The following is a 57,671-nucleotide window of genomic DNA, read 5'->3' on the forward strand; positions in this document are numbered from 1 at the left end:
CTTCAATGGCATGGCCAAATGTATGGCCTAAATTTAATAAAGCACGAACTCCTGACTCTTTTTCATCTTGATTGACAATATCGGCTTTATTTTGACAGCAACTTTTTATGATATTGATCAAAAAACTGGTGTCCATGTCATTAATGGCTTGATGATTATTCTCTAAGTATTCAAAAAATTCAATATCACCTAATACACCATATTTAATGACTTCAGCCATTCCAGCTGAGAATTGTTTTTTAGGTAATGTTGATAAAGTATCTATGTCGATGATCACGGCTTTAGGCTGATAAAAAGCACCAATCATATTTTTTCCAAGAGGGTGATTAACCGCAGTTTTACCACCAACGGATGAATCTACTTGAGATAATAAAGTAGTCGGGACTTGAATAAAGTTAACACCACGTTGGTAAGTTGCAGCAACAAAACCGGTAATATCGCCAATAACACCACCACCTAACGCCACTAAAGTAACATCACGACCATAGTTATTTTCTAATAAATAACTCATGATTTTTTCATAGCTAGCTAATGTTTTAAACGATTCGCCATCTTCAATACTAAAAATATTAACGTCAAAATCTTTTAAAGCATTAAGAATTTTGCTTGAAAATAATGGTTCAAGTGTCGTATTTGTGATCACAACTACTTTTGTGCCCTTAATATGAGGCACAAAAAAGGAGCTATCACTGATAGCTCCTGATTTTATATAAATTGGATAGCTGCGTTCACCTAAAGAAACTTCTACTGTTTCCATTTTGACAGCCCCTTGCTATTAAAAGTCTAATTTTTTGATTATATCGTTTGCAACAACTCGTGCGCTTTGCTCGTCAGTTTTTACAACAATGTCAGCCACTTCTTCATAAAGAGGACTACGTTCTTCAGCTAAGCGAATTAATACATCACGAGCTGGCTCTTCTGTTTGTAATAAAGGACGACGTTTGTCTCGTTGTGTACGAGCAACTTGTTTTTCAATAGGTGTTTCTAAATAAACAACTATGCCACGAGCTGATAAACGATTACGTATTTCTTTACTTACAACGGAACCACCGCCCGTTGCTAAAACTATACCTTGTTTTTCCGTTAGCTCAGAGATAACAGATTCTTCTCGAATTCGGAAGCCTTCTTCACCTTCGAGATCAAATACCCAAGCGATATCTGCACCAGTACGGCGCTCTATTTCTTGATCAGAGTCAACAAATTGCAAATGCAATTGCTCGGCTAAGTGTCTACCGATGGTGCTTTTACCAGCCCCCATAGGACCCACTAAGAAGATGTTTCGTTTTTCAGCCATATTACCTAATTCAAATACTATTATTTAATTACTACAAAATCTTGACGTCTTTCACACGTCCACGAAAAATAAGGCGCGAATTATCGCAAAAAAACGCTATGAAAAGCAAGTAATGGTTGGATTTTTAAATATCATTCACTATTTGAGGGGTTACAAAAATCAATAACTCCCTCTTTTCAGTGAACTTTGAATCCGTTCTAAATAACCTACCTAGGTATGGAATATCCCCTAACCAAGGTACTTTAGTCACCGACTCTATTACTTGTTGTTGGTATATACCACCTAAAACAATGGTTTCACCATTTTTCACCGACACTTTAGTTCTTATTTGTTGAGTATCGATTGCTACAGCAGGTCCTGTCGATGTGGAAACAATATCACCACGGGCATCTTGTGTGATGTTAAGTTCCAAAATGACATTATTATCTGGAGTGATCTGCGGTGTTACTTCAAGGCTTAGTACTGCTTTTTTAAAAGCCACACTCGTCGCACCATGAGCTGCGGTTTGAACATATGGTATCTCAGTACCCTGCTCAATACGAGACATGTTCTGATTAGACGCTAATATCCTAGGTGATGCAACAATTTCACCTTTATTTTCTCGTTCTAATACTGATAATTCCAAGTCTAGCAAAGAACCATCAGATAATTTAGCCAGTTGTAGCGCTAAACTGCCTGCTGGACTAGCCACTGGCAAATTAACATTAAGCCTATCTACAAAGCTTTGCTCAGAGCTACCATCCTGGATTTGTTCAATACCGTTTAACGTACCCGAATACACATTCTGAGTATCATTATCAGCCGAAGAGCCTGACATTCCCCAACGAATACCCAATTGCTCATACATATTATCCCGTACTGTCACCATTCTAGCTTCAATTAATACTTGTTTTACTGGGATATCTAACGTTTCTATAGCAGACTTTAGTGTATCTAACCCTTTAACAGTATCCCTGATCAATAAAGTGTTGGTTCTGGTATCTACCGTCACCTGCCCTCTACTTGTAAGTATTGAATCCGTTCCTGTTTTAATTAGTTTGGCTATGTCTGCAGCCTTTGCATAGTTAATTTGAATAAATTCAGATAACAAAGGTTCAAATTCATCAAGCTTATTCTGAGTTTCTAACTTAGTTGTTAGCTGGCCCTCAGATTCCTTTAATGTATTGATAAGTAATACATTACCGACAATTTTTTCCTGTAACCCACATAAATCTAATATTATTTGTAAAGCTTGCTGCCAATCTACATCAGTCAAATTCAAACTAATTGTGCCTGTCACATTTTCTGACATAACTAAATTAAGTTGTTGGGAATCGGCGATGGTTTGTAATGCTGAGCGCACTGGAATATCAATCACATTAAAAGACACAAGTGACTTTTTCTTAAATTCTTGAGCATTCGACAAGGTTATAGAACTAATGACTAGAATGGATAGTGCTAAGCACTTAATTAAATGTCTAGTTAAGGTCTTGGTTAAATGCCTATTTAAGTTCTTAGTTAGACGCCTAGCTAAACTCTTAATGGAACTTTGAGGAATTTGAGTTAAAGGGCGAGCTTCGCAGAATAAATTGATCATCATTTTAACATCCTTGTTAAATATTTAAGCTAAAGTAACGACTAAAGCTAAACTATTTAGTTAAATAAATTAAAGTATTCAATAACTTACTTTTTGAAAAGAACATGCAGTCATACCTTCTTTCGTTGTAGTAAAGTTACTTTCAGCTATATCAAAAATTATTAATTCTGAGTCACTAATGGGTTCACCTTTTTTAACTTTATCTATTATCAATTTAGAATTTTGTACTAGCACCCAAGTTTCTGCTTTAGCTTTAAATGTGCCTAAATATTTAATTTTTTTAGACCATTCATCACAAGTTACTTGCCCATGAATACTTTGATCATTAAGAGTTGATATTTCTTTACCATAAAAATTAAAATTTGAATTTGAATTTGTTTCAAAACTAAATAAATTTCTTGTGATGGACATTTTTTCTGTTTTATAAATCAATTCTGGATATAGAGTCATGTCTAAATCACTATTTTGTTTTTGAACAAATGCATAACTAGAGCAAGCTAACAACAATATAAATAGTGAAACACCGAAATAAAACTTTATGTTTTTGAATGCATAAATACATTTTATCTCTGTGTAATAATTCATTTTATTGCCAATCCATATTTAACATAACGATATCTAAATTTAGCTCTAGCAATATTTTTGAGGCTTTCTCTTTGTGACTTTCAGAGCTGTTATCGCTATGTATTTTGAACTCAGAAATTACAACAAAACCATAATACTGACCGACAAACTCAAATAAATTAATTAACTGCTGATAAGTCCCAGAAAAAGACAAACTCACAGCTTGAGTTTTTAAATCTTTATCTTGCTTTAATTGCCCCCAAGTCACTTTATTCAACTGTAAATTATGCTGTTTACTCCAATTTTCCACTTCAGTGATCAAATTGGTTGTGACTAAATAATCTGGCTGTTTTATAACAAAAGGCGTTAACACTCGTTTTAAGTGTTGTTGTAACTCCAGTAATTTATCTTGTTGTGCTAGAAGGTTTTTTTTTGCTTTTATATGGTCTTGGGTTTTAGTTATTTCATCACTTAATTCAGAAGCATATTGTAAATTTGGATAGATAAATAATAATCCTCCAATAACCAATACAGTTAAAAAAATTATTAAGCTCGCTAGCACTCTGTATTTAACACGACTAAAAGTAACATAGGGTAAATGCAAAGGAATTGTGAAATGAATGCGATTACCAAACATAAACTAAACCTCAAGACTGTTATTCAGTAACACATAAATTTCAAAATATTTACTTATCTCATCCTCAAACAAAATATGTTTTGAATAACGATCTCTTTGCAAAGAAGGCGTATTATTTTGCAACGAAAAGCTTATTTTAGGTTGTTGAAACAAGGAAGACTGTCCTAATTGATCTAAAAAAACAGTTAGTGAATCATTTGAATGGCTTACGCCTTTTAACCAAAGTTGTCCCCCTCTAAAATGAAGTTCAGTTAATATTACTTTTTGAGGTAATAACCCATCTAATGCTAGAAATAACTCATTTGCTTGATAATGGCTTAACAGTATTGTTTTTATCTGCATATATTGCTGTTGGTAAACATCTAAGCTTGAAAGAGATAGTCTTTCATTTTCAGCAGGCAATTTAACTTGTTTCAAAAATAAAGCTTTTTGCTGCAATATATTACCTTGCTGAGTCACTTCCGTTTGAGACCAAACAGATAACTTCCACACAAAAAATATAGCAAGTAAAATAGCTGACAAGATGCTTACGATAAATTGTTTATATTGCTGTTGTCTCAGACTAGAACGCCAGCGCATTAAATTAATCTCCACCATTAATCTAATCCTCTAGCAGCCAAACCTAAAGCGACTTGAAAACTACCTTGCACCGACATAAGATTCTGCTTTGCCAAATCCACTTTACTATCTATAGCAACAAGTCCATTTAAAGGCTGACAAATATTTATAGTTGCTTTCAATAAATTGGTTAAATAAGTTATCAACTCAGGAAAATGAGATCCTCCGCCAGAACAAATCCAATGTTCAATAAACCGCTCATCAACAATAGCTAAGTAACTTTGCTGACAATGTCTGAGTTGTGCAACTAACTTATCTACTGAACTATTATTTAATAAATCATTATTTTTTGATGCAGCAGTTAATTTATCAACATTTCTATTTATTAATTGAGCGACTCCTATGTTTAATTCTCGGCTAAATACGAGCTCTCCATCGATTAATACCATAAACAACGAAGTTACCTCACCAATATGAAGATTAGCAAATACCCCCATTAAATCGTGACTCGCTAGAGAATACTCAAGTTGTAAGCTTCTTGTAATTGCATGTGTTTCTAAATCAACAACCGCTGTATTAAAACCAACTCTTTTCAATGATGCTGTTCTTGCATCAATTAAGTTTTTTTTAGCCACAACAACAAAAACATCTTTTAAGTTTTCATCAACCTTATTATTTCCTAACACGGTGAAATCGATGTTGACTTCACCTGCCATTTTTTCGGTGACTAACTTTAAATTGCCATAAAGGTAATATTCGACTTCTATTTCTGTTAAAGAACGATCAACTTGAATAATTTTAGTGATGACTTGAGAGCCTGTGATGGCAATAACCGCTTTTTTGATTGGCTTAGGAATAAAATTACGCAATGATTTTAGAGCATTTTCAAATTCATCTAGTCCATAAACTTCTTTATTTTTTAATGTTCCTTGTGATAAAGGCACAATAACGACAGACATTAACCTTATTTCTCCAGCCAATTTAAATAAAACAATTGCCTTAATGGAGCTAGACCCTATATCAATCCCCAAGTATAAATCGTCCCTATAAAGTAGGTTTTTAATAGCTTTTAACCACATATCAGATCTCCTTTCAGCTGTAATTTAAGACTAGAATACAATTACCCAAAATCAATACAAAAATGATATTTAATTTTTCACTTATCATTTGCCACTACATAGACTAAAATTACTGCCTCTTTTTTATTCAGCTTTGATGTATTTGATGATTTGGCTTAAACGACTTTTTAAACTTTTCCTATTCGGCGTGTTCACTGCCCTTATTTTAGTAATTGGTTTTTACTACTATATAAAAGACGAATTACCAACTGAGGAAGTAATACGAGACGTTCGTTTCCAAATTCCGATGAAAGTATATTCAGCTGATGGCGAGCTAATATCACAGTTTGGTGAAAAGCGTAGGATCCCTCTTTCCCATGACGAGATCCCACAGACACTTATTGATGCTTTATTAGCAACGGAAGATTCTCGTTTTTATTATCATTACGGGATTGATCCAATAGGTGTATTAAAAGCCGCATTTGACACTATTATTTTAGGAAGACCACGTGGAGCCAGTACCGTTACTATGCAGTTTGCTCGTAATGCATTCCTAACATTAGATAGAACGGCAATTCGTAAAATAAAAGAAATTTATATTGCGCTTCACATTGAACAGTTATTAACCAAAGATGAGATTTTAACTCTCTATTTTAATAAGACTTTCTTTGGCAATAGAGCCTATGGTGCTGGAGCCGCGGCACAGGTTTATTATGGAAAAGATTTAAAAGATCTTACATTAGCGCAAATGGCCACAATAGCAGGGTTACCTAAAGCTCCGTCTAATTACAATCCACTGCGATACCCTGAAAAATCTAAACAAAGACGTAATACCGTATTAAGCAGAATGTTAATCGTTGGTGCAATCGACCAAGAAACATACGATGAGGCAGTTGCGCAACCAGTAACCGCAAAACAACATGGTGCTAAAATCACATCCTACGCTCCTTATGTTGCCGAAGATGTTCGTAAAAAAATAGTTGAAAAGTATGGTATTGAACGTGCTTATACAGAAGGTTTTAATGTTTATACAACCATTGATTCTAAAGCTCAAAGCGCAGCTCAAAAAGCAGTAAAAGATAACATTCATGATTATGATGAAAGACATGGTTACAGAGGCCCTGTTACCTATTTATGGCGAGAGCCTGAAATAGTTTACCAAGAACCTTCTACTGAAGAGGCTCCTGAGGTAGAAACATCGGCTAATGGAGACTCTAATAATAATGAAGCAAGTGATGAGCTATTTGCTGAAAATGACTTTACTGCTTTTAATGATGCCGGCGATTATGAGCCTTCTGAAAACAATTCATGGTCGTTTGAACAAATTAACGACCATTTAAATACACTTAAAGATTATGATGACTTAGTACCAGCTATTGTGACTAACTTAACTGATAAAACGGCTTATGTTCAATTAAAGTCTGGCGTTATTGAAGTTCTAGATTGGGATGATTTGAAATGGGCTAGACCTTATATTACCGATAACGAACAAGGCCCTGCACCTAAAATAGTTGCACAAATAATTCAAGCTGGAGCATTGGTATGGCTACGCCCAAACCCAGATAACAGTTATAGGTTAAGTCAAATTCCAGATGTAAGTGGTGCCTTTATTGCAATTGATCCAACTAATGGTGATATAAAAGCTTCTGTTGGTGGTTATTATTTTGGCAATAATCAATTTGATCGTATTACGCAGGCTAAACGTCAAATAGGTTCAAATATAAAACCATTTGTTTACTCAGCGGCATTAGACAATGGTTATACACTAGCTAGTTTAATTAATGATGCTCCAATTAATAAATGGGACAATAAATTAGGCACAGCATGGCGTCCTAAAAATTCACCACCAACGTATGGTGGACCTACTCGAGTAAGAAGAGGGCTAGCACAATCGAAAAACGTTATGTCGGTAAGACTGCTTCGTTCAGTGGGGATAAGCAGAGCTATAAACCATATGGCAAAATTTGGTTTTAATAAGTCAGATCTACCAAGAAACGAATCATTATCGTTAGGCTCTGCGGCATTAACGCCAATTTCTGTTGTTACAGCCATGAGTGTATTTGCTAATGGTGGTTACCTTGTACGTAATCAAGTAATAGATAGAGTAGAAAACTCAAATGGCGAGATTTTATTTAAGAACACTAAGGTAGTTGCTGGTTATGTACCACCTGCACCTAAAGAGCCTACTTACCTTGCCGATTCTATTGAAAGCATACCTGAAGAGGAAAGCTATATTGAACCAGCGCCTAGGGTGATCTCTGCTGCGAATGCATTTTTAATTGCCGATGCAATGAACGATACTATTTGGGGCGGTGGTAGTTGGGCAAATAAAACAGGTTGGAATGGCACAGCATGGAAAGCACAATCATTACGTCGTCGAGATTTATCTGGTAAAACAGGTACAACTAATGACGCGATAGATACTTGGTTTACTGGATTTAATAGCAAAATAACTGCAACTAGCTGGTTAGGTTTTGATGAACCCGGTCGACCACTTGGTTCAGTCCAGCACAACAGCAATTTAGGTGACGACCAAACTAAGGGTGGAGAGTCTGGCGCTAAGTCAGCATTGCCAGCATGGATAGCATTTATGAAAGAAATACTGCCGTCTATTCCTGTCAGTAGTCGTGAAATTCCAGAAGGTCTAATATCAGTAAGAATAGACGAAGATACTGGTTTATTATCCCGTAAAACCGATTATACAAGCCAATGGGAATACTTTATAAAAGGTACGGAACCAACTAAATACACTGATAATAATTCACCAATCAGGTTAAACAAAGATCAAATAAAAGAAGATGACGAATTGTTCTAATAGTTTGTTTAATTGATAGGAATTTTAGTCATAAAAAAACCTCGTTTAAACGAGGTTTTTTTATGACTGACTTAATTATTTATTTACGTACTTAAGTTAAGTATGCAATATTTTAATTAAGCTTTATCTCTAGCCACTTGCTTTTGGATCAAGTTATTTACTTGATGCATTGAACCTAAGTGAGCATAGATAGGACCTAAGAATCCACGTTTACGTAAACCAAGGAAATCTTCATCCGAAAGTGCAGAAAGCTTTTTCTCATCAACAATAAACAAACCATTTAAGTTAAATTCTTTTTCACTCACTTTAACATTGATGTTTTGCGGGTGTAAAAGATCTAATTTAACTAACTCGTCAATAAATCCTTTAGTGATCTGCTCATGTTCAACATAAGAAATCAGCGACTTTTTACGCTTTGCTAAATATTCAGTTTCTTCACCAGTTTCTGTAAATAAGGCTTCGCCTTCACCCTCAGAAACAACTGCACTGTCTATATTAATCGCGATACCAAAAAGGTTAGCATCTTCTTTACTTGGAATAACTGAGAATGGTTTGTGAGTATAACGAGCTGGCATATACATACCTTCCCACTTGTTATCAGCATTCACGAACAAGTTTTTATTTGGCTCTAAACCTAGAAGCGCTACAGGGAAGTAACCTTCTTGATCTTTACCTTGTACAAAAGCAATTGGGTATTGATTACCTGCTAAAGCAAATTCTTGAACAACAACGCCTAATGCGTGTTGAGTAGCTAAATCTTCTACAGATGTAGCAGGTTTTATTTTAATATTTTTATGTGTTTCTTTATGTAAAGGCTGAAAGTTATCTGCCATTTTAATTCTCCAATATGTTCCAGGTCGGTTTTACCAACTCAAATTTTTATTTCATTAATTCAGCGTCAAGTTTTATATCAGTGCAGTTCTTCTCACATTTGATAATGACACTATCTGCACTAGTTTTAATGCTAATTAACGTTTCACAATTACTACATTTAACCGTTTTTCCAGCCAAAACCTTTTTGATTAAAGATTTTTGTTGGTTGAACGAATTTGCGGCAGATTTATTTAAGGCAGAAAAGTCCATAACTACTTAATGCTATCTATATATTGCTACAAAAAGACATATGGACGATATGCCAGAATTAAAGGTCACTACAAGAGAAAGATCAGATTTGTTGTTTAACTGCCTATAATTCAAACAAAGTGTTCGGCTTAGGCTGAAATCTAGATCCCCATTAATGATAATTTATCAATAACGTCGCGAGTGAGTTTTTCTAGAGTGGGATGGTTTGCAGCAAAATCAGTTTCTAATTCTAACAATTGGTCAAAAATAGATTCTTCAGCTTTAAATTCATTTGAATCTACTTTTTCCTGAACCTCATTTTGAAACAACTTAACTTGTTCCAATACTTCTGGTTCTACATTTTTAGTTGTTTCTAATTCTGAGCGTAACTTAATTATTGATTCTAAAATATTAGTTGGGTTCATTATTTTTCCAATATCCAATTCAGTGACGCTAGCATAACCTATATTGTTTAATATTCAGAGTATAAAGCAAACAAAAATGCCGACACTAGGCCGGCATTTTTTAATCTATATCAATAAAACTTAAAATGACTTACCAATGCTGAAGACTAAAGCTTCATCATCGCTTAAATCACTACCACTTATAATTAGCGATATACCAATATCTAAATCAGCAACGGTAGTACCGTAACCAGCTTCAACATAAGAACCTTCAATATCACCTGAAAATGCACCTACAGTTCCATATAAACCACTATCAGCTTCATATGTACCAGCGATGAAAGTATAGCTAGCATCGCTGCCATCAGCCATACCTTCAGCCCATGTACCAACTGAAACTTCAGCACTAAATGCTCCTTTGCCAAAGTTTAAGTTAACTTCATTATATGATGTATCAAAATCACCAGTATATTGGTACGTTGTTGCACCAATGCTAAAGCCAAAACCACCCTCTGTTTCCATTGAGAATGCACCGTACAGATCAATTTCTAACCCATCTTGCACGTCAGCAGCCCATGTTCCGAAAGAGAATGAACCGCTTTCATAATCAAAACCACCACTTGCTGAAGCACCAGCGGTTTGTTGAATTCCTCGGAAGTGATATTGAGATACAAAACCAGCGTTAGATGACCATTCAGCTTGTGCAGCTGCAGAAACTAAAGTTGATGCACCTAATAAAGTCGCTAAAATAGTTTTTTTTATGTTGTTTTTCATTTTGTTCGTCCTTAAATTATTATAATTTTTTTTATGTGTTATAGGTATTAATTTGTTATTGTTATAAATTTAACCAGTTCAACTAATTCAACATACATGCCGAGTTATACATGGTTGATATTGTTGTACTTTTTTTAAACGAATGAACAAAATTACTTCAACCTTACCAATAAGGTGCAAGACGCGCCCAATATGGTGCAGGATTTGATAAAATTATAAGAGTTATAAAAATGCCGAATAAACCAATAATAGCCCCTTCAATACTATCTGCTAATTTTGCAAAGTTAGGTGATGAAGTTAACGAAGTATTAGCAGGTGGTTGTCAGTGGGTTCACTTTGATGTGATGGACAATCATTACGTGCCTAATTTAACATTTGGTTCAATGATCTGCTCAGCCCTTAGAGAACATGGTATTACAGCCCCTATAGATGTTCATTTAATGGTTGAACCTGTTGATAATATGATAGAGCAATTTGCCAAAGCAGGAGCGACTTCAATTAGTTTTCATCCGGAAGCATCCAAGCATATCAATCGTTCTATCGCATTAGTTAAAGAACTAGGCTGCCAAGTGGGGTTAGTATTAAATCCGGCTACATCGCTGACATTAATTGAAGAGTCCATTAATGAGTTGGATATGGTACTAATAATGTCAGTTAATCCTGGTTTTGGTGGGCAATCCTTTATTCCTAGCACGTTAGATAAAATAAAGCGTGTAAGAGCAATGGCGTTAAAGCATAACAAGAATATTCGAATTTCTGTGGACGGTGGCGTTAACCAACAAAACATCAGAACGATCGCTGATGCAGGTGCAGATACGTTTGTAATGGGCTCAGCTATCTTTAATAAAGAAGATCGAAAATTAGCAATTGAACAAGCTTTTGCCCAACTACAAGATTAGATAAATCAATAATACCTGCGCTATTAAGTAAGTAATTAGCTAATTAACTTCCTTGCTAGATTGCGCAACCAAATTTTAAGGTTACAATGTCGACCTTTCGTGCATTGAATAATATATCAATAATAGTAATCAAAAATATCAAATGATGGGACAGTTATGACACAGACAGTTTTAAGTGGGATCCAAACCACAGGCGGAATGACAATAGGTAATTACATTGGTGCCATCAACCAATGGCTAACATTACAACAAGATCATGACTGTTTCTTTATGCTTGCTGACTTACATGCGATAACCGTTCGCCAAGATCCTAAAACGTTACATGAACGTACATTAGACGGCATTGCCTTATATACGGCCTGTGGAATCGACCCTGATAAATCAGCCTTATTTGTACAATCTCAAGTAAAAGAACATGCTCAATTGGCTTGGGCGTTAAGCTGTTACACCCAAATGGGTGAGCTAAACCGTATGACTCAATTTAAAGATAAGTCATCAAAAAACCAAAATAATATTAACGTTGGGCTTTTTGCTTACCCTGCATTGCAAGCGGCTGATATTCTTTTGTATCAAGCAGATAAAGTACCTGTAGGCGAAGATCAAAAGCAACATTTAGAATTAACCCGCGACATAGCAACGCGTTTTAATAATATCCATGGTGATATCTTCACTGTGCCTGAACCATATATTCCAGAGTTTGGTGCCCGAGTGATGAGCCTACAAGAGCCAACCAAAAAAATGTCAAAGTCTGATGAAAACCTAAATGGTTTTATCATGTTGTTGGATGAGCCTAAAAAAATAGAAAAGAAACTGAAAAAAGCAGTCACGGACTCAGATGAACAAGCACGCATTTATTTTGATCGTAAAGAAAAACCTGGGGTTTCAAATCTTTTAACTTTATTGAGTGTTGCTACAGGTAAGTCTATTGCCGATTTAGTACCTGATTATGAAGACAAAATGTACGGCCATTTGAAAAAAGATACCGCCGATGCTGTGGTTAGTATGATTGAACCAATTCAAAAACGTTTTTATCAAATTAGAGATGACCAAGCAGAATTAAGCCGCATTATGAAATTAGGCGCAGAAAAAGCATCCGCAAAGGCAGAAAAAACACTATCTGCAGTTTATGACGCGATTGGTTTTGTAAAGCCATAATCTAACTGTTTACAGGCCATCTATTTTGGGTGGTCTGTAGTTATAATATCCTACATATATTTATAGATTAGATTTATGCTGTTAATGATTGATAACTACGACTCTTTTACTTATACCTTAGTGCAATATTTTAGAGCCTTAGGCCAAGAAGTCTTAGTTAAACGTAATGACCAAATAACAATTGAGCAGATCAAACAAATAAACCCAGATCATATTGTTATATCCCCAGGCCCTGGAACACCCGAACAGGCTGGGTTATCAAAAGATATTATTCTTCAGTTCTATAAAAACGTGCCGATATTGGGTGTATGTTTAGGTCATCAAGCGATTGCACAAGCTTTTGGTGCTACAGTAATAAGAGCAAAAAAAGTTATGCACGGTAAAACCTCAAATATCATTCATTCTAAAACTGATATTTTTATAGGAATTGACAATCCATTTACCGTTACTCGTTACCATTCTTTAATTGTTGATGAAAATACATTACCTGAACAAATCCAAGCAACGGCATGGGTATGTGATGAAAATAATAAAAAACAGGAACTTATGGCGTTGAAATTAAAAAATTACCCCGTCATAGGTGTACAATTTCATCCAGAGTCGGTATTAACCCAATTTGGTCATAAATTATTGTCAAATTTCCTGACATATTGATCAAATTCTAATAGTATTGATGTAACTTGCATCTAGCTCAATAACTAAAATAAACTGAATAATAATTATTATATGAATAACCCTAATTATCAAAAAACAGCATCTTTTGTCGAGTCACGCTTTGCAGACTTACTGCTTTCTGATGACTTCGCATTGTCTCGACTAGGGTTCAACCGTGAGGAATTACGTCAAAGTTCTACCCGTGCGTTATTAGATATTGAAGCAAAAGCTCAAGAAAAAAAGCAAAAAAGACAAGAAACTGAGCAAGAGTTTAAAGTTTATGTCAGTGAATTTTTCCATGAAACGCTATTCGAATATTTAGAACAACGCGTTGCTGACCCAGATTATATTTTTACTGAACTACTAAATTTTGAACCTGAGTTACCTAAGCTATTTGATGCTTGTGCCGCTAAAGCTTCTGGTGCAACTCAATTTGAACAAATTATCACAACAATACCTTGGTTAAAAAGCAAGTTTATCGAGACCATAAACAACCCTCCTTTTCGCCAAGCTAAATCAATTAAACCTAAAGTTCAAAATTTAGGTTTAGCTATTCGCTATATAGGATTAGACAACACTAAACTAGTCGTTCTATCACTAGCAGCTCAACACTGGCTACCTCATAGTACTGAACCATATAACACATTTAAAACCCGCTATTGGCAATATGCAATCGCTACCGCTAATTGCTCAAGACAACTAGCTAAGTACAATGGATTAAATGAAGTTGTGGCATTTTTCTTAGGCTTATTTCACGCTATTGGTACTTCAGTCGCATTACGTTTGTACTTACGTGCATTTGATACTGTCCGAATTGCACAAATGAAAGACTCATTAAAAACAGGCCGTAGAGATATTGAAAAAGTACTTAACAGCCTAGAAAGTGATCCAAACTTTATTAGTGAAGCGCTAAGTAAGTTTTCTAACCAAATATCTTACAAAATCTTTGAAAAGTTAGGTTTAAAATACGCCGTTGTCGCACCTTACGCTGAAGAAATAAAAAACAAATTAACATTTGCCCAAGCAAGTCCTATGACCCAAGTATTAATGCAAGCTCGTACATTTGCACAATATAAAATATTGCAAAAAGCACGTTTAATTGAACTCGATGAAGCAAAAATATTTTTAACCAATTATAAAATTAACAACACGGTTATCGCTGAATTGAATCAAGTTAATCTTACAAATATCAAATATACCAAATAAATATAATGGGCAAGTATGCAGGTTACTCATTAACCGTAACTTGCCCTAAACAACGACAACTCATCATATTAAGTCTATTCTAGCTAATCCCTCGTTATTTCAATTGATACATCAGTAACTTTAAACACATCAATAATTATTCACATTTATCGAAATTATATTGAACAGCCCAATTTTAAAGGTGTATCAGACAATTACAAAAGGAGACTTCTGTTATATTTTCTGCAATAATCAATTAAATTTTGACTAATTATTACGTAAAACATTGGTAATTTTTGTTAATAGAGTAGCAATATATAGAAATTAAATATTCCACAATAAAAACATAAAGTGTAATATTTAATTCCATTTGTATTAAACATATTTAGAGCGTTGTAAACCCTCTTTAAGTTAAGTACTGAGACAACATATTTAAGGTTAAGAAATGACTGTAAACAGAGCGTTATTCGATTCAGTAATGGTTCCAAACTATTCTCCTTCACAAGTAATTCCAGTTAAAGGTTCAGGTTCTCGAGTATGGGATCAAAACGATAAAGAATATATCGACTTTGCTGGCGGCATTGCTGTTAACTGTTTAGGTCATTGTCATCCAAATCTAGTTGCGGCATTAAAAGAGCAAGGTGAAAAACTTTGGCATTTAAGTAATGTAATGACCAATGAACCTGCATTACGCTTAGCTGAAAAACTGGTAAACGCGACATTCGCCGAAAAAGTATATTTCGCCAACTCTGGTGCAGAAGCTAATGAAGCGGCTCTTAAACTTGCACGTCGTTGGGCATTAGAAACTCATGGTGAACAGAAATCTCAAATTATCGCATTTAATAAAGGTTTCCACGGTCGTACTTTCTTTACAGTTACCGTTGGTGGTCAAGCTGCTTACTCAGATGGTTTTGGCCCTAAACCGGGTGATATTGATCATGCTGAATATAACGACTTAGCAAGCTTAGAAGCGCTTATATCTGACAATACTTGTGCTGTTATGCTTGAGCCATTACAAGGTGAAGGCGGTATCATTTCACCAACAAAAGAATTTATGCAGGGTGTACGTGACTTATGTGACAAACACAACGCACTAATGATTTTTGACGAAGTACAAACAGGTGTTGGCCGTACTGGTGAATTATACGCTTACATGGGATTAGGTGTGACTCCGGATATTTTAACTACAGCTAAAGCACTAGGTGGCGGTTTCCCTATTGGCGCTATGTTAACAACGACTGAACTAGCCGCTCATTTAAAAATTGGTACTCACGGTTCAACTTATGGCGGTAATCCACTAGCGTGTGCAGTTGGTGAAGCGGCATTTGATACCGTTAATACTCCAGAAGTATTAACTGGTGTAAAACAACGTGAAACTATTATTAAAGATGGATTAAAAGCCATCAATGCAAAATACAATGTATTTGCTGACATTCGTGGTCAAGGTTTATTAGTTGGTGCTGAATTAACTGAAAGCTACCAAGGCCGAGCTAAAGACTTCTTAAACGCAGCAATTGAACAAGGTCTTATGATCTTAGTTGCAGGAGCAAGCGTGATTAGATTTACCCCTTCTCTTGTTATTCCTTTAGACGATATTGAACAAGGGTTAGCTCGTTTTGAGTCAGCTGTTGCAGCAATCGTAAACGCATAATTTAACTCATGAATAAAAAGCCAATGTTATGCATTGGCTTTGTTCTATAAAAGGAATACGGCATGTTTGTAGTGCGCCCTATACAACAAAAAGACTATGCTGAGTTACTGAAAATTGCAGTGGAATCAGGTCATGGCTTTACTTCGTTACCGGTTAACGAAGAACTAATTGCCAAAAAAATAAACAATGCAGCAGCATCATTTAGTGAAGATGTTGGCGATGAACCTTGTGATCACAGTTATTTATTTGTAATGGAAGATACCGAAACGGGCCAAATTATGGGTACGACTGGTATTGAGTCTTCTGTTGGCTTAACTGATGCGTTTTATCATTATCATCTAAGTAAGGTTGTACACAACAGCCGAGAGTTAAAAGTTTACAATACAGCTGAAGTATTAACCCTTTGTAATGACTACACAGGTGCATCTGAATTATGCACGTTATTCCTAAGAGAACCTTATCGTGAAGGAATAAACGGTCGAGTATTAAGTAAATGTCGTTTCTTATTTTTGGCACAAAATAAAGCTAGATTTTCAGAAACTGTTATTGCAGAAATGCGCGGCGTTTCTAATGACGAAGGTCAATCACCGTTTTGGCAGTGGTTAGAAGACAACTTCTTCTCCTTAGATTTCCCAACAGCCGATTACTTATCAGGCATTGGTCAAAAAGTATTTATCGCAGAGCTTATGCCTAAATATCCAGTGTATGTAAATTTGTTATCAAAAGCGGCACAAGAAGTTATTGGTAAAGTGCATGAGAATACAGCGCCTGCGTTAAACTTATTAAAATCTGAAGGATTTAGTTGGAAAGGCTATGTTGATATTTTTGATGCTGGCCCCACTGTAGAAGCAAACTTGTCACAATTACGCAGTGTTCAAGGCAGTAACTTATATACCGTTGAAGTTGTTGAACAATTAACTGGGGAAGACCATGTTTTAATGTCTAACCTTGAAGTTGAATTGTTCCGAGCGACGGCAGCCACCGCACAATTAGATAAAACACTGTTGACGATTCAAATCACACAAGAAATTGCTGATGCACTTAAAGTATCCGCTGGTGAACAGCTTCGTGCAGTTAAATTAATATAGAGAGCAAAATAATGACTCAATCTGAAAATAAATTTATCGATGGCCAATTCATTAATGGTCAATGGCATGCAGGTCAAGGCCATGAATTAGAATCATTAAACCCTTCAACTGACGAACCTCTTTGGCAAGCAAAGTCAGCCACAGTTGCGCAAGTTAATGACGCAGTTTTAGCAGCACGCGCTGCATTTTTGCCTTGGGCAGATAAAACCGTTGAAGAACGTTTAACTATCGCTAAAAAATTCGCTGAGCTTCTTGGCGAATACAAAGAACAACTAGCAATGGCCATTGCAATGGAAACGGGTAAACCTTTATGGGAAACTCGTACTGAAATTGGCGCTATGATTGGTAAAGTCGCTATTTCTGAGAAAGCGTATTTCGAACGCACTGGCACAAAAGAAAATGCCATGCCAGTTGGTAAAGCAATGTTACGTCACCGTCCACATGGTGTTGTTGCGATTTATGGCCCTTATAATTTCCCAGGGCATTTACCAAACGGACACATAGTTCCAGCATTAATCGCTGGTAATACAGTGGTATTTAAGCCAAGTGAACTCACACCTATGTTTGCGCAACTTATGGTTGAGTTATGGGAAAAAGCGGGCTTACCTGCTGGCGTATTAAACTTAGTTCAAGGTGAAGTTGAAACGGGTAAAGCATTAGCTAACCACCCGCAAATTGACGGCTTATTCTTTACTGGTAGTTCTGGTACTGGTCACATTCTACATAAACAATTTGCAGCTCAACCGGGTAAAATATTAGCGCTTGAAATGGGGGGTAATAATCCACTTATCGTTTCTAACGCAAGTAATACCAACGCGGTTGTACACGACATTATTCAGTCTGCTTTTGTAACTAGTGGACAACGTTGTACTTGTGCTCGTCGTTTAATGTTGCCAGAAGGCCCTGAAGGTGACGCAGTACTAGCTAAATTGATTGAATCAACAAAGGCTATCGTTGTTGGTGATTCTTTACTTGAAGGCGCTCCAGAGCCGTTTATGGGATCTATGATCTCTGAAACTGCAGCACTAGGTATGGTTGCAGTACAACAAGAATTAGTTGAAATGGGTGGCGAAGTTCTCGTTGAGCTTGTTCACCTAAAAGAAGAAACTGGTTTTGTATCTCCAGGGATCATTGATTGCACTAACATCAAAAACTTCCCAGATGACGAACACTTTGGTCCATTATTAAAAGTATTCCGATTCAAAGATTTTGACCACGCAATTGAACTGGCTAACGACACATCATTTGGTTTATCAGCAGGTTTATTAAGTGATGATGCTGCCTTATACGACCGCTTCTTAAGCCGTATCCGTGCAGGAATCGTTAACTGGAACCGTCCAATTACAGGCGCAAGCAGTGCCGCTCCATTTGGTGGAATTGGTCAAAGTGGTAATCACAGAGCCAGCGCTTATTATGCTGCTGACTACTGCGCTTACCCAGTCGCTTCTGTTGAACTAGATAAAGTTGAATTACCAGCAACGTTAAGTCCTGGTCTTTCTATCTAGATTTTTTAGTTACGCCATTTATATATTAACCGGTACATATTAAAGGCAGCTTAGCTGCCTTTTTAATAACTTTGTTTAGGAAGAAATACTATGCATAAAAATGTAAACGAACTATTTGATAACCTTTGGCAAAATTACTTAACCGTTACCCCTTCTGCTGACAAAATTCACACGCTTTTAGGTGAGCAAAACGGTAAAGATGTTATTAATGATCATATTGCATTACGTACTTTTAATATTGAAAAAGTAAATTTAGCAAAGTTAGCCGCTCATTTTGAAGCTTTAGGTTATAAAGATTGTGGCGATTATGATTTTGTTGCTAAAAAATTAAAAGCCAAACACTTTGAACACCCTAATACTGAATTACCAAAAGTATTTATCAGTGAATTACTGGTTGAAGAATTCCCACAGAATGTACAAACCATTATTCATAACATGGTTGATCAAATTTCTATTGATGCCGTCACAGCCGATAACTTCCCGTACTCAGGTACGCATTGGAAAGTAAGTCATGCTGAATACAAAATGCTACTTGAAGAAAGTGAATATGCCGCATGGATGGCCGCTTGGGGTTACCGAGCAAACCACTTCACAGTAAGCATCAACCAACTTAGTCAGTACTCAACTATTGAACAAGTTAATGAAAAATTAAAAGCTTCTGATTTTGTATTAAACAGTGCCGGTGGCGAAATTAAAGGTTCTGCTGACGTATTGTTAGAGCAATCTTCAACAATGGCAGACTCTGCAGTAGCTAACTTCAGTGACGGTAATTTCACTATTCCAAGCTGTTTTTATGAGTTTGCATTACGTTATCCGCTACCTTCTGGCGAACTTTATACCGGTTTTGTTGCAGCTTCTGCTGATAAGATCTTTGAAAGTACCAACGTAAAAGGTTAGATTATAGGGAATCTTGGTTCAGTGATCTTTATTTTTACTGAACCAACTTAACTTTATAGGTATTTTTTATAGGTATTAGCAATGGTCACAGATAAACCAGCATATGATCAATTAATAGATTATTTAACAACCAGCAAATCAATATTTCATAATACAACGGCTCCAGTTGCCGACATGCCAACAATTGAAACCTTGATGGAAGAAGAATTGTCTGAGCAGATCATCAATTTATGCACCCAACAAGAAGCATTAGAGATCAATCACAGAGCGATTATCGTGCGTGAAGTTGATGGTATTGTTTATGATATTCAACAAGTGCTAGAAGGTTATTGGACTAACCATGCGACAGAAGAGCAAGCTGAGTTTATCCATGAATTTGCTGGTTTAATTAAAAATGTATTTGATTCAGCCATTGCTGAATTATTAGATTAATCGTTTCCCAAAATAAAAAACTCAAAAGTAGAAAACATGAAAGCAAAAATATCTTGGATTGATGGAATGGCCTTTGTTGGTCATTCAGAAACGGGTCATAAAGTTGTTATCGACGGCGACCGTGAAGGTGGCGCACCATCACCAATGGAAATGGTTCTAATGTCGGTTGGTAGCTGTAGCGCAATAGATGTGGTTTCTATCTTAGAAAAAGCCCGTCAAAAAATTCAAAATGTAGATGTAGAACTAAGCGCAGAACGTGCTGAAACCGTCCCTAAGGTATTTACTTCTATTCACCTTAACTTTGTAGTAACAGGCACAGACGTAGTAGAAAAACACGTAGAACGTGCCGTAGCACTGTCTGCCGACAAATACTGCTCAGTAGCGAAGATGCTAGAAAACTCAGCGACAATTACGCATAGTTTTGAGATTAAGCAAGCTTAGTCGAGCTGTAAGCTGTAAGCTGTAAGCTGTAAGCTGTAAGCTGTAAGCTGTAAGCTGTAAGCTTGATGTGACCTCGTAAAAGTAGACATGGGGTTAATTTAACGCCCCATTCAGGGACGGGTAATAGCTTGCTAAAAATGTCCAACGGAGCGGAACCGAGCAAACTGTTAGCAGTCCCACTTTAAATACTTGTTAGCATACCCTTATAAATCCAACGTACTAAATTCATTATTATTACTCATTAAATAGGTTATTTGAATACCATACTTGTTAGATATTTGACGAAAAACACTATCATATTTAAGGCCTCTCATTCCAAAAATTATTCGTGTTGGAACAGCGGAAATATATTCGTCTTTAGAATACTCATTCTGGAATAGCCTATATTCATTTTCATATTCCCAGCAACTAGATTTACTATTTAAAATCCCAAGATCCTGTGGTTGTAGTTTTCCATCTAATATCTCTTTTGTTTGTTCTATAGAAATTGATGGTGGACCATTATACTCTATTTTCCTGATATCGTACTCTTCAGGAGATAAGTCATATTCAAAACACACGCCTGAATAGCCACCGGCATAATGCGCCCATAAAAGCTCATTTTTAAAACAACGGGTGAAGCTGACTGTTCTTTTTAAGGCAATTTTAAAGAATAGTTTATCTCTAATATCTATAGAGTTATTATCTACCAATAGTTCTACTATTGATTCAGTACGATTCCAACTTCCTTCAAGAGGGTCATTTAATGCCTTACAAGGAGGGAGAAATATTCGTTGATTTACAATCATATCTAACGAGTGTAGAAAACCATCACCTTCTAAAGATTTAAACTTATAAAGTTTCATATAATTCTCATTGAGTCCAACGATGGCATGCTAACGCCTGGTTATGGAGTGAATTTAGGTTTGCTAAAATTGGTGAGGAACGAAAATAGCCAACTTTATTTTGTTCCATTTGTACAGCTTGTTAGGTTTCGTTGCCACACGTGTTTTATACTTTTCTTTGACTTATAAACAAAATCACCTGCTGAAAACTCATACACCATAGCATCATAACTATATCCGGTAGTTACTTCTTCTCCATTTGGAGTTACGCATTCAGTATATTGATTTTCACTTAGCCGAAGTTCGATAGTTGCATTAAACCATTTAGCTTTCACTGGGTATTCTTCTTCTCCAAAAAATAAGACAGGATCTATTGATGGAGGGTTATCGCTACATGCGCCTTTAACAAAAGAGTTAAGGAATAATTCTCCGTCCTTTAATTCCCAAGTGCCTTGATAGCCTCGCCAATTAGCGGAACACAAACCTTTAGAATCAAGCATTAAGTGTATTTCTTCAAAGGTAAATAAAGTCTCCAAAGGATTAGATTCAATACCTTGTGAAACACCATCAACTATGAAAGTTTCTTTAATTTGCTGTGTAGCAAAACTAGAACTAGAAAAAGCGATTAATATTAAAATAAGAAATTTAGACATACTACTCCTTTAAAAACCTAACGAGGCTGTAGAATTACTCCGACAGCCCAAATTGATTGAAAATGGAGTTCCTTTAGCAAATGCTAAGCGCTTTTCTCGCACTATGTAATGCATTTGGAACTCATAAAGTTGGCCGTCTTTATTAAAAAAGAGTTATTCTACGGCCTCACGCCTGAATAATGTGTGAACTAGTTTGGCAGTTTTATTGCGTCGTTTGCAACTAAAAATGACAAACTAAAGTGAATCACTATTCATTCTCTTGTTATGTGTTTTTTAAAGGAATATCGCCATAGCCCCATATAAGAGTACCGATAATAGCTAATAAAAAACCAGTCCACTTGATGAGATTAAAATATAGACCGTAATCTTTTTTTAACTCTTTAAAATCGGCACTACTTAAGATACCTGTAGGGTAAATGTAACTACTTATAATATTATTTTTAATTTCGATCCAAACAACCAAAGCTACAATAATTGAACCGCATCTTTGAAACCACGTTGCAATAGTTTCTTTTTCTGGGATTAAACTAGATACGCATAATGCAATTATTGGAACGGCAATAGCTAATAAAATAATAGGTACTGTTGTCCAGAGGCTTCTTACTATTTTCTTTCTAGCTTCTACTTCCCACTTTTCCAAAATCTATACTCCGAGAAACACATAATATGTTTATAGCGAGTGAATCCCGCGTTTTTTTTTACCGAGTCATCGCTCACTTTTCTTAATCATTTATTTTTACCAGAGTCGTGAATCAATTACTAGAAAAAGTAATTTGGAAATAAAGCTGTAATGCTTTTGCTTTTAAGCCTCCATCTAAACATTCCTGAAATAAAATAAGTTTTCAAAGTATGAGGCATTAATCCATGGATGGATGTAATTAGGGCAACGCAGGACGCAGTTGCCGAGGACGTCGAATAAGGGATGGTTTTTCACATCAAGGATGATGGGATGTCATCAAAACAGGGATGTTTTATTAGATGACCAAAGGACGAATATACATCCCGTTTTTGAGAATAAAACTTAATTTCATTGAAGATTAGAATGTTTGTTAGGAGCGGCGCTCTGTTTGATTATAAAGAGTCGCCTACCTTTTTTGGCTGTTGCAAAAAGGTATAATTCACATCATGGACGATGGGATGTCATCAATACAAGGATGTTTTCTTGATGACCGCCGAGGGGCGAAACCGTTAGTGCATAATAATGTAATTTAAAACTAAAAATCTGAAATGAAGTATAAAATAAATTCGCTTTAAAAAGGCTGGCAACCTGCACCGCAGGTAAAACAACCTTTGCCTTTGCTCTTAAAATGCAATTTAAAAAACAAAAGACTACGCCTGCAAGTCCATCAACAAATCATGGATCTCTGCCTTTAACTCTTTATCCACTATTTTATTACAACTAATTTTAGCCAACTCTAAAGACACAATTGCACCTTCTTTATCGCCTAATTCTAATTTTAATAATGCCGTTGAATACGCAATTGATGACAAAAAGTCTTTTGAATTGATCTCTTGAGCTTTTGCTAACGCTTTATCGTAAATGGTAATAGCAAGTTCTAAGTCGTCCGTGAAATCCGCTAAGGTTTCCCATTGCACTGGATGATCTTTGTCAGTGTTGTCGTTGTCGTCACATATTTTTTTTAACTCTTGATAACTTTTATCAAAACGAACTTGATCTTTTTTCTGTACAGCGGCCATTAACTCTTCTGCCAAAGAATGTACTTGTGTATATATTTTTGTATTCATAGGTTTGCTCATTTCATTTAAAGGCTCAGTTAATATAACTGCAATTTTATTTATTTAACACAAGGGGCTGTTTATCTTTCATTTTACGCAACGTTGAGTGGAAAATCATTTCCAATCGCGACATAAACATCATTCTTAAGTGCAGTGTTTAATGGATTAAATAAGTATGTTTATAACAAAGAGTGGGGATAATTTAACCTCAACCCGAAGGGCTGGGTCTATTTATCACCCCAACTTCGTTCTTGTTAATTTTAGCCAGAAACTTAAATAGAACCACTATTTGCGAGTCTTCTGCCTCGCTGGATGCAACAAATAGCCGCCAGCGTTGCGCAAAATGAAAGATAAACAGCCCCTAGCTACCAACTAATAGTCACAACAACATCATTTGCGCCAACGCCCCAGCATTGGGTACCTGAACAAGCGATTGCCCAAATATCTAAGTCTGATATTTTCTTCCAGCTGAGTTTGTCTTTAAGCAGGTTTTGACTGCTACTTTTAGTTCTACTTGCACTCGCATCTTCATAGCTAGTTTCAGTGTATTTTTCACTTTTATTCATCACAGCAATGCCTTGTGGGCTGGTGATCAATACATGTTTTTCAGTTATGGCGGAACCATAAACTGCGCCGTTAAATGGCGATACAGGTAATGGCATCCATTTAGATTTAGTTAACGAATATTTGTAACCTGCAGCAGGTGCGTTTTTAGCTTTTGCTGTTAGGCTGCCACCAAAGGTATATAGATTACTGTCGTCAAACTGCACGGTAAAAATACCAGCAGCTTCACCACCAGCATACGGTGAAGGAATTGACTGCCAAGCTTGGTCAGCTTTTTTAATTAATAAGCGTGGGATTTCAGCATTGCCAGTTCCAATTGCAATATCACCTTGTGGGTTATGATTTAAACAGGTGCCACTTGAAGCAAAGCCACCTTCATCTTCTTGCGCAGCAAAAGGTAAGGTTACTGCTTTCCATGATTTTGCTCCGTCCGTGGTTTTTAACATAGAAAACTTTTCATTGATTGAGTCACCATATAACCAACCAGTTGAGTCGTCTAACATGCTAAAGCAGTCGTAAAAGGTAGATGGGTTTTTACCTTGATTGGTTAATATCCAAGACTCTCCGCCATTTTTTGACATATAAAGTTTTGAATCAGCGCCCTCACCTGCACTCATTAAAATAATGGTGTCGTTAACGACTTGGATATCTCTGAACTGTAACGGTTTACTTGTATTAGGCGTATTTACTGCAGTCCATGACTCACCGGAATCGGTAGAATGATAAACCGCAGAGTTAGTTCCGCTTACCCATAAACCGCCTTTTTCATCAATGGAAATGGCTTGAAAACGATTTCCTGTAGATATTTTTTGTGTGCTAACAACAAAGTCAGATGCACCAGAGCCAAAGCTCACAAGCAGAGAAAATAATAAAACGCTCTTCATAAACAACTCCTAGGGTGAAACCACATGTTATAACAAGTTTGCTTGCAAGACTCGTTATAATTAAATGTTGATTAGTACTCAATTATATAACCAAGAAAAGCAGTTACAAAACTTACTGTCCACTAATTAAAAACGGACACTTTTACTGAGCTGCCGGACACTTTCCACTGTCCGATCGGACACTTCTGAAACCACAGAAAGAAAACAAATCATTATAAAACAATTAGTTAAGACTTTGGCACGTCAATGGCAATACTGTACTCATATTATTTAACAATACTGAAAAAATTATGATCAACAATACCAGCGGACAAGATGAAGTTATCAGCAAAACCATGAACACTAAACCTTGGAAAAAGATAAGTGTTACTTTATTAATTATGGTTGCAGTTATATGGGGTAGCTTACCAACATTAACTCAGTGGGCTGGCGGTGTACCTAGTGTTGAATCAAAAAACCTTAGCCGAGCTAACGTGTTTAAAGGTACGTTAATAAGAGACGTAGCCGTTAACGGTAAATTGGTGGCGGCGAACGCCCCTACACTTTATAGCTCAGAAGCAGGCCAAGTGACGTTATTGGCAAAACCTGGTGACATAGTTGAAAAAGATACGATTGTGGCCACGGTTTTAAGCCCAGAATTACAATCAACCGTAAAACAAGCGGCTGCAACATTAGAGCGCTTAAAAATAGAAGCGAGTCGTGGTGAGTTAAGTGACAACGAAGCTTTACTTGATTTAGAGCGCAGTCTTGATTCTGCACAGATATCTTATAATGCTAGTGTTAGAGAGCTCACCCGCGCTGAATTGTCATTTGAAAAACAAGTGATCAGCGAATTAGAGTTAGTAACAAAACAAGATTCAAAAACAGAAAGTGAATTATTGCTAAAGCATGCTAAAAAGCGTGTTGCCCTCTCTAAAAAGCGTCTAGCGTTTGAGAGCCAAACTCGTAACTTTTTTGTTAAAAGCCAACAATTAGTTCTGGATGAATTACAACGTCGTGTTGAATTACTTAACATAAAAGCTCCTGTCACAGGTGTTGTTGGTAACTGGTTAGTTCAGAAAAAAGAACAAGTTACTAATGCCCAATCCATTATGACTATTGTTGATTTAAGCCAGTACGAAGCGGAGCTTAACGTGCCTGAGTTTTATGCTGACGATTTAGGACTTGGACTTGATGTACAGATCACTATTTCTGGAAAATCACTAGTCGGTAAAATCATTTCAATATCACCAGAAGTGAAAAACAGCCAAGTTGCAGTAAGAGCCTCTATCGCAGACATTGAAGACATTCAATTACGTCAAAACCAACGTTTAAATGCGCGTATCGAGTTTGAGAAAAAAGACAATGTACTAATGGTAAAACGTGGTGGTTTCTTAGCAAGTAACGCTGGTAAAGCCGCCTACGTAATCAATGACAATAACGCACAGAAACAACCAATATCAACCGGTTCACAAAGTGTTGAATTTATTGAAATAATATCAGGATTAAAAGCAGGAGATGAGATCATAATTTCATCTACAGAAGAGTTTGATGCTCACCCAGCTGTCTTATTAAATTAAGGGCGCGTTTAATTAGAGAATCGTTTAAACGAACAACCAAATTTAGTTAATAAAACTTAAAAAAATTAGGAAAAAATATGCTTAACATGAAAAATATTAGTCGAATTTATCGCAGCGATACTATCCAAACTCACGCATTACGTGACTTTAATTTGGAAGTAAAAGAAGGCGAGTTTGTAGCAGTAACTGGACCTTCAGGTTCAGGTAAATCAACATTTTTAAATGTTGCAGGATTATTAGATAGCTTTGACGAAGGAAGCTACGAACTAGACGGTGTAAATATTCAAGGGCTTAACGATGACGAATTATCGCGTTTACGTAACGAAAAAATTGGTTTCATTTTTCAAAACTATAATCTCATTCCCGACTTTAACCTTTTTGATAATATTGATATGCCATTACGCTACCGTGGCTTTAATGCAGCCGAAAGAAAGCGCCGCATTACTCATGCTCTTGAGCAAGTTGGGTTAGCAAGTCGCGCCGACTACTTACCTAGCCAATTATCAGGTGGTCAGCAACAGCGTGTTGCTATTGCTCGCGCTTTAGCTGGTGAGCCTAAAATACTATTAGCGGATGAGCCAACAGGTAATCTAGATTCTCTAATGGCCCGTCAAGTAATGGAATTACTGCATACCTTAAACGAAGCTGGCAGCACCATTATTATGGTAACCCATGATCCTGAGCAAGCACGTGCTGTAGGCCGTAATGTACAAGTGATTGATGGTCAAATTACCGATCACAGCGTTTATGCGCCAGTACATGACAATGCTTCAATTGTTGTTAAAGGTTAAGGACTTATCATGGAAATGTTTAATTATTACCTCAAATTGAGTTATCGGAATTTAATCCGCAATCGACTATTTTTTATTCTAATGATCACAACCTTAGCTGTGGGTGTTGGTGTGTTTTTAGCAAATATCGCGATTATAAAATCCATGTCAGCGGATCCTATTCCTAATAAAAGTGACAAAATATTTAATGTCTCACTTAATATTTGGACTGGAAATAATCCACGTGCCGAGCTTATTGAGATTATGCGTTATGACGATGCTATGCATATTTTAAAAAATGACATCGCCACTCATACTATGGTGCATTATCAGTCACAGGTTTATACCAGAGATATTGAATCAAAAAGTTTAACGCGCCATCAAGCGGTAGTACGTGCCACAACTCCTGGTTTTTTCCCTCTCACTGAAGCGCCTTTTGCTTATGGCAGCGCTTGGCAACAAGACCATGCAAAACAAATCGTTATTGGCGACAGCTTAAATCAGCAAGTTTTTGGCGGCGGCAACAGTGTGGGTAAAGTACTTGAAATTGACGGCAAGCCTTTTGAAATTGTTGGTGTATTAAAACCGTGGGAATTAAAACCTTTATTTTACCATGTTGCTTATGGACAGAAATTCAAAGCAACGGATGACATATACGCGCCGATAGAAACCGCTATGGATAATGAATGGGCGATTAACGTAAGAAATTCATCCACAGATCGTATTAATTCAGTATCTGATAATCGCGGTAAAAATGGGTATTTTATTCAAGCTTTTGTACAACTAGAGAACCAACAACAAAAAAATGCGATGCAAGAGTATATAGATAATTACTCACAACATAGACAGGAACAAGGTGAATACTTACGAGACAATGACAACCGTTTATTAGACGTAAAACAATGGTTAGAGCATAAAGAAGTGGTGGATGAACGTATGTTAGCCTTTGCATTAGCCAGCTCATTGTTTTTAGCCGTATGTATTTTTAATGCCAGTAGCTTGTTATTAGCTCGTTACCACAGCGCAAGATTTGAAACAGGATTAAGACGTGCTGTTGGTGCCAGAATAAAAGATGTGTTTTATCAAGGTGTAGTAGAAAGTATGTTAATTGGCTTATGTTGCGCGGTACTAACTTTAATATTTGGCTGGTTGTTTTTACAAATTTCAATCACGCTATTTCCAGCACTTCAACAAACTAGCGACATAGACTTAACATTAATATTGCTAGGCATTGGCATTGCATTAGTTACATCCTTTATCAGTATGTTGTACCCATTAATCCGTTCTTGTAGAACGCCTTTATCAACCACGTTGAAGTAGGTTTATCATGAATATTAAAGCATTATTAAAAGCTCTTCGTCTGCGCAAGTTTGCGACTGGACTATTGTTACTCCAACTAAGTCTAACCATAGGTTTAATGGTTAATACAGTGATCTTAACCAACTCCGCTATTGAAAAATTAAATAGCCCGTTCGGTTTTGATGTCCAGCAACTTATTTCAGTTGATTTATTGCCAACGTCCGGTGCTTATCGAGATACTGATTATTACCAGTCAATTATCAAACAGGACATTGCTAAAATAACCGCAATGGACGGGGTTATCAGCGCCGCCTATTATAATCAGTTGCCAATTCAAAATGGTGGTTGGAACGGTAATATGCAAGCTGCTGATTTTCCAGAAGATCAGGTGTTACCACGTGAATTACAAGGTGTCCCACAATTTTATAGCAGTACGATTGGGCTAGATAACCTAGGAGTTGAAATTATTGAAGGGCGAGCATTAACAAACGCTGACGACATCACTACCGATTTTTATACGCCAGGAAAACGTGGAGAGATTGAACAGAATATAATCCTTACAGAGTCATTAGCTAAAGCTGTTTTTCCAAATAAATCAGCAATTGGAGAGTTAACTAATAATGGCCGTGTTGTTGGGATCGCTCGTGACTTTGTTATTAGCCCTAATTCAAAAGGAGATGCCAAATACTACGCTATGTTCGGTAACTTTTTATACTCACAATCTGACTTTGAACAGCATTATTTAATACGCGTTGAACCGGGTAAAGTAGCGCAAGTACAAGCTAAGCTCAGTGACACTATTTTGTCTGTACAAGCTGAACGTGACATTCTCCGTGTGCGAAGCATGGATGAACACTTGAAAAAGTTTTACAGCCAAGATTCAGGCTTAGCGAGTTTATTTGCTATGTTATCGTTATTAATGATTTTAGTGACAATTGTTAGCAGTTTTGCTCATGCCCATTTTCACGTAACACAACAACGCAAGTTTATTGGTATTCGTCGTGCCCTTGGTGCACGTAAAAAAGACATTATGCTTTATGTGTTTAGTGAGAATTGGATATTAACGTTAGGCGCAAGTTTACTGGGTATAGCGACTATGATTGGATTGAATATTGCGTTGTCGCAGGTTATTAGTATCGATAAACCTACAGTATTATTATATGCTCTTGCGGTGTTTGTGGTATTTGCAGCTGGAACTATAGCAACTTGGTTCCCTGCCTATAAAACAACAAAAATTTCACCAGTGATAGCAACTAAAACGCTGTAACCAGTCACTCTAATTGGAGACTCTAGATCGAAGCTCCTATAAATAAATGGCCGTTCACAGTTAACGGCCATTTTATTTACTAAATTCGCTAATGCGACAAATCAAAAGCAGGAATAATTATAAATGAAGCGCGTATTAGTGGTAGATGACAATCCAGATATTTTAGATGCACTGGATTTATTATTAAGTTTACACAATTATCAAGTCATCACTGCGAATACAGTAAAAGACGCCGTTATCGCCGCTAATAACCAGTCGATAGATTTAATTATTCAAGACATGAATTTTAGCCAAGGGACAACCTCTGGCGATGAAGGTAAATCTCTTTTTTATCAGTTAAAAGAATTAGTGCCAAATACACCAATTATTTTGATCACCGCATGGAGCCAACTTGAAACTGCAATTGAACTGGTTAAATCAGGCGCGACCGATTATTTACCGAAACCTTGGAATGATGAAAAATTACTAGAAGCTATCGCAGCAAACATTAACTCGAAAGCTGTTACTACTTCAAAATCTAAACCAACAACCACCGATAACGCCATAAACAGCGATACCACGCAAACAAAAATTCCTCAATTCATTGTGGAAAGCCAGCCAATGAAGCAGCTTGTTGCTATGGCAAACAAAGTTGCAGCCAGTGAAATCAGTGTATTAATAACCGGCGCTAATGGTAGTGGTAAAGAACGTATTGCTGATTATATTCATCAACATTCACCCCGTGCGGCTAATCCTTTTATAAAAGTAAATATGGGGGCACTTGCCAGTGAGTTAATGGAAGCTGAGCTATTTGGTGCAGAAAAAGGCGCTTATACAGGTGCAACCGCTGCACGTGTTGGACGTTTTGAAGCAGCCGATGGTGGCACACTATTTTTAGATGAAATTGGTAACTTATCCCTTGCCGGGCAAATGAAGTTATTACGCGTATTACAAACAGGTCAGTTTGAACGTGTAGGCTCTAGCCAAACGATTAGTGTAGATGTTCGAGTTATTAGTGCTACCAACAGTAACTTAGTTCAAGCTATTCAAGATGGCGTATTTCGTGAAGATTTATATTACCGTCTTAATGTGGTGGAATTAAATTTACCGCCGTTATTTGAGCGCAAAGATGACATTATTCCCCTTGCTCGCCATTTTGTATCAGGCAGTCATGAGCTGACAGATGAAACCGCACAATTGTTAATTCAACAACCTTGGCCGGGCAATGTACGAGAATTAGAAAACCACTGTCAACGAGCTATGGTGCTTTGCAGCGACCACATTCTATTGCCTGAACATTTTATGCTTAATGGTTCAGATACTGAGTTAAAAGAAGCTAATGCCAAAATAAGTGATGACGACAAAACTCATGTCAAAGCGGTATTAGATAAACACCAATGGGTTATTGCCAGAGCCGCCAGCGAACTTGGCTTAAGCCGCCAAGCGCTATACCGACGTATTGAGAAACATCAACTGACTCAAGATCAGGACTCTCAACAAGAGTCGGAGCTGTAACATGCGCCTTACACTATTTTTAGGTTCGTTGCATTTAACCTTAATGAGCGCGGCTTATTACTTTGCGGCGCAATATCCTAGTGCAATGATTATGTTACTTATTGTCACTTTATGGCTCACATTTGTTTTATTAAAAAAGCAATTCCAGCGTCACCAGATCATTTTACAAAGCTTAGATCATGGTTTACAAAGCTTGCGAGATAACGACTTTTCAATCAGCTTAAGCCAGCAAAAAGACACAAGTTACAACCCGCTTACTAACTCAGTGATTAGCGCATTTAACCAAACTAGCGAGAAACTACGGGATGAACGCCAACGTTTATACCAACGTGAAATGATGTTGGACAAAGTATTAAACGCATCTCCTATGGTAACTATTTTGGTTGATCACCGAGACACTATAGTATTCACCAATAACAGCGCACAACAAGCGTTTGAATTAAACGGTTCTATTGTTGGGCGTAATTGGCCAAGTTTAGTTAACTCTTTAGCGCCTGAGTTTCAACACGCTTTAAATCATCAAGGTGAATCCATTTTTACCTTAACGGACAATCAAGGTGCACAACAAGCTTGGCATGTAACCAGCTCTTACGTCACTATTCATCAAGCTCGTCATCAGTTATTTTTGTTAAAAACTATTACCCAAGAATTATCAAAACAAGAAGTGGCGACGTGGAAAAAAGTAATAAGCGTAATAAGCCACGAGCTTAATAACTCCATAGCGCCGATAAGCTCTATGTGTCACAGCGGAGAGTTACTAGCAAAAAACTTAGACGAACCACGCTTAAACCGTGTATTCAACACCATTAGTGGCCGAATTAATCACCTTAATGATTTTATCAAAGGTTACGCAACACTCACCAAAGTAAAACTTCCCAATAAACAACCTGTTGATTGGCCTGTATTAGTAGAACACCTACAAGCTTTATATGCATTTGAGTTAACGAGCGACTTACCAAATGTAATCGCCCCTAAAAGAACCTTATATGCCGACATAGCTCAACTTGAACAAGTCTTAATTAACGTACTTAAAAATGCCCATGAAGCAGACTGTACTGGTAATATTTCAATGGGGTTTAACAATACCAGTCAGGCAATTGAGATCACAGTCAATGACAATGGCGAAGGCATGTCAGCAGAAGTGATTCAAAACGCCCTACTGCCATTTTACTCCACCAAACATTCTGGCACTGGCCTAGGTTTAGCATTATGCAGAGAAATAATAGAAGCCCACAACGGAAAGTTATTGTTTAATAACCGCGAACAAGGCGGATTATGTGTGTTGATTATTTTGCCGTTTGAGAGCAGTTAAGAACGGCTGTAAGTTTTAAGATATAAGAATGGCTTCGCCACAAGTTAAAAAGCGAGAATAGGAATAATTAACCAGCTTCGACTTTGACAAGACCACTAAAGAGGTCCTTAAGGAGAGATATTTATTCAACCCAAGTTTTCTAAAGATGTTATCCCGCTTACTGATTTAAAAGTTAATCCAGGTAAAGTTGTTAATCATGCTGCTGACACACATCATCCTGTACTTCTTACCTGTAGAGGCTGTGGAATCGCGGTAATTCAAGGTTTAGAAGACTATGAAAATTTCAATGAAGAATTAGCATTTGTTAAAGCGGTGGCTCAAGGACTTATTGAAGTTAAAGATGGTGATACTCAATCAATTGATCAAGTTAAGCGTAAATTTGGACTTTAAACTTGATCATTAACTTCTCAAATTCAGCTATTGCAGACTTAGAAGCATCAAAGAATATTATACTGAACAAGAAGTCCCCAAGTTGGCACTAAGTTTATTTCTGAAATATTAATGCATGTCGATTCTTTATCAACACATCCAGACATTGGCAGAATAGTACCTGAATTTAATGACACCTCAATTCGTGAGCTGATACATATTCCATTTAGAGTTGTTTACCTTCGCCAACCTACTACAATAAATATAATCAGAATTTGGCGCAGTGAACGCTTACTAAAGTTAGATTAGTACAATAAACTTATTCGGAAATAAATAATAAAATTGGTGTTTTTATTACTATTTAAGTTCCTACTTCTTATTTGAATTTGGTAAGCAGGAACTAATAGTTAAAGCCTATGTAATTGGTATAAATTAACTACAAGAAAAAAAACAGCTCGATTGTGGAAAATAGATTTATTTGCATGTGTAAGACTATACAGTAAATAAGGTTTTCAGTTTTATAACGCACATAACCAAGTATGAAAGCGAATAAACATAATATAGATAAAACGATTAAGTCATATTGAACATGGATTATAGTAAAAAATAAACTGGTAATTATAATAGCTCCACTAACTCCCACTTTGGTTTTTACTAGTCGGCCATAAGCAAGGCCACGAAAAATAATTTCTTCCGTTATCGGTGCGATAATACAGATTCCAAGCACTAGCATGAGAGCATCTAAAGTTGAATGGGTCTGTGATTTAACATCTAGCATAAATTGCGGTGTATCGATTGAAAATACATAAGTGGCAAGCCACTCGATAATGTAATAACCAACCCCTAGCAACAACACTTTAATTAATGTTGTTTTGTTAACGGGCTTGAATGCTAAAAATTGAAACGGAAAAGATTTAATTGACTGGTGTGCCGCCTTTTTGATTAGTGGAAATAATAATATAGCGGAAATAGCCCCAGTAATTACAATTATACTGGGTTGCAGTAAAGTGAGTTCAATACCATTAGTACCTTCACCTGAAGCACCAAGATCTACACCAATAACAATAGCGGTAATAAAACCAACTATTCCTTGAAGACCTAAAGTAAGCAGTAACATCCATAAAAAGGTTTTTAAAATTGAAAATTCAGACCCTGTAACAATATTTGTAGTTTTAACATCTTCCATAATAATTCTCTCCTAAATTTTATATTTCGACAACGATTTGATTCGATATATTGTTAAAATGAATTAGAGCATGTAAATATGATCCAAGTAGAATGACAATACCTGAATCGTAAATAATTTCCTAATTAAGGTAATTATTGTAAATGAACAAATATTCGTCAAATTTATTTTCAATAAATTATTTTTATTAAAAATAATTCATTAAAAAAGGCCGTTAATATTAACGACCTTATTGAGTTTCTTTTAACAAAAGTGAGATTTTTTATAACTCACTTAATATAAAAATTTACTTTTTTGTATTGTTTAGGCTCAGCTTTAAACGGCTTCGTCAGCCTTTTTAACGCGGATTGGTTTGCCACCTAGAACGGTACCGTTAAGTTTTACGATAGCTAATAATGCTTTTTTATCGTCTGCTATTTCAACAAAGCCAAAACCTTTAGATTTACCTGACATTTTGTCTAGGACCAAATTACAATATTCGATAGCGCCAAACTTGGAGAATACCTCAGATAATTCTTCTTCTGTGGTAGAACGCGAAAGGTTACGTACTAATATTTTCATCTCTAAGCCTGCTTATTGTATTGATACATTTAGTTAATGTGCGTATTGTCCCAGACAAAGCTAAATAAGCCAAGTAATAACCTACATTCATGACAATTACCGCTAACTTTATTAGCTGTTAATGCTAGCTATTAATACTAACGCTTTCAATTTCGCTACGGTTACTTTACGATTCTGGTAACGCAATATGTAAAATGCCATATCAATGATATTCAAACAGACAATAAACCGCTCTATACCTTTGTACTTTACTTTATTGTTTACGTGCCTAATTTCTAACAGTTTAATAGCAAAAACAGACATTAAAATTGCCGTTGCTAGTAACTTTCATTACACTTTGTCAGAATTATTAAAAAGCTACCCACCAGCAGACAAAATCCAATTTAAACTATCTTCTGGCTCTAGTGGAATGCTGTACGCTCAAATTAAGCAAGGTGCACCGTTTGATTTGTTTTTATCTGCCGATAGTTTACGCCCCAGTTTATTAGAACAAGATAATTTAACCTTATCCCGTCATACCTATGCATTAGGTAAATTAGTGTTATGGGCTAATGAAAAATCCCGTATCCAGTTAAAAAACAGTACACCCTACTCTCAAGTATTAAGCTCACATCAAGGGAAACTAGCTTACGCTAATCCAAAACTTGCGCCCTTTGGCATAGCAACACAGCAAGTATTGTCTTATTTAAAACTAGATGATGAATATAAAAACCGTCGAATTTTAGGTAACAACGTAAATCAAGTGTTTCAATTTGTCGACTCTGGTAATGTGACACTTGGCTTTGTTCCTGAGTCATTATTACTACAAGCTCAGCAGCAGCTTAAACACAATAAGTATCAGAATTATTGGTTAGTTCCGGCACAACAATACCAAGTCATAAAACAGCAACTGGTTATTTTAAAGCGCAGTAAATACCAAACAGAAGTTAAAGAATTGGTGGATTACTTATTGTCGGACGACATCCAACAACAAATACAAAACATGGGTTACAATTCCCCAAACAATTAACAGATAGGAGCTTATAAATGACAGATTGGTTTACCGATGCTCAAGCGTTATGGCTTACCATTAAGCTTGCTTGTTTAACTGTTATTTTGTTGTTATTGATTGGTATTCCGTTGGCTTGGTGGTTAACAAAATATCAAGGTCGTTTAAAACCTATTTTTGAAGCTTTAGTGGCTTTGCCTTTAGTTCTTCCGCCTACCGTTTTAGGTTTTTATTTATTATTAGCCTTTTCCCCCGACTCTTGGTTTGGTCAGTTTTGGATCACCTTAACTGGTGAACAGTTGGTATTTAGTTTTAGTGGCATTTTATTAGGGTCATTAATTTATTCTCTGCCATTTGTCGTGCAACCGCTCATGGCTGGTTTTTCGCAGTTGGGGCATCAATATGCCCAAGTGGCATCGAGTTTAGGCGTTCCGCCAGTTAAGCGTTTTGTGTATTTAATTTTACCCTTAATTAAACCAAGTCTTATTAGCGCAGCAACCTTAGGGTTTGCCCATACGTTAGGTGAATTTGGTTTGGTGTTAATGATAGGTGGTAATATTCCAGGGGAAACCCAAGTACTTTCCATCGCTCTTTATAATCACGTTGAAATGTTAAGTTATGACAAAGCGCATAATTTAGCGTTAGTGTTATTGTGTTTCTCTTTTGTGAGTTTGACCTTGTTATACAAATTTAATAAATCGTTTTATACGGTGAAGTCATGAGTTTAATAGAAAATGACGATTTACAGCTTTGCATCGAGAGTCGTACTTTAAACAAGCCGCAAGGTCACGACTTCACTTTATCAGTGGATATTGTATTGCCATTATCCAAAGGCATAGTGGGTGTATTTGGTAAATCAGGTGCGGGGAAATCCACTTTGTTACGTGTGCTTGCTGGTTTAAAAAAGTCTGGTTTAGAGCAGGCTAGTTTAGAGAAAAAGATTTTAAAAGAGGCTGAGTCCAAAATCCATTGGCAAGGTAAACGCATTGATAAACTCCCAGCCGATAAAAACCCATGTTTGTTACAAACCCAACAGGCTCAGCTATTTCCTAATTTAACCGTGTTAGCAAACTTAACCTTTGTCATTAAACATTCAACTTGGGCTAGTTCATGTCCTTTTACCTTGGAACAAGTTATAGATTGGTGTGGTATTGAACATTTATTAAATCAACCAAGTACCAGCTTATCTGGTGGTGAGCAACAAAGAGTTAACTTAGCCCGCAGCTTATTATGTGGTAAACCTATTATTTTATTAGACGAGCCATTTTCTGCTTTAGACTGGAATGCCAGAGTTGAGCTTTTGGGTTTACTGGTGCAGTTACAACAGGATTATGGATTGCACTTTGTGATCGTCAGCCACTCATTAAAAGAATTGGCTTTGTGTAGCCAACATATGTTGGTTATTGATAATGGTGAAATGCTACGCTCTGGTCCAACAACTGAGTTAATCGACAAGCTAACTCATGACAGCTCAGGATCTAGATCAAAAACAGAAGAAGCTGACTTAAACAATCAAACACGATTTTCCACTTTAACTTTAACAAATCCAGTGCCTTTGGCTGAATATCATTTAACAAAATGGCAACTTGGCGAAGATGAAAAAAGTCCGGTTATTTATACCAAAGGTTTACAGAACAACAGTTCTAGTAAATCCCTTAGCTCTCACCTTCCTATCAACTCTCCCATTAGCTATCCCATTAGCTATCCCATTAGCTATCCCATTAGCTATCCCATTAAAGAAAAGCTCGTCACGCTCGATGCTAATAGAGTGAGTTTATCCAGACAAGACAATTTAGACACCAGTATGTTAAATCACCTTAAGGCAAGTATTGACGATATTACACATATTCAACATTTGGTATTGGTGACGTTAAGCGTGCAGGGACAAACATTGTACGCAGAAATTTCACAGCTAAGTTTTAGCAATTTAAAGTTACAACTTGGTGAAACCGTTTTTGCCCAATTTAAAGCGCTTTAGATAAACGTTATTCAAATAGCACTCTTTGCAATTAATCACTAAACAATCGGTTTAACGGTTGGGCTTAGCTAGCAATTAATATAAAATCTCCGCTTTCCTAGCTGTTCGTCTAAGCTAGCGCTGCTATTTAAGGGCAAGCGCTGCAACTTACTCTAAGAACTCGCGCTTGAGCCACTATTTAACGAGATAAATACACATTATGATCTTTTCATTTTTTGAAAAACTATCTAAACCATTTCCTAAGATTGATAACAAACGTCCACCTACCGCGTTATTTGCATTTTTAATACATTATTCCAAGGGCATGTTAATTCCTGTATTAGTTGTTGCGGTTTTGAGTGCGATTATTGCGATATTAGAAGTGTCGTTATTTGGCTTTTTAGGACAGTTAGTTGACTGGTTAACGACACAAGACAGAGCAACATTTCTAAGTAATAACCAAAGCACATTAATGTGGATGGGGTTATTGGTGCTGGTTGGCTTACCTTGTATTGTGATTTTACAAACGTTACTCACCCATCAAACGTTACTGGGCAATTACCCTATGAAAATTCGCTGGCAAGCACACAATTATTTGCTGGCACAAAGCTTGTCATTTTTTCAAAATGAATTTGCCGGACGAGTTGCCACTAAAGTAATGCAAACATCGCTAGCGGTTAGAGAAACCGTGATGAAAGTGGTCGATATATTAATATATATTGCCGTGTATTTTTTATCCATTGCGGTACTTGTTTTTAGTATCGACTGGCGTTTATCAGCACCGCTTATCGCTTGGTTTTGTATCTACGTTTTTGTATTAAGAGTTATGCTGCCTAAGCTGAAAAAAGTATCGCAAAAGCAAGCCGATGCGCGTTCACTTATGACAGGCCGTATAGTTGATAGTTACACTAATATCTCAACAGTAAAATTATTTTCTCATACCGACCAAGAAGCTGAATATGCCAAAGACAGCATGGATGGATTTTTACAAACTGTGTATCCACAAATGCGTTTAGCCACTGGCTTGTATGCAGCGGTATGGTTTAACAATGCTATTTTGTTGTTTGGTATGTCTAGCATGGCTATCTATCTTTGGTTGCAACAGGCGGTTACGCCGGGCGAAATAGCCATTGCCATTACTTTATGTTTACGCATAAATAGTATGTCTCAATGGGTAATGTGGGAAGTCTCTGCCTTGTTTGAAAATATAGGCACAGTACAAGATGGCATTAATACTCTAGCTCAGCCAATTGAGGTACAAGATACTAACACCGCAGAAGATCTCGCTATTAGCCAAGGTGCAATTGATTTTAGAAACGTGACCTTTAATTACGATGAAAAAAACAGAGTGTTTGATAAGCTAGACATTAAAATAAAGCCGGGTGAAAAAGTCGGTATTGTTGGTCGCTCTGGTGCAGGGAAATCCACCTTAGTTAATTTGTTATTACGCTTTTATAACTTAGATAAAGGCGGCATTTTTATTGATGGTCAAGATATATCAGAGATTAGCCAGCGCAGTCTCAGAGCAAATATCAGCATGGTGACGCAAGACACATCTTTACTACACAGAACCATTGAAGAGAATATTGCTTACGGTAAACAAAACGCGCAACAAGATGAAATTATTGCAGCGGCGACTGCAGCAGAAGCAGATGAGTTTATTAATAGGTTAAGCGATAAAAATGGCAATACTGGTTACGACGTGCAAGTTGGTGAACGCGGCGTAAAACTCTCTGGTGGACAACGTCAACGTATCGCTATTGCTAGAGTTATCTTGAAAAATGCACCAATACTTATTTTGGATGAGGCAACATCGGCACTCGACTCAGAAGTAGAGCAAGCTATTCAGAAAAGCTTAGACAATTTAATGGAACAAAAAACCGTATTGGCGATTGCTCACAGATTATCAACTATTGCGCAAATGGATCGATTGTTAGTATTGGACCAAGGCCGTATTGTTGAGTCTGGTAGTCATGCCGAATTGCTTGAATTAAACGGTATTTATGCCAAGTTATGGCAACATCAAACTGGTGGTTTTTTGGGGCTAGAATAAGTTAACTAAAGTTGCCTTAGTGCGATTAACTACAAACCTGACAATTGGGATTTTTAGCCACTTTAAATTCATTGAATTTCATTGTACTGGCATCAAACATTAATAACCTTGATGACAGTACAGTGCCAATTCCAGCCAACAATTTAATGGTTTCCGTTGCCTGTAATGAGCCGATAACACCAACCACAGGTGATAAAATACCAGACTCTGAACACGTTAATTTTTGTTCACCGCTACTACCAAAAATGGTACTTAAGCATTGATAACAAGGTTGTCCCTGTTGCATTGTATAAGTCGCAACCTGCCCTTCCATTCTTATTGCAGCGCCAGAAACCAAAGGCGTTTTCGACTGAAAACAGCATAAATTCAGTTCATTTCTGGTGTCCAAATTATCCGAGCAATCTACCACCACGTCATGACTTTCTACTGCCGCTGACAGCTCAACCCAGCCTAATCTGTGTTCAGTTGTGTTAATGGTTATTTCACTGTTTAGTTGTTGTAAACTTTGTCTGGCGGACTCACATTTATTCATTCCCACGTTATTTTCAGCGTGTAACACTTGTCTTTGTAAGTTGGTTTTATCTACCAAGTCATCATCCACCAGCGTTAACTGCCCAATACCAGAACATGCTAAATACTGCGCGACAGCACAGCCCAAACCACCAACGCCAATGATTAAAACCTTGCTATTCCACAGTTTTTCTTGCCCATCAATATCCATTACAGGCAACATAATATGACGGCTGTAACGCATTAACTGGTCGTCTGACAAAGGTTTTAGTGATTGAGGTTTTGCTGTTTTAGACATGACTTAATACACTTCTCTTATTTTATACTTTGATTGTTATAATTTTATGGTTACAGGTACGGCAAAACACGACTGAGTACTTTTGAATAGTACAGGGAGAATACCCCGTTTATTACAAACAACAAATATTGTTAACTGACTATTTACTTTATTGTTGTTTTTTATTTGTTATTAGCACTTTCATTTTGATCTAAAAATAGCTTTAGACAGGCCTTTATTTGTTAACAAAAACAGTTATGATGGAGATTCACAAAAATTAACTCCGAGCTAATACGTTTACGTTTTATCACCTAACTTTATTTGCGTTTACCGCAAAGAATACGGTGGATTAGCCGTAGTCATTTCAATGTTTGAAATGTACTGCCAGGGTCACAATAGAAATGTTGCTTGGCCTCCCACATTTGGAAAGGTGTTATGTTACAAGATAATTACGGCCGTAAATTTGAATATTTGCGGTTATCCATCACTGATGTCTGCAATTTTAGTTGCGACTATTGCCTGCCAGACGGTTACGACTGTTCTGGGGCACGCGACTTCCTGTCTCTGTCAGAAATCAAAACCTTAGTCACCGCCTTTGCCAAACTAGGTATGAAGAAAATTCGTATCACAGGTGGTGAGCCAGGCTTACGCAAAGACTTAGTTGACGTTATTCGTATCTGTAATAATACCCAAGGCATAGAGCAAATTGCTCTTACCACCAATGGTTTTAATCTCGAAAATAACATAGAGCAATGGGTTGAGGCTGGACTAACGCATTTAAATGTTAGTGCCGACAGTTTAGATCCTAGGTTATTTCAAGCCATTACAGGCCATCAAAATTTAGAGTCTATTTTACGTGGAGTCGACAAAGCAATATCTTTAGGCTTATCCAACGTTAAGCTTAATGCGGTTTTGCTTAAAACATTCAACTTAGATCAAATCGACCAGTACTTATCTTGGATTAAAAATAAGTCCGTCACGGTACGTTTTATTGAGCTAATGGAAACCGGTGATAACAAAGACTACTTTGCCACCAACCATGTATCTGGCGAATATATAAAACAAGATTTATTAGCCAAAGGTTGGACTCAAGTTATTAAAGGCAAATTAGCAGGCCCAGCTCAAGAGTTTTGCCATCCTGATTATCAAGGCCGATTTGGTTTGATCATGCCGTACAGCACTGACTTTTGTAAAACCTGTAACCGTTTACGCATTGCCTCTAATGGCAAATTACACTTATGTTTGTTTGCCGAACAAGGAATAGATTTAAGACCATACTTAACCGAAGATGGCGTTGAGCAAACTTGTGATGCGTTATTAGCGGCCATGACCAATAAAGAAGTAGGCCACGAATTAGCTAAAAACTTCACAGGCGCAACCACCCATTTAGCTATGCTTGGTGGATAAAAGTAGTAAATGAAATAGAAAGTTAGAAAAGGTGAAAGATATGAGTGAAAGCACAAAAAACATAAGACCATTTGTAGGCTTAGTGCTGGCTGCTGGCTACTCTTCACGAATGGGACAAGACAAAGCACAATTAAAACTTAATGGTGAAACCTTATTACAGCGTAATATTACATTATTGCAAGACATAGGTGCGGCAGATGTTTTTGTTAACCGTAATGATTTTACCGAAGGTTCTTTACCAGACATTTATCCGGATCATGGACCATTAAGTGGTATCCATAGTGCTTTGTTTGAAAGTAAAGAATCTTGCTTGAGCGTTCCTATTTTAGTACTGCCAATTGATATGCCATTATTGTCAGAAGAACTGTTGATTTGTTTAGTTGAAGCAGGGTTAACCATGAATAGTGCAGTGTATTATATGGACCATCCATTACCTGTATTTATTCCTAATACCAGTATGGCCAGAGAGTATTTAGAAACCATTTTATCAGATGTATCTGTAGCCAAACCAAGTCGTTCTGTGCAACGTTTTTTAAAGTGTATTAACGCGATCCCATTGAGTACGTCAGAGAACGATAAGTTAATAAACACCAACACTCCAGAGCAGTGGCATGAATTAGTAAACAGCTATAAGTTGTAAGTATTTGAACACACATTTTTAATAGTAATAGTCATTAATTAGTAACAGGTAACAAGATGTCATCAAAACCAACAGTGCCTTTTTTGCCACTAAACATTGCAGTATTAACCGTTTCTGACACCAGAGATGAATCAACAGACACATCAGGTGCTCACTTAGTCGAGGCTTTGAAAAAATCAGGTCATGTACTTACTGACAAAAAAATAGTTATCGATGATATTTATCAAATGCGTGCAGTCGTTTCTAACTGGATTGCCAGTACCAATATTCAAGTGGTACTAATTACTGGCGGAACAGGTTTTACCAAACGTGATTCTACTCCAGAAGCTATGCTGCCAATGTTTGACAAAGTTGTTGATGGATTTGGTGAATTATTTAGACATGTGTCTTATCAAGAGATTGGTACTTCCACTATTCAATCTCGTGCGGTTGCAGGTTTAGCCAATGAGACGATTATATTTTGTATGCCTGGGTCAACGGGCGCATGTAAAACTGCTTGGGGTATTATTGAGTCTCAACTGGATTCATCACACCGCCCTTGTAACTTTGTGGGTCAGTTAAAGTCAGCCACTACAAATTGTTCGACGTCATAAGGACAAGCTATGACTAAATTAACTCATGTAGATCAAAGCGGCCAAGCCAATATGGTTGACGTTACTGACAAGACTCCAACGGTAAGAACTGCAATTGCGGAAGGTTATATTCTAATGTCAGCAGCGACCATTGAGGAAGTGCTCAATCATACAAACAAAAAAGGTGATGTGATCACCACAGCCAAAATAGCCGGTATTCAAGCTGCTAAAAAATGCGCCGACCTTATTCCGTTATGTCATCCACTGGCTTTATCTAAAGTGGATGTGGATTTTGAAATACAGCCAGAACACAACCGAATTCGTGTACAAGCCATGTGTAAATTAACAGGCCGTACTGGTGTAGAAATGGAAGCATTAACTGCGGTAAGTGTTGCAGCATTAACCTTATTTGATATGTGTAAGGCTGCTGATCCTTATATGGAAATTCAAGGCATTAAAGTGTTAGAAAAACTAGGTGGTAAAACAGGCCATTGGCAACATGACCGTAATACCAATAACCACGACAATTTAGATACCCCATTATGATAAAAGTCTTATTTTTCGCTCAACTTAGAGAATCTTTAAACTGCGACGAGTTAACTATTAACCTATCAAGTGATCAAGCTTTTCAATCAGTTAAGACATTAGAGCAATTACGAGAGCAGTTAGCCAAAACAGATGAAAACTGGCAATCTAGCTTAGCAAACGGCAAGTTATTAATGGCCGTTAACCAAACCATTGTTGATGGTAGCCAAGTGCTAAAAGATGGAGATGAAGTTGCCTTTTTCCCTCCAGTTACGGGTGGGTAATAAATAAATGGATGAAATGATCTCAGTACAAACTCAAGATTTTGATATGGCTGCAGAATACCAAGCCCTACTTACTAACTCCGACGGCACTAGTAATAGCAATGACGGTGCGGTTGTTACTTTTGTCGGTTTAGTACGAGATTATAATCAAGGTAATTATGTTGAAGGGCTCACCTTAGAACATTATCCTGGCATGACAGAAAAAGCGTTAGAAGGTATTGTTCTACAAGCAAAACAACGTTGGCCATTAGGAAAAGTACGAGTCATACATAGAATTGGTAAGCTCGCATTGTCTGATCAAATTGTATTTGTTGGTGTCACCAGTAAACACCGTGAAGCAGCTTTTGAAGCAACACAATTTATTATGGATTACCTAAAAAATGACGCGCCATTTTGGAAAAAAGAAGTCACTAATATTGGCGAACGTTGGGTAGAAGCCGAAGATAAAGATGTGAAAGCACAACAACGATGGGATAAACTTTAAGCTTTAAAATGACAAAATTTACGATCTTACTTACAACTTAACTTTCCCCCCCAAAAAAAATTGTGGCGAATGCATTCTTATAACTTACTACATCCCCCTGAAACTAATTTCAATAAAACAATTCAGAAAAAACTAGAAAAATCATAATTTTAACTTTCACCTTAGCTTTAATCTGCAGAGGAAGCTGCAAACAACCACTTTCAATTTTCTATTCATTGCATAAGTTAGAATAAATTATAAAAACAATTACTTGCCAATGAGAATGATTATCATCTAATATGTAAACACCTAAATGATAATTATTTTTATTATCATTAAATTATAAAACTTTTTATATGAAACCTAACATGAAAAATATCACCTCATTTATTACTGTTGCTCTAGTCGGTCATCTTTCTTTTTTTCAGTCAGTGTCTGCTAATACCGCAGAACAAGATACAGAATCGCTTGCTCAAAAATTGAAAGAGCTAGAACGTAAAGTTGAGTTACTTTCTACAAAAACAGTTACGGCTCAAACATTAAGCCAAAAGCAAGATAAAAACTGGCAGATTATATCTTATGGCAGCATTGCTTACAGTAACACCCCTGTATTTCGTAATATTCAAGACACTGACGCTGAAAATAAAGGCACAGTTGACCTTGAACGTGTTGTATTAGAGTTAAAATATCAACCATCTGATAAATGGCAAATTGAAACTGAAATTGAATTTGAACACGGCGGAACAGGCACAGCTTTAGAATATGATGGCTTTGAAGAGTTTGGTGAGTTTGAAACTGAAATTGAAGCTGGCGGTGAAGTCCTAGTTGAAAAAATAGAATTCAAATACACACACAACGACAATGTGAGCGTTAAATTTGGTCACATTGCGGTTCCGGTTGGATTAGGTACTGACTTTCATAAACCTGACCAGTATTTAACTACTCAACGTCATTGGAGTGAAGCGACTCTTATTCCACAAACATGGCACGAAACAGGTGTTAACTTGTTAGCCAATTGGAAAAACTTCCATTTACAAAGCTTAATAACCACAGGCTTAAACTCTGAATACTTTAGAACTTATAATTGGATTGCCAGTGGTCACCAACAGCGCTTTGAAACTAACAATGCCAACGATTTAGCGTTAACTATTCGTCTTGATTACGGCGACATAAAAAAAGAAAGTGGTATTGGCTTTAGTTATTACTCTAGTAATACGTCTGGTAACCGTCATAACGATAATAATGTTTCTGCCGATGGTCATGTATCTATTTGGGGTTTACATGGCGTATGGCGCAGTAATGACGTTATTGTTAAAGCCCAATACTTATTAGGTAATTTAGAAGACAGTGAGTTAATCACTCAAGCAAATAAAACAACGGCTGGCTTACAACCGGGTAACTTTGCTTTAATTGGTAGTGAAGCCCACGCCGGATTTATTGAAGCAGGCTTTCACGTTAACGACTTACTCAATATAACCAACCCAACCACATTATTTGTTGCTTACAGTTTTGCCAATCCAGTAAAAGAAGCAGAAAGCTCAACTCCAACAGACCGATTCGACACATCAGAAATCGCATTTGGCATTAACTACACGCCTGTTAAAAACATCGTAATTAAGAGCCAGTTTGCTATTCAGCAATATGCCGTTGAAGCCATAGATGACACAAGTTCATTTGGTATTTCAGTCGGCTATCAGTTCTCTATTTAGTTTTACATTTAACCAATTTATTTAATTTTAAGGAAAGAAAATTATGTTCAAGAAGTCATGTTTATCAATTTTAGTTTCAGTTACTTTATTATCAGCCTGTGGTTCAGATAATGATGACGACAATACGTCGTTTGATTTTGATGCAACACCAATGATCACCAACTTAACGGAAGACGTCATTGTTGCAGGTTATGTTGATTTAAATACCAAAGCTGAAGCATTTGTTGCTGCAATAACGACATTATCAACCGATAAAACAGAAGCTAACTTAGCTGCTGCACAGCAAGCATGGAAAGATGTGAGACAACCTTGGGAACAAGGCGAGTCTCATATATTTGGTCCTGTAGATTCGTTATCTATTGATCCACATCTAGATAGCTGGCCTCTAAATACCAGTGATTTAGAAAGTCTTTTGAGTACTCAAGATAGCTTTACTGCTGATGGTGTACGTAATTCAAATGATGATGTTCAAGGTTTCCATACGATGGAATTTTTGTTATTTGGTGATGGTGTAGAAGATAACACTAAAGCCATTACTGAAATGACAGATTTGGAAATTGAATATTTAAGCGCCACTGCAGAAGTATTTAACGGTTACACACAAGATTTAGAAGATGCTTGGTTAGTAGCAAGTGACGCGAATAACGACAGTTCAGAGGCCTATAAAGACTACTTATTAGAAACCGACAACGAAATATATTCATCACAAGTGGGTGTAATAGAAGAGTTAATTAATGGCTTAATTGGCATTGTGGACGAGGTAGGTAACGGTAAGATCTCTGACCCATTTGGGGCTGATATCGACAGTACTGATACGTCATTGGTTGAGTCTCAATATAGCTGGAATTCACTTGCAGATTTCACTGATAACATTACCGGTGTTCAAAATGTATATCGTGGTGAGTTTGATGGTGAAGCAGACGCTGCGGGTATTATTGACTTTGTAGACGCTGCTGACTCTGAGTTAGCAACCCGCGTTGACGAAGAAATTGCGACAGCAATAGCTAACATAGAAGCAATTGCAGGATCTGACGACTTACCGTTTAGACAAGCAATCAACGACGCGGATGCACGCGTACGTATTCAAACAGCAATCGACTCATTAAGCGTATTACAAACATCTTTAGAGAACGATGTATTGCTACTATTAAATGAGTGGAACGTTCAATAGTTTTAATAAAAAATATAAAAGGCTCTTATTAAAGGGCCTTTTACTTTTTATAAGTGTTGATTAATAATCATATTAAATGGAATAGAATAAATTATGCCTGTTAGCAATTTACGTCTTATTGCCGTCTCAGCTTTACTCAGTCAAATCATTATTGGCTGTGACTCAGATGATAATTCAAGCAAATACCCAGATTACGCCTTAGTAGAAAAATTAGGCGATACTGCAACCGCTGAGAACGCAAGTGAGTCTGGTCATGGATTTTCTACTCCAATCCCAACATTAACCGACGATGAACTAGCACAACATTTAACGGGTGACGCTCATTTTGAAACAGCGTTCACCACTGCACCAAATACTGAACATCCAGAGCTAGATGGTTTAGGTCCAGTTTTTAACAATCAAGATTGTAATTCTTGCCATCAAAGAGATGGTCGCCCTTCCACTGTTACCTTATCCACTGATCAAGACAGAGTTTTATTAAGTAGTAGCGCTGGCATATTTTTACGCATGAGCATAGAAGATGGCTTATGTGATTATCCAGATGCTGACAATGATTACTGCAATAACGTTGGAGTGGATGGATTTGGTACTCAGTTATTTCACCGTGGTGTATTAAAGGCTCGTGACGACTGGGAAGAAAACCCATTTATTGGCCAAGCTAATGTGTACTTGTCTTATGAAAGTTCAACGTTCACTTATCCTGACGGAAGTAGTGTTGAATTAAAAAAACCGCTATTTGATATTGAAATTCCATATGATGTTGAAGCTGACGAACAAAGCAATAGCTCAATTATGCAAGACAACGTGCGTTTCAGCCCAAGAAACGGCATGCCTGTTTTCGGTTTAGGTTTACTAGAATTAATACCAGAAAAAGATATTCTCGCCTTAGAAGATAGTACTGATGAAAATGCTGATGGCATATCTGGCAGAGCCAACTGGGTGTTTGATCCAATAAAAGCAAGAGACGGTGATGACACACCTATTTCATTAGGTCGTTTTGGTTGGAAAGCCAGTACGCCAAGCGTACGAGTTCAGTCCCTTGGCGCATTACGTGGCGATATGGGTATCACCAACCCTTTATTTCCAGATGAAAGCATAGCCAACACAGCCTTGCATGAAAGCTATTTAACCAGAACGAACAATGAAGACACTGGTTCAGATATTTATGGCGAGCCAGAAGCCAGCCAAAGCTTTTCTGACGATGTAGTGTTTTACGCTGAAACTTTAGCGGTGCCAGCAAGACGTAACATTGATGATGAAGATGTATTAACCGGCAGTATTTTATTTGAGCAAACACAATGTACGGCATGTCATACACCATCATTTACTACAGCAACTGGTGAATTAAGCATTGGCGGAAAAGATGCTCCAGAGGCATTAAAAGGTCAGAAAATTTATCCTTTCACAGATATGTTATTGCATAATATGGGTGACGAATTAGCCGATAACCGACGCGACTTTATGGCAGACGGTTTTGAGTGGAAAACCAGACCATTATGGGGAATAGGTTTAACTAAAACGGTAAACCCAGCGGCTGGATTTTTACATGATGGACGAGCCGATACAGTTGAAGAAGCAATACTCTGGCACGGTGGCGAAGCCGCTAACAGCCGCACATTATTTGCTAGCCTGTCAGAAGTTGAACGAGAGCAACTAGTTAGCTTTGTAATGTCGCTATAATTTACTTTTTATCTTTGATCACTAAAAAACAGCCTGTCGGCTGTTTTTTTTATTTATAAAGAGTAAACACTATAACCGTTAGCTTTGACTCAACGTCGTCACTAAAGAATCAACCAAGGTATATGCAACCACAAACATGATCATACCAACTATTATATCTATTGTTTGTTGTACTTTAGAACGACTTAACCAAGGTGCCAATTTAGCTGCCGCAATTGCTAACGCATAAAACCAGAGTACTGACGCGAGTATAGTTCCAACAGCAAACGCAACTCTGTCTTCCCCTTCAAACGTACCGCCAACACTACCTAAAATAATAATGGTATCTAAATATACGTGAGGATTTAATAAAGTAACCGCAAATGTTGTTACGATTATCATCTTTCTGCTCGGTCTTTTATCAACAGACTCCACACGATGATATTGATTACGTAAAGCAGATCTGAACGACATTCCACCATAAATCAATAAGAACAAAATACCACCTATGGTAATAAACAACATTAATAACTCATTGCTAGAGATAAGTTTACCACCACCAAAAATACCAATACTTATTAATAACACGTCACAAATAATACAAATTGTAGCTGCTAAAATATGATGATTACGCTTAATACCTTGGTTTAAAATAAATGAGTTCTGTGCGCCAATAGGAATGATCATTCCTGCGCCTAAAATCAAACCTTTCAATAATGCCGCTGTTACCATTTATCTCTCTCTAAATTTATTTCTATTTCTGTATGAATAATTATCACAACACCATGGCGGCAATGACGCCAAAGATGATCAAAGGAATATTGTAATGAAGGAATGTAGGAACCACTGAATCCCAAATATGATCATGCTGACCATCGGCATTTAAACCAGATGTTGGACCCAAAGTTGAGTCTGAAGCCGGAGAACCAGCATCACCTAATGCAGCAGCAGTTCCAACTAATGCAGCTGTCGCAAGTGGTGAAAAACCGAAACCTACTGCTAGTGGCACATATATAGAGGCTATAATTGGAATGGTAGAGAAAGACGAACCAATTCCCATAGTGACTAACAAACCAGTTAACAACATTAAGAACGCAGCTAACACTCTATTGTCACCTACTAAATCTGTGGTAGTTAATACTAATGAATCAATTGCTTGTGTTGCTTTCATCACCTCGGCAAAACCAGCCGCTGAGATCATAATAAAACCCAATAATCCCATCATATATACGCCTTTAGAAAAGACATCTTGGGTTTCTTCAACTTTAAGTACACCGCCTAATATAAACAGTATAACTCCACTTAACGAACCAATGATCATAGAATCTGTTAACAGTTGCGTGGTAAGCGCTCCAATAATGGCAATAGCGGCAACCCATAAATGTTTTGCTTTTAACGTATGATTTTCAGGCTCTGGCGCTAAAATATTATCTAACGAATATTCTCGCTTTCCACGATAGCTTACAAATAATGCAAACAGTAACCCCAGAAACATACCAAATACAGGAATAGCCATTACTAGTGGCAACTGCTCCACCTGAATATTCACGCCACTCTCTACCAAATTAGTAAACAATAAAGTATTTAGAAATATTTGACCAAAACCAACAGGCAACAACATATAAGTGGACGTTAAACCAAAGGTTAAAATACAAGCAACTGCCCTTCTGTCTAATTTAAGTTGAGCCATTACATGTAACAAAGGAGGTATTAAAATTGGAATAAACGCGATATGAACAGGCACTATATTTTGTGAAGCAACAGCAGCTAACAAAATAACACCAAATAAAATGCTCTTAACCCAAATAGTACTGCCGACGGAGGCGTTTTTCCCACTAATTTGAGTGATCACTTTATTGGCTAATACATCAGTAATACCCGACTTGGAAATTGTGACAGCAAACGCACCTAACATGGCATAATTCAATGCAATAGCGGCTCCGCCACCTAAGCCCTCAGTAAACACCTTAACGGTTTCCAGCAAAGGTAAGCCACCAACAACGCCACCAACTAAAGCGCTTAACACTAAAGCAATTACAATATTTACTCGCGCTAAACTTAGACCTACCATCAGTAATACTGCAACAACAACAGCGTTCATAGCTTTTCCTAATTTCATTAATTTATTGGGATTATCAATACTTGTGAGATTATGTCTGAATTGACTAAGATTGCTAGTCTCAATGTTTACAATCCTATAAAATGGCAGTCGACTTATTCATTTAGTTGATAATAAATACATTTCTCTCTAATCTAGGGTTTCATTTTTAAATAAAGCGCCCTGAGTAGTATGAAATCCCATTTAACTATTTTACTTTTTGCATGTCAGGTATTTTGTTTTTATGTACAAGCAAATACAGCTCAAACCATATCCACTTCTGTACAAAAACCAACACAAATTCTATTCATTAATTCATTAAACCAAGAGATGCCGTGGCAAAAAGCAGTGGAAAATGGATTAAGAACTAAGTTACTTGAACATGCATCAGGCTTTGATTTATTTATTGAAAATATGGACTCGGCTAGGTTTGACGAAATTCAGCAAAAATCAATCATGACTCAGTATCTACAACAAAAATATCAAGATAAAAAAATAGATATTATTATTACTAGAGGCATCCCAGCTGCGACGTTATTATCCAGTTTTGATCACTTATTTTCTGGTATTCCAAGAATACACTTGTCACCCGGCGGTAAATTTACAATACCTGTTGATGAAACAGGGCTTATTATAAAACCCAAATTAAACTTCAAACAAGCAACACAAGACGCCGTAAACTTAATCGCTCCCCAAAAAATAATTGTAATCTTAGATAAAAATAGTGAAATTGGTTTTGACTATTCTCGAAGTATTTACCCGATCATTACAAAGAATTTTTCTCATATCAGTATTGAAGAATGGTTTGATGTACCTACCGAAGAACTGATCAACAAAGTAAATAATGCTTCATCTGATTCTATGATTATATTTACGCCTGTTTTTCGCCGTTATAACGACGCAGTTATTAGTCCATTTCAGTTTTTAGAATTATTGACCGCTGATAGCAAGGCTCCCATTATCAGTTACTGGAGCTCGATGCTAGGGGCAGGTATTGTTGGTGGACATTTACTGTCAGGCAAAAATATTGGTACACAAGCCGCAGAATCAGTGATCTCTTTTATTAATAACAAGAGTTTAAAACCCATTAATCTCAAAAAACTAAGTGGTCATTATTATGATTGGCGACAGCTAGATAAGTTTAATATCGACACTAAAAAACTACCTAAAGACTCGGTAATTTCTTATTACGCCCCCTCTTATTTTGAAAAAAATAAAACCCTTATATACACCACAATGATCATCATCATTTTATTAACGAGCTTTTTAACCTTTGTATCATTTTTAAATAATAAACGAGTTCAACTACTAAAAGAGCTGGATAACGAAAAATTAAAATTAGAATCTCGTGTTGATGAGAGAACCAAAGAACTGTTAATAGCAAAAGAAGAGGCTGAACATTTAACATCCGTAAAATCAGACTTTTTAGCCAATATGAGTCATGAGATCAGAACCCCAATGAATGGCGTTATTGGCCTCACTAATATTTTACTCAACAGCGATTTACCAGAAAAAGAGAAACAATATTTAGATAAAATCAAATACTCTTCTGATCAATTACTCATCGTCATCAATGATATTTTAGACTTCTCTAAAATTGAATCCGGTAATATTAATCTTGAAGCTTTCCCTTTTTCTATTCATTCAATTGTTGATTACATCAAAACCACATTTGAAAACCAAGCCGAAGAAAAAGGCATAGAGTTTGCCATTAATGTTGACGATAACGTTAATCCAGATTTAATCGGTGATGTGGTTCGTATCAATCAAGTACTATTGAACCTATGTGCTAATGCCATTAAATTCACACCTAATGGCAAGGTATCTATAAATATTCAAGCTGAGCCAACTATAAACGAGCATGAAGAAGTGCTTATGCACTTTATCGTTAAAGATTCTGGTATAGGTATAGCGCCTACAAATCTGCCACACTTATTTGACGCTTTCACTCAAGAAGATAGCTCCACTACCAGAAAATTTGGTGGTACAGGCTTAGGCTTAACCATTAGTAAACGTTTATGTAAATTAATGGGTGGTGACATTTCCGTGACCAGTACACAAAATGTCGGCAGTGTATTTACAGCCTCAATAAAACTAAAACTTCATACCCAAGTATTAACGCCTAACAGCCAAAACTTAGTGTTCCCTGACGTTTTTGATGTACTAGTAGTCGATGATAATACCTTAGCGCTGAACGCAATTGAGAAACAACTCTCATTGATGGGGCTAAACTGTACTTTGTGTAGAACAGGTCAACAAGCACTCGATATTATAGAAAAAGAGCAAGGGAAGTTTAAAGTGATTATTACCGATTGGTGCATGCCAACAATGAGTGGCGAAAGCTTTTTAACTCATATAAATAATATGGAGGCTAAGCCTTGCGAGATTATTATTGTAATTACGGCCTATAACAAAAATACAATAAATGAATTGGCGAACAAGCTAAATATCAATACGGTTTTGCACAAGCCAGTTCTTACCAGTTTACTATATAGCGTAATTCAAACTAACATTGAAAACTCAACAATATTGCCAATGGCAAGTAATGAAGAGTCATTAGCTGGGTTGAGAGTATTAGTTGCTGAAGATAATAAGATTAATCAATTAGTCATTACAAAAATGTTAGAAAAAGAAAGTATAGTTTTTCGATTAGTTGATAATGGCTTAGAGTGTACTCAGCTTATTGAAAATGAAGACTTTGATCTAATATTAATGGATATTCATATGCCAGTTATGGATGGTGTTGAAGCAAGCAAAATCATACGTAACTCCGCTAACAAAAAAGTGGCTAATACCCCAATTATTGCCCTAACGGCCAATGTCATGTCAGATGATATTCAATACTACCTTTCTATGGGCATCAATGCTCACATTGCCAAACCAACTCAGCCAAGAGATTTACACGATACAATTGTGCAATGCTTAAAAGATTGTTCCGATTACTTTAATAAAACCGCATAGTTAACATTCTCGATATCGTCTGAATGTTTATATTTGAATATAAAAAAAGAGAACTCTCAGGCTCTCTTCAATAGTGGTATTATTTTCTACAAGCTTTAATTAAAAAGCTTATCGTTGGATGTTCGGTTGCTTAACAAAGGCTTCTAATACATCTATATTTTGGGTTAATTGTGACTTTAGTCTGTCTTTAAACATCACCGTTAGTTTATCAAGTCGGTCAAATTCCGTATGCCAAATCATGCCCCATTTTTTCTCAGTATCTCTATCGCAAGCCGTTAATCCATCTTGCTTTAAACAGTTCCAAGCCTCTTTATGTGTGGTTTGTGAATAACCGTCATTACCTGAATGTCCATCAATCGCAAAGTTTGTCGCTTCTAAATAGGCAATTGGCATACCACTACAAGCAAAAGGCGAATGATCTGACCAACTGCCCGTCTGTCCTTGAGGGTAACCTTCAAATGCAGGGTGTAATTGATGGCTATTTTCAGTAAATAGGTCTTTAGAAATAGACAGTAATTCATCTCTTAATTTTGTTGAGGAATTATAATTAGGTTTACTAACTGCCTTACATTTATAAGGTGTTTCATGAGCGCTATGTACGTAAAGTTTGTCGCCACCAATTATGGTATCCAAGTTGATCATACCAACAACATGTTTAAGTGATTCCTGTTGTTGTCCCACATAAGCTTTAGAGCCTTGTAAACCAAACTCTTCCGCACCCAAAGCCACTAATCTGACAGTGATAGGTAGTTTTTGTTCTTTTAAACGGTTAGCTAAGTCAAGAATTGCGGCTACCCCAGAGCCATTGTCTGTTGTACCTAGGCTGCCCTGCTTTTCGCCTGTTGAGTCATAATGAGCCCCAATAACTATGGTTTCTTCCGACTGACCTTTAATGGTGATAGATAAATTTTCAGACGTTAATTTTTGACCTTTTATAGAAAATCCAAATGGAAATTCATTAACTGTATACCCCAATAACTGCCACTGATTTTTGATCCAAGCTGCAGTCTCTTTTTCTTTATCCGAGCCTGCTGGTCTTGCACCAATTCCAGAGGTTTCGTCGGTTAATTCAGTTAGTTTTTGCCAAGCAAAATCATCAGCTAATACTGACTTTGAAAAACTAAATAATAAACATAGTGTTAGAAGGTATTTCATGCGGGTTTCCGTATATTTGATGCCAATGTAAGTAGCAGTAAAATACAGGTAAATCGATGTGATAAAAAGAGAAATGATATGAAATAAAAATATTACGAGGTGAATGAAATATCACCCACCCCGTATCATTTGCTATTTAATTACACGTAGCCAGATTTAATCTGGCTAGTTAAATACAGCTTAGTTAAATGCGGTTAACTAAGCGCATGTCTAATTGATAGTTAAAAAGCTAGTTTTGCAGACACTTGCATATAACTTGAATCAGCATCAGCTTCTGCCATTTCAAAGTTACCAATCTCTGCTCCAACAGAAAACTTAGGTGTGTAATTTTTGAATATGTTTACACCCCAATGACTTCTGTCTACATCACTTTCTGTCGTTGTGATATTGCCATAAAATACTGAACTACGAACAGCCTCTGTCCAAAAATGACGGTATGCCACCATAAAGCTGCTTGACTCTTCTACTTCTTCACCTACTAAATCGGTTGCAGCTGCAACACCAACATAACGACCTAAGTTACCTTGATGAAGTTGAAACCTAAAGTCGTCTTTAGAAGCTACATTAATTTTACCTGCAATAGATACACCAGCAGCGCTTTCAGTTTCACCTGTTAATGTAGTTAATTGTCTTACTAAAGCAGCAACTGAAACATTACCCCAATCACCTTTAAATTGGTATTTAGCGATTATATCAGGCATAGAATCATTAGTTGGATCGCCGCCGTAGGATTCTGGATTTTCTAACGCTACTGAGAAACCATTTTTGCTATATCTAACTTGTGTGTTTCGCACAAACGCTTCACCTACCATAGCACCTGCAAAATCAACTGTTTCTGCCAAAGCGCTGGTATTCATAAACGTGGTCCATGTTTGACCAATTACAAAGTCTTCATATTTAATCATTGCATGACGTAAACGAGGGTTGGACGAATTGGAGATAACTTCATTACCGCCACTGCCATAAAAATCCATTTCAATAAATGCCGTCACCCCATAACCTGTGTATGTGGTATTGATTCGAGATTCTCTAACAGAAAACTTAGTCTGAGAAGCATCTTCTGTTAATACCGTTCCTGTGCCAATCCAAAAGTCCTGGTATGCAACGTTTCCAGTGACATGTCGTCCATCAACCTTAATAAAACCACCAAACTTAATAGTTTCATCATCGTTTACTTTTATTTCGTAGGCGGCGGTAGAAGCACCACTAAATAATACTGTTGTTGATAATATTGTTGCAGACGTTAATACATTTATTATTTTTTTCATTTTATTAAACCCTGTTTCATCTAAATTCGAATATATGAAGTATCAACATATAGTCGCTACTTCACATCTATGCAACTTCTTCGAGTTGTTGTTTTCGAAATCTATTATTTGAAAAGAATGAAATTTGAACAATTAGCAATTAGTCTATTCGACTAAGGTCTAATAGTATTTGGAAGGCCATTTCGACTAAAGTTTATTCCATTAAAAAGAACTAGTTGTCATAAAACTTAGTCCAAAATCAATCTACTCATTAGGTGCCTTATTATGACCTCAAAATCATATGCAATACCCAAATTTGACCATGAAAATTCAACTCCTTTAACTATTGAGCAATATCATGATTTATATCAAGCCTCAATTGACAGCCCTGAAAAATTTTGGGACATCCAAGGGAAAAGACTAGATTGGACAAAACCTTATACAAAAGTTAAAAACACTCGCTTTAACAAAGGTGATGTGAAAATTGACTGGTATGCAGATGGCGAACTAAATGTTTGTACTAACTGTGTAGATAGACACTTACCTGATCACGCGGACCAAAGTGCAATCATTTGGGAAGCTGATACCCCAGGTCAAAGTAAACACATTAATTATCAACAACTACACGATGAAATATGCAAATTAGCAAACGGCTTAAAATCACTTGGGGTTAAAAAAGGTGACCGAGTTGTTATTTATATGCCTATGGTTCCAGAAGCCGCTTATGCAATGTTAGCTTGTGCTCGAATTGGTGCGGTTCACTCAGTTATATTTGCAGGTTTTTCACCCCATGCGATTGCTGACCGTATTATTGATTGTGAAGCAAAAGTGGTTATCACATCAGACATTAGTAAACGTGGTGGAAAA

General features: G+C 36.7%; 56 protein-coding genes and 1 riboswitch (2 of these 57 cut by a window edge). Of the genes, 34 read left to right on the plus strand and 22 right to left on the minus strand.

Annotated elements, in window-relative coordinates; translation table 11 throughout:
• The 7 genes from aroB to pilM all read right to left on the minus strand — a co-directional run.
• Positions 1–757, minus strand: partial view of a 3-dehydroquinate synthase gene (gene aroB, locus Q0940_RS07230; protein WP_299266281.1) — the 5' portion only. 308 nt of this gene lie to the left of the window's left edge; the window shows 757 of its 1,065 coding nt (coding positions 1–757); the start codon lies at positions 755–757; its stop codon lies beyond the left edge, outside the window.
• An 18-nt stretch (positions 758–775) separates the two neighbouring features.
• Positions 776–1,294: a shikimate kinase AroK gene (gene aroK, locus Q0940_RS07235; RefSeq protein WP_105051876.1), complete on the minus strand. Its 519-nt coding sequence runs from the start codon at positions 1,292–1,294 to the stop codon at positions 776–778.
• Positions 1,295–1,418: 124 nt separating this feature from the next.
• Positions 1,419–2,873 (minus strand): type IV pilus secretin PilQ, encoded by a 1,455-nt coding sequence (gene pilQ, locus Q0940_RS07240; protein WP_299266288.1) that lies wholly within the window; start codon positions 2,871–2,873, stop codon positions 1,419–1,421.
• A 75-nt stretch (positions 2,874–2,948) separates the two neighbouring features.
• Positions 2,949–3,455, minus strand: a complete 507-nt coding sequence (locus Q0940_RS07245) for a hypothetical protein (RefSeq protein ID WP_299266291.1) — start codon at positions 3,453–3,455, stop codon at positions 2,949–2,951.
• A gap of 1 nt (position 3,456) precedes the next feature.
• A complete protein-coding gene (gene pilO, locus Q0940_RS07250) occupies positions 3,457–4,071 on the minus strand; it encodes a type 4a pilus biogenesis protein PilO (protein WP_299266294.1) in 615 nt (204 codons plus the stop codon).
• Positions 4,072–4,074: 3 nt separating this feature from the next.
• Positions 4,075–4,668 carry a PilN domain-containing protein gene (locus Q0940_RS07255; RefSeq protein WP_299266297.1) on the minus strand — a complete coding sequence of 198 codons (594 nt, stop codon included), beginning with the start codon at positions 4,666–4,668 and terminating at the stop codon, positions 4,075–4,077.
• On the minus strand, positions 4,668–5,708 hold the full coding sequence (gene pilM / locus Q0940_RS07260) for a type IV pilus assembly protein PilM (RefSeq protein WP_299266299.1): 1,041 nt from the start codon (positions 5,706–5,708) through the stop codon (positions 4,668–4,670). Before pilM ends, Q0940_RS07255 begins: the two co-directional genes overlap by 1 nt.
• 145 nt (positions 5,709–5,853) lie before the next feature.
• Here pilM and Q0940_RS07265 point away from each other — a divergent pair, with 145 nt between their 5' ends.
• A complete protein-coding gene (locus Q0940_RS07265) occupies positions 5,854–8,502 on the plus strand; it encodes a penicillin-binding protein 1A (RefSeq protein ID WP_299266301.1) in 2,649 nt (882 codons plus the stop codon).
• Between the two features lie 116 nt (positions 8,503–8,618).
• Here the strand turns inward: Q0940_RS07265 and Q0940_RS07270 are convergent, their stop codons facing one another.
• The 3 genes from Q0940_RS07270 to Q0940_RS07280 form a co-directional block, all read right to left on the minus strand.
• The gene (locus Q0940_RS07270) at positions 8,619–9,335 is read right to left on the minus strand and encodes a SapC family protein (RefSeq protein WP_299266304.1); all 717 of its coding nucleotides are present in this window, start codon (positions 9,333–9,335) and stop codon (positions 8,619–8,621) included.
• 390 nt (positions 9,336–9,725) lie between these two features.
• Positions 9,726–9,989 carry a DUF4404 family protein gene (locus Q0940_RS07275; protein ID WP_299266306.1) on the minus strand — a complete coding sequence of 88 codons (264 nt, stop codon included), beginning with the start codon at positions 9,987–9,989 and terminating at the stop codon, positions 9,726–9,728.
• Positions 9,990–10,109: 120 nt separating this feature from the next.
• Positions 10,110–10,742: a TorF family putative porin gene (locus Q0940_RS07280; protein ID WP_299266309.1), complete on the minus strand. Its 633-nt coding sequence runs from the start codon at positions 10,740–10,742 to the stop codon at positions 10,110–10,112.
• A gap of 230 nt (positions 10,743–10,972) precedes the next feature.
• Between Q0940_RS07280 and rpe the strand changes: the two genes are divergently transcribed.
• The 10 genes from rpe to Q0940_RS07330 all read left to right on the plus strand — a co-directional run bounded on the left by rpe (position 10,973) and on the right by Q0940_RS07330 (position 20,649).
• A complete protein-coding gene (rpe, locus tag Q0940_RS07285; RefSeq protein WP_299266312.1) occupies positions 10,973–11,641 on the plus strand; it encodes a ribulose-phosphate 3-epimerase in 669 nt (222 codons plus the stop codon).
• Between the two features lie 156 nt (positions 11,642–11,797).
• Entirely contained in the window at positions 11,798–12,796 is a 999-nt protein-coding gene (trpS, locus tag Q0940_RS07290) for a tryptophan--tRNA ligase (protein ID WP_299266315.1), read from the plus strand.
• Between the two features lie 75 nt (positions 12,797–12,871).
• A complete protein-coding gene (locus tag Q0940_RS07295; RefSeq protein WP_299266318.1) occupies positions 12,872–13,450 on the plus strand; it encodes an aminodeoxychorismate/anthranilate synthase component II in 579 nt (192 codons plus the stop codon).
• Positions 13,451–13,522: 72 nt separating this feature from the next.
• Entirely contained in the window at positions 13,523–14,656 is a 1,134-nt protein-coding gene (locus Q0940_RS07300) for an HDOD domain-containing protein (RefSeq protein ID WP_299266320.1), read from the plus strand.
• Between the two features lie 424 nt (positions 14,657–15,080).
• Positions 15,081–16,286: an aspartate aminotransferase family protein gene (locus tag Q0940_RS07305; RefSeq protein ID WP_299266322.1), complete on the plus strand. Its 1,206-nt coding sequence runs from the start codon at positions 15,081–15,083 to the stop codon at positions 16,284–16,286.
• 62 nt (positions 16,287–16,348) lie between these two features.
• Positions 16,349–17,374 (plus strand): arginine N-succinyltransferase, encoded by a 1,026-nt coding sequence (gene astA / locus Q0940_RS07310; RefSeq protein ID WP_299266325.1) that lies wholly within the window; start codon positions 16,349–16,351, stop codon positions 17,372–17,374.
• Positions 17,375–17,385: 11 nt separating this feature from the next.
• Positions 17,386–18,879 carry a succinylglutamate-semialdehyde dehydrogenase gene (gene astD / locus Q0940_RS07315; RefSeq protein WP_299266329.1) on the plus strand — a complete coding sequence of 498 codons (1,494 nt, stop codon included), beginning with the start codon at positions 17,386–17,388 and terminating at the stop codon, positions 18,877–18,879.
• A gap of 90 nt (positions 18,880–18,969) precedes the next feature.
• Complete coding sequence (locus tag Q0940_RS07320; RefSeq protein ID WP_299266331.1) at positions 18,970–19,776, plus strand: DUF1338 domain-containing protein; 807 nt, start codon at positions 18,970–18,972, stop codon at positions 19,774–19,776.
• Between the two features lie 81 nt (positions 19,777–19,857).
• Positions 19,858–20,208 (plus strand): DUF3802 family protein, encoded by a 351-nt coding sequence (locus Q0940_RS07325; protein WP_299266334.1) that lies wholly within the window; start codon positions 19,858–19,860, stop codon positions 20,206–20,208.
• A gap of 36 nt (positions 20,209–20,244) precedes the next feature.
• Positions 20,245–20,649, plus strand: a complete 405-nt coding sequence (locus Q0940_RS07330) for an OsmC family protein (RefSeq protein ID WP_299266337.1) — start codon at positions 20,245–20,247, stop codon at positions 20,647–20,649.
• 203 nt (positions 20,650–20,852) lie between these two features.
• On the opposite strand, the gene Q0940_RS07335 is transcribed toward Q0940_RS07330, so the two are convergent.
• From Q0940_RS07335 to Q0940_RS07355, 5 genes are all read right to left on the minus strand, one after another.
• Positions 20,853–21,494 carry a DUF2971 domain-containing protein gene (locus Q0940_RS07335; RefSeq protein WP_299266340.1) on the minus strand — a complete coding sequence of 214 codons (642 nt, stop codon included), beginning with the start codon at positions 21,492–21,494 and terminating at the stop codon, positions 20,853–20,855.
• Positions 21,495–21,589: 95 nt separating this feature from the next.
• Entirely contained in the window at positions 21,590–22,126 is a 537-nt protein-coding gene (locus Q0940_RS07340) for a hypothetical protein (RefSeq protein WP_299266342.1), read from the minus strand.
• Positions 22,127–22,388: 262 nt separating this feature from the next.
• A complete protein-coding gene (locus Q0940_RS07345) occupies positions 22,389–22,766 on the minus strand; it encodes a hypothetical protein (RefSeq protein WP_299266345.1) in 378 nt (125 codons plus the stop codon).
• 689 nt (positions 22,767–23,455) lie between these two features.
• Positions 23,456–23,872, minus strand: coding sequence for a tetratricopeptide repeat protein (locus Q0940_RS07350; protein ID WP_299266348.1), 417 nt, complete (start codon positions 23,870–23,872; stop codon positions 23,456–23,458).
• A 356-nt stretch (positions 23,873–24,228) separates the two neighbouring features.
• Positions 24,229–25,311: a hypothetical protein gene (locus tag Q0940_RS07355; RefSeq protein ID WP_299266351.1), complete on the minus strand. Its 1,083-nt coding sequence runs from the start codon at positions 25,309–25,311 to the stop codon at positions 24,229–24,231.
• A 290-nt stretch (positions 25,312–25,601) separates the two neighbouring features.
• Between Q0940_RS07355 and Q0940_RS07360 the strand changes: the two genes are divergently transcribed.
• From Q0940_RS07360 to Q0940_RS07395, 8 genes are all read left to right on the plus strand, one after another.
• Positions 25,602–26,870, plus strand: coding sequence for an efflux RND transporter periplasmic adaptor subunit (locus Q0940_RS07360; RefSeq protein WP_299266354.1), 1,269 nt, complete (start codon positions 25,602–25,604; stop codon positions 26,868–26,870).
• 77 nt (positions 26,871–26,947) lie between these two features.
• Positions 26,948–27,661, plus strand: coding sequence for an ABC transporter ATP-binding protein (locus Q0940_RS07365; protein ID WP_299266356.1), 714 nt, complete (start codon positions 26,948–26,950; stop codon positions 27,659–27,661).
• A gap of 9 nt (positions 27,662–27,670) precedes the next feature.
• Positions 27,671–28,960 carry an ABC transporter permease gene (locus tag Q0940_RS07370; RefSeq protein ID WP_299266359.1) on the plus strand — a complete coding sequence of 430 codons (1,290 nt, stop codon included), beginning with the start codon at positions 27,671–27,673 and terminating at the stop codon, positions 28,958–28,960.
• 7 nt (positions 28,961–28,967) lie between these two features.
• Positions 28,968–30,206, plus strand: coding sequence for an FtsX-like permease family protein (locus Q0940_RS07375; RefSeq protein WP_299266362.1), 1,239 nt, complete (start codon positions 28,968–28,970; stop codon positions 30,204–30,206).
• Positions 30,207–30,329: 123 nt separating this feature from the next.
• The gene (locus Q0940_RS07380; RefSeq protein ID WP_299266365.1) at positions 30,330–31,700 is read left to right on the plus strand and encodes a sigma-54 dependent transcriptional regulator; all 1,371 of its coding nucleotides are present in this window, start codon (positions 30,330–30,332) and stop codon (positions 31,698–31,700) included.
• A gap of 1 nt (position 31,701) precedes the next feature.
• Positions 31,702–33,012, plus strand: a complete 1,311-nt coding sequence (locus Q0940_RS07385) for an ATP-binding protein (RefSeq protein ID WP_299266368.1) — start codon at positions 31,702–31,704, stop codon at positions 33,010–33,012.
• A gap of 150 nt (positions 33,013–33,162) precedes the next feature.
• Positions 33,163–33,402: a type II toxin-antitoxin system Phd/YefM family antitoxin gene (locus tag Q0940_RS07390; protein ID WP_299266547.1), complete on the plus strand. Its 240-nt coding sequence runs from the start codon at positions 33,163–33,165 to the stop codon at positions 33,400–33,402.
• Between the two features lie 111 nt (positions 33,403–33,513).
• Positions 33,514–33,690 carry a type II toxin-antitoxin system RelE/ParE family toxin gene (locus Q0940_RS07395; protein ID WP_299266371.1) on the plus strand — a complete coding sequence of 59 codons (177 nt, stop codon included), beginning with the start codon at positions 33,514–33,516 and terminating at the stop codon, positions 33,688–33,690.
• Between the two features lie 127 nt (positions 33,691–33,817).
• Here Q0940_RS07395 and Q0940_RS07400 read toward each other — a convergent pair whose 3' ends face one another.
• Together Q0940_RS07400 and Q0940_RS07405 are read right to left on the minus strand one after the other, a co-directional pair.
• Positions 33,818–34,567, minus strand: coding sequence for a type II CAAX endopeptidase family protein (locus Q0940_RS07400; RefSeq protein WP_299266375.1), 750 nt, complete (start codon positions 34,565–34,567; stop codon positions 33,818–33,820).
• A 315-nt stretch (positions 34,568–34,882) separates the two neighbouring features.
• Positions 34,883–35,128 (minus strand): RNA-binding protein, encoded by a 246-nt coding sequence (locus tag Q0940_RS07405; RefSeq protein WP_299266378.1) that lies wholly within the window; start codon positions 35,126–35,128, stop codon positions 34,883–34,885.
• Positions 35,129–35,333: 205 nt separating this feature from the next.
• On the opposite strand from Q0940_RS07405, the gene modA reads away from it, so the two are divergent.
• The 4 genes from modA (at position 35,334) to Q0940_RS07425 (ending at position 40,126) form a co-directional block, all read left to right on the plus strand.
• The gene (gene modA, locus Q0940_RS07410; protein WP_299266381.1) at positions 35,334–36,137 is read left to right on the plus strand and encodes a molybdate ABC transporter substrate-binding protein; all 804 of its coding nucleotides are present in this window, start codon (positions 35,334–35,336) and stop codon (positions 36,135–36,137) included.
• A 17-nt stretch (positions 36,138–36,154) separates the two neighbouring features.
• Positions 36,155–36,838, plus strand: a complete 684-nt coding sequence (modB, locus tag Q0940_RS07415; RefSeq protein WP_299266384.1) for a molybdate ABC transporter permease subunit — start codon at positions 36,155–36,157, stop codon at positions 36,836–36,838.
• Positions 36,835–38,094 (plus strand): ATP-binding cassette domain-containing protein, encoded by a 1,260-nt coding sequence (locus tag Q0940_RS07420; protein WP_299266387.1) that lies wholly within the window; start codon positions 36,835–36,837, stop codon positions 38,092–38,094. The genes modB and Q0940_RS07420 overlap by 4 nt, the downstream gene beginning before the upstream one ends.
• A 202-nt stretch (positions 38,095–38,296) precedes the next feature.
• Complete coding sequence (locus tag Q0940_RS07425) at positions 38,297–40,126, plus strand: ABC transporter ATP-binding protein (protein WP_299266550.1); 1,830 nt, start codon at positions 38,297–38,299, stop codon at positions 40,124–40,126.
• Between the two features lie 25 nt (positions 40,127–40,151).
• On the opposite strand, the gene Q0940_RS07430 is transcribed toward Q0940_RS07425, so the two are convergent.
• The gene (locus Q0940_RS07430; RefSeq protein ID WP_299266392.1) at positions 40,152–40,934 is read right to left on the minus strand and encodes a molybdopterin-synthase adenylyltransferase MoeB; all 783 of its coding nucleotides are present in this window, start codon (positions 40,932–40,934) and stop codon (positions 40,152–40,154) included.
• A 248-nt stretch (positions 40,935–41,182) separates the two neighbouring features.
• Positions 41,183–41,362: riboswitch (molybdenum cofactor riboswitch) on the plus strand.
• On the opposite strand from Q0940_RS07430, the gene moaA reads away from it, so the two are divergent.
• The 9 genes from moaA to Q0940_RS07475 all read left to right on the plus strand — a co-directional run bounded on the left by moaA (position 41,349) and on the right by Q0940_RS07475 (position 49,364).
• Positions 41,349–42,320, plus strand: coding sequence for a GTP 3',8-cyclase MoaA (gene moaA, locus Q0940_RS07435; RefSeq protein WP_299266395.1), 972 nt, complete (start codon positions 41,349–41,351; stop codon positions 42,318–42,320). Its footprint overlaps the riboswitch before it by 14 nt.
• A gap of 40 nt (positions 42,321–42,360) precedes the next feature.
• Positions 42,361–42,960: a molybdenum cofactor guanylyltransferase gene (locus Q0940_RS07440; RefSeq protein WP_299266397.1), complete on the plus strand. Its 600-nt coding sequence runs from the start codon at positions 42,361–42,363 to the stop codon at positions 42,958–42,960.
• 56 nt (positions 42,961–43,016) lie between these two features.
• A complete protein-coding gene (moaB, locus tag Q0940_RS07445; RefSeq protein ID WP_299266400.1) occupies positions 43,017–43,553 on the plus strand; it encodes a molybdenum cofactor biosynthesis protein B in 537 nt (178 codons plus the stop codon).
• A gap of 9 nt (positions 43,554–43,562) precedes the next feature.
• Entirely contained in the window at positions 43,563–44,078 is a 516-nt protein-coding gene (moaC, locus tag Q0940_RS07450) for a cyclic pyranopterin monophosphate synthase MoaC (protein ID WP_299266403.1), read from the plus strand.
• Positions 44,075–44,341 (plus strand): molybdopterin synthase sulfur carrier subunit, encoded by a 267-nt coding sequence (gene moaD / locus Q0940_RS07455; RefSeq protein ID WP_299266406.1) that lies wholly within the window; start codon positions 44,075–44,077, stop codon positions 44,339–44,341. Before moaC ends, moaD begins: the two co-directional genes overlap by 4 nt.
• Before the next feature lie 7 nt (positions 44,342–44,348).
• Positions 44,349–44,825 carry a molybdopterin synthase catalytic subunit MoaE gene (moaE, locus tag Q0940_RS07460; protein WP_299266408.1) on the plus strand — a complete coding sequence of 159 codons (477 nt, stop codon included), beginning with the start codon at positions 44,349–44,351 and terminating at the stop codon, positions 44,823–44,825.
• Positions 44,826–45,172: 347 nt separating this feature from the next.
• Positions 45,173–46,513 carry a hypothetical protein gene (locus Q0940_RS07465; RefSeq protein WP_299266410.1) on the plus strand — a complete coding sequence of 447 codons (1,341 nt, stop codon included), beginning with the start codon at positions 45,173–45,175 and terminating at the stop codon, positions 46,511–46,513.
• A gap of 43 nt (positions 46,514–46,556) precedes the next feature.
• The gene (locus tag Q0940_RS07470) at positions 46,557–47,684 is read left to right on the plus strand and encodes an imelysin family protein (protein WP_299266412.1); all 1,128 of its coding nucleotides are present in this window, start codon (positions 46,557–46,559) and stop codon (positions 47,682–47,684) included.
• A gap of 93 nt (positions 47,685–47,777) precedes the next feature.
• On the plus strand, positions 47,778–49,364 hold the full coding sequence (locus Q0940_RS07475; RefSeq protein WP_299266414.1) for a di-heme oxidoredictase family protein: 1,587 nt from the start codon (positions 47,778–47,780) through the stop codon (positions 49,362–49,364).
• Positions 49,365–49,442: 78 nt separating this feature from the next.
• Here the strand turns inward: Q0940_RS07475 and Q0940_RS07480 are convergent, their stop codons facing one another.
• Together Q0940_RS07480 and Q0940_RS07485 are read right to left on the minus strand one after the other, a co-directional pair.
• Entirely contained in the window at positions 49,443–50,075 is a 633-nt protein-coding gene (locus Q0940_RS07480; RefSeq protein WP_299266416.1) for a LysE/ArgO family amino acid transporter, read from the minus strand.
• A gap of 43 nt (positions 50,076–50,118) precedes the next feature.
• Entirely contained in the window at positions 50,119–51,444 is a 1,326-nt protein-coding gene (locus Q0940_RS07485) for a Na+/H+ antiporter family protein (protein WP_299266419.1), read from the minus strand.
• 189 nt (positions 51,445–51,633) lie between these two features.
• Here Q0940_RS07485 and Q0940_RS07490 point away from each other — a divergent pair, with 189 nt between their 5' ends.
• Positions 51,634–54,402 (plus strand): response regulator, encoded by a 2,769-nt coding sequence (locus tag Q0940_RS07490; protein ID WP_299266422.1) that lies wholly within the window; start codon positions 51,634–51,636, stop codon positions 54,400–54,402.
• Between the two features lie 108 nt (positions 54,403–54,510).
• On the opposite strand, the gene Q0940_RS07495 is transcribed toward Q0940_RS07490, so the two are convergent.
• Positions 54,511–55,557, minus strand: coding sequence for a M20/M25/M40 family metallo-hydrolase (locus tag Q0940_RS07495; RefSeq protein ID WP_299266425.1), 1,047 nt, complete (start codon positions 55,555–55,557; stop codon positions 54,511–54,513).
• Positions 55,558–55,778: 221 nt separating this feature from the next.
• Entirely contained in the window at positions 55,779–56,825 is a 1,047-nt protein-coding gene (locus Q0940_RS07500) for a DcaP family trimeric outer membrane transporter (protein ID WP_299266428.1), read from the minus strand.
• Between the two features lie 264 nt (positions 56,826–57,089).
• Here Q0940_RS07500 and acs point away from each other — a divergent pair, with 264 nt between their 5' ends.
• Positions 57,090–57,671 carry the 5' end (the start) of an acetate--CoA ligase gene (gene acs, locus Q0940_RS07505; protein WP_299266430.1) on the plus strand. It continues 1,362 nt past the right edge of the window, so 582 of the gene's 1,944 nt are visible here — the first part of the coding sequence; its start codon is at positions 57,090–57,092; the stop codon falls past the right edge of the window.

The organism is uncultured Psychrosphaera sp. (assembly GCF_947500655.1).
In the GTDB taxonomy this organism is placed as follows: Bacteria; Pseudomonadota; Gammaproteobacteria; order Enterobacterales; family Alteromonadaceae; genus Psychrosphaera.

Coding starts and splice junctions, on each gene's coding strand:
- moaD (WP_299266406.1), top strand. CDS start 44,075: ATGATAAAAGTCTTATTTTTCGCTCAACTTAGAGAATCTTTAAACTGC.
- Q0940_RS07490 (WP_299266422.1), top strand. CDS start 51,634: ATGAAATCCCATTTAACTATTTTACTTTTTGCATGTCAGGTATTTTGT.
- moaC (WP_299266403.1), top strand. CDS start 43,563: ATGACTAAATTAACTCATGTAGATCAAAGCGGCCAAGCCAATATGGTT.
- Q0940_RS07320 (WP_299266331.1), top strand. CDS start 18,970: ATGCATAAAAATGTAAACGAACTATTTGATAACCTTTGGCAAAATTAC.
- astA (WP_299266325.1), top strand. CDS start 16,349: ATGTTTGTAGTGCGCCCTATACAACAAAAAGACTATGCTGAGTTACTG.
- trpS (WP_299266315.1), top strand. CDS start 11,798: ATGACACAGACAGTTTTAAGTGGGATCCAAACCACAGGCGGAATGACA.
- Q0940_RS07365 (WP_299266356.1), top strand. CDS start 26,948: ATGCTTAACATGAAAAATATTAGTCGAATTTATCGCAGCGATACTATC.
- Q0940_RS07325 (WP_299266334.1), top strand. CDS start 19,858: ATGGTCACAGATAAACCAGCATATGATCAATTAATAGATTATTTAACA.
- Q0940_RS07405 (WP_299266378.1), bottom strand. CDS start 35,128: ATGAAAATATTAGTACGTAACCTTTCGCGTTCTACCACAGAAGAAGAA.
- Q0940_RS07400 (WP_299266375.1), bottom strand. CDS start 34,567: ATGGAAGATGTTAAAACTACAAATATTGTTACAGGGTCTGAATTTTCA.
- Q0940_RS07470 (WP_299266412.1), top strand. CDS start 46,557: ATGTTCAAGAAGTCATGTTTATCAATTTTAGTTTCAGTTACTTTATTA.
- modA (WP_299266381.1), top strand. CDS start 35,334: ATGATATTCAAACAGACAATAAACCGCTCTATACCTTTGTACTTTACT.
- aroK (WP_105051876.1), bottom strand. CDS start 1,294: ATGGCTGAAAAACGAAACATCTTCTTAGTGGGTCCTATGGGGGCTGGT.
- Q0940_RS07440 (WP_299266397.1), top strand. CDS start 42,361: ATGAGTGAAAGCACAAAAAACATAAGACCATTTGTAGGCTTAGTGCTG.
- Q0940_RS07330 (WP_299266337.1), top strand. CDS start 20,245: ATGAAAGCAAAAATATCTTGGATTGATGGAATGGCCTTTGTTGGTCAT.
- Q0940_RS07335 (WP_299266340.1), bottom strand. CDS start 21,494: ATGAAACTTTATAAGTTTAAATCTTTAGAAGGTGATGGTTTTCTACAC.
- Q0940_RS07430 (WP_299266392.1), bottom strand. CDS start 40,934: ATGTCTAAAACAGCAAAACCTCAATCACTAAAACCTTTGTCAGACGAC.
- Q0940_RS07295 (WP_299266318.1), top strand. CDS start 12,872: ATGCTGTTAATGATTGATAACTACGACTCTTTTACTTATACCTTAGTG.
- Q0940_RS07465 (WP_299266410.1), top strand. CDS start 45,173: ATGAAAAATATCACCTCATTTATTACTGTTGCTCTAGTCGGTCATCTT.
- Q0940_RS07340 (WP_299266342.1), bottom strand. CDS start 22,126: ATGTCTAAATTTCTTATTTTAATATTAATCGCTTTTTCTAGTTCTAGT.
- Q0940_RS07500 (WP_299266428.1), bottom strand. CDS start 56,825: ATGAAAAAAATAATAAATGTATTAACGTCTGCAACAATATTATCAACA.
- astD (WP_299266329.1), top strand. CDS start 17,386: ATGACTCAATCTGAAAATAAATTTATCGATGGCCAATTCATTAATGGT.
- Q0940_RS07270 (WP_299266304.1), bottom strand. CDS start 9,335: ATGGCAGATAACTTTCAGCCTTTACATAAAGAAACACATAAAAATATT.
- Q0940_RS07480 (WP_299266416.1), bottom strand. CDS start 50,075: ATGGTAACAGCGGCATTATTGAAAGGTTTGATTTTAGGCGCAGGAATG.
- Q0940_RS07495 (WP_299266425.1), bottom strand. CDS start 55,557: ATGAAATACCTTCTAACACTATGTTTATTATTTAGTTTTTCAAAGTCA.
- modB (WP_299266384.1), top strand. CDS start 36,155: ATGACAGATTGGTTTACCGATGCTCAAGCGTTATGGCTTACCATTAAG.
- Q0940_RS07255 (WP_299266297.1), bottom strand. CDS start 4,668: ATGGTGGAGATTAATTTAATGCGCTGGCGTTCTAGTCTGAGACAACAG.
- Q0940_RS07380 (WP_299266365.1), top strand. CDS start 30,330: ATGAAGCGCGTATTAGTGGTAGATGACAATCCAGATATTTTAGATGCA.
- moaE (WP_299266408.1), top strand. CDS start 44,349: ATGGATGAAATGATCTCAGTACAAACTCAAGATTTTGATATGGCTGCA.
- Q0940_RS07355 (WP_299266351.1), bottom strand. CDS start 25,311: ATGAAGAGCGTTTTATTATTTTCTCTGCTTGTGAGCTTTGGCTCTGGT.
- Q0940_RS07475 (WP_299266414.1), top strand. CDS start 47,778: ATGCCTGTTAGCAATTTACGTCTTATTGCCGTCTCAGCTTTACTCAGT.
- Q0940_RS07375 (WP_299266362.1), top strand. CDS start 28,968: ATGAATATTAAAGCATTATTAAAAGCTCTTCGTCTGCGCAAGTTTGCG.
- moaA (WP_299266395.1), top strand. CDS start 41,349: ATGTTACAAGATAATTACGGCCGTAAATTTGAATATTTGCGGTTATCC.
- pilO (WP_299266294.1), bottom strand. CDS start 4,071: ATGTTTGGTAATCGCATTCATTTCACAATTCCTTTGCATTTACCCTAT.
- Q0940_RS07265 (WP_299266301.1), top strand. CDS start 5,854: ATGATTTGGCTTAAACGACTTTTTAAACTTTTCCTATTCGGCGTGTTC.
- Q0940_RS07300 (WP_299266320.1), top strand. CDS start 13,523: ATGAATAACCCTAATTATCAAAAAACAGCATCTTTTGTCGAGTCACGC.
- pilQ (WP_299266288.1), bottom strand. CDS start 2,873: ATGATGATCAATTTATTCTGCGAAGCTCGCCCTTTAACTCAAATTCCT.
- Q0940_RS07420 (WP_299266387.1), top strand. CDS start 36,835: ATGAGTTTAATAGAAAATGACGATTTACAGCTTTGCATCGAGAGTCGT.
- Q0940_RS07275 (WP_299266306.1), bottom strand. CDS start 9,989: ATGAACCCAACTAATATTTTAGAATCAATAATTAAGTTACGCTCAGAA.
- Q0940_RS07280 (WP_299266309.1), bottom strand. CDS start 10,742: ATGAAAAACAACATAAAAAAAACTATTTTAGCGACTTTATTAGGTGCA.
- rpe (WP_299266312.1), top strand. CDS start 10,973: ATGCCGAATAAACCAATAATAGCCCCTTCAATACTATCTGCTAATTTT.
- Q0940_RS07385 (WP_299266368.1), top strand. CDS start 31,702: ATGCGCCTTACACTATTTTTAGGTTCGTTGCATTTAACCTTAATGAGC.
- Q0940_RS07350 (WP_299266348.1), bottom strand. CDS start 23,872: ATGAATACAAAAATATATACACAAGTACATTCTTTGGCAGAAGAGTTA.
- pilM (WP_299266299.1), bottom strand. CDS start 5,708: ATGTGGTTAAAAGCTATTAAAAACCTACTTTATAGGGACGATTTATAC.
- Q0940_RS07245 (WP_299266291.1), bottom strand. CDS start 3,455: ATGAATTATTACACAGAGATAAAATGTATTTATGCATTCAAAAACATA.
- Q0940_RS07360 (WP_299266354.1), top strand. CDS start 25,602: ATGATCAACAATACCAGCGGACAAGATGAAGTTATCAGCAAAACCATG.
- Q0940_RS07370 (WP_299266359.1), top strand. CDS start 27,671: ATGGAAATGTTTAATTATTACCTCAAATTGAGTTATCGGAATTTAATC.
- moaB (WP_299266400.1), top strand. CDS start 43,017: ATGTCATCAAAACCAACAGTGCCTTTTTTGCCACTAAACATTGCAGTA.
- Q0940_RS07305 (WP_299266322.1), top strand. CDS start 15,081: ATGACTGTAAACAGAGCGTTATTCGATTCAGTAATGGTTCCAAACTAT.
- Q0940_RS07395 (WP_299266371.1), top strand. CDS start 33,514: ATGCATGTCGATTCTTTATCAACACATCCAGACATTGGCAGAATAGTA.
- Q0940_RS07485 (WP_299266419.1), bottom strand. CDS start 51,444: ATGAACGCTGTTGTTGTTGCAGTATTACTGATGGTAGGTCTAAGTTTA.